This is a genomic window from Methanosarcina sp. UBA5 (assembly GCF_002505485.1).
Classification (GTDB): Archaea; Halobacteriota; Methanosarcinia; order Methanosarcinales; family Methanosarcinaceae; genus Methanosarcina.
In genome coordinates, this window is sequence record NZ_DAVG01000109.1 from 1 (window position 1) to 57,671 (window position 57,671).

Consider the following 57,671-nt stretch of genomic DNA (forward strand, 5'->3'; position numbering starts at 1 on the left):
AGATCGCAGCCGAACGAAGGGCCTGTTCGACAATGCCGTCAAGATTTTTCTTGTTTGCGCCATGTATACGCGGTCCGTACGCGACATTATCATAAATCGACATCGGAAAAGGGTTGGGTTTCTGGAAAACCATGCCCACTTTTTTTCGAAGGTCAACAACATCAATATCTGACCCGTAGATATCCTTACCTTCTATGGAAACCTTACCTTCAACTCTGCAGTTCTTTATCAGATCATTCATCCTGTTTAAACAGCGGATGAAAGTGGACTTGCCACAGCCTGAAGGGCCTATAAGGGCAGTTACGCTGTTTCTGGGGATCTGCATGGAGACGCTCTTGAGCGCCTGCTTCTCCCCGTACCACAGATTAAGGTTTTCTACTTCTATCTGGGGTTGAGATGCGTTTTGAACAGCTTCAGTCATTTAGGGACCTCATTATCATATAAAATTCTGATACCTTATTAATAAAACTCAAAATCAAATTTTCAGTTTGTTCCTGTAGTGCCTACGAATCAGAACGGCTATAAGATTTAAACCCAGCACAATAAGCAACAGGACCAGAGCTGTTCCATATTGAATAGGCCTGGTTTTTTCAATATTTGTTCCGGCCGTTGCAAGCACAAAAAGGTGGTAAGGAAGCGCCATAAACTGGGAATAGATTGAATCAGGCATCCTTGGCAAAAAGTAAGCAACCCCTGTGAAAAGGATAGGAGCAGTTTCTCCTGCAACCCTTCCTATACTCAGCACTGATCCTGTAACAATTCCTGGTATGGCAGCTGGCAGCACCACATGCCTGATTGTCTGCCATTTACTGACCCCAAGTGCAAGGGAAGATTCCCGATATTCTTTAGGAACCGTTATCAAGGCTTCTTCAGTAGAACGGATAATTACCGGAAGAATAAGAAGAGCAAGCGTAAGAGAGGACGAGAGCAAGGAAGAACCAAAACCAAAATATTTCACAAATAGTGCAAGCCCGAAAAGCCCGAAGACTACAGAAGGAGTTCCTGCAAGGTTGTTGATTGCCATTTCGATTAACCAGGTAGTGCGGGTTTCTCCTGCATACTCATTCAGGTATATGGCAGCCAGAATTCCCATCGGAACAGCCACAATCATTGAGCCTATGATAAGGTATATGGTACCTACAATTGCCGGATAGATCCCTCCCCCAGTCATCATCCGGTTGGGCATTTGAGTAAGGAACTCGATATCAATTGCTCTGTATCCGTTTAAGATGATATAGCCCAAGATAACTAACACGAAACCTGCGACTATTAAGGTAGAAAGAGTCAGCAGGGAAAAAGCGATTTTTTCACTGGTTTTCGAACTCAAACCCATGATCAATCCACCTTGAAACGATATTTCTTTTTAATTGAATCCGCAATCAGGTTAATCAGGAAAGTAATGATAAAAAGTACGGACCCGACAGCGAAGAGAGCATGGAAGTGATCACTTCCCTGAGGAACTTCCCCCATTTCAAGTGCTATTGTGGCGGTCATTGTCCTCACAGGATCAAGAAGTCCTCCTGGAAAAGAAGGGATTATTCCAGCATTTCCAGTGACCATCATAAGGGTCATTGTTTCTCCTATAGCCCTTCCCACCCCAAGCATTACCGCCGCTGAGATTCCCGATAGAGCCGCAGGAATTATGACCTTGTATATAGTCTGCCATCTTGTAGCTCCAAGAGCAAGCGAACCCTGCTTGAGTGTGCTGGGAACCGAGCTTATCGCATCTTCTGAAATGGTAATGATTGTAGGAAGTGCCATAATTCCCAGCATAATAGAGCCTGTAAGGGCAGTCTGTCCCGTAGGCAGATTGAGAGTTTCCCGTATAAGAGGAACCAGCACAACAAGCCCAAAGAACCCGTAAACAACAGAAGGAATGCCTGCCAGAATCTCGATAAAGGGTTTTAGAAGATCCGCAACTTTAGGGTGTGCCAGCTCAGATATATATACCGCAGAAGCGATTCCTAGAGGAACTGAAAATAGAATCGCCCCGACAGTTACAAGAAGGGAGCCCAAAAGCAAAGGCAGTAGCCCGAACTGCTTGTTTACAGATGTTGGATACCAGAATTTGCCTGTGAGAAAATCCATAAGAGATATTTCTTTAAAAAGAAGTAGACTATCCCTGAATAGAAATAGACATATGAGAAAAAGGACTACAACCGTAAGAGTGCTTATAAAGAAAAGCACATATTTGATTCCTTCTTCTTTATAATTTCTGATAAACATAACTGCTCCTGAGATATCTTTTTTCAAACTTTACTTTTTTATTGGGAAGTACCCCACCTCACTTACCAGGTTTTGTCCTTTCTTACTCATTACAAAGTCAATGAATTCTTTTGTGAGGCCTGAAGGTTCTCCATTCGTGTAGAAATAGAGAAGCCTTGAAAGTGGGTATGCACCGCTGGTAATGTTCTCAGGACTTGGAGCCACAGAGCCATTCCCTCTATTAAGGTTTAAGCCCTTTACACTTCCATCAAGATATGCAACACCGATGTATCCAATTGCATTGGGATTTTGAGAAACCTCACCCATAATTCCTCCTGTAGCTGGCTGTGTAAGCGCATCAGGACGGAATTCATCCCCATGCAAAACCTCTTCTTTAAAATATTCATAAGTTCCAGAACTACTATCTCTAGAGATGGCTACAATCGGCTTATCCTCACCACCAACCTCTTTCCAGTTGCTGATGCTCCCATTATAAATGCCGCGTAACTGATCAAAGGTAAGTTCAGAAACAGGATTCTGTGGATTTACAATTACCGAAATTCCATCATAAGCAATAGCATGTTCTACAGGATTGATTCCATTTGCTCTGGCAGCTTTTATTTCTTCAGCTTTTATCTCTCGGGATGCAGTAGCAATGTCTACTTCACCGTCAATGAGCGCTGTGATTCCCACACCAGATCCACCTCCAGCTACTGATACACTTTTTTTAGGATTTTCCTTCATGAATTCTTCAGCTTCAGCCTGTGCAAGGGGCAAAACCGTATCTGAGCCTTTCAGAGTAATTTCCTGTGCTCCAGCATTTTCTGAAGATGTTTTTTTCGCAGGGAAAGAGTCTTTACTGTTTTCGCTTCCAGTACATCCAATTCCCAGGAAAACAAGTCCAAGCACAAATAATGTGAAGATTATATAACCTTTTTTTAATCGGTCTACCATCTTGGGTACTCCACTGAGAAGTAATGAATCAATAATTTAGATCAATTCAAGTTGTTACCATTATAACCCACAATAAAAGAGAGAAATATATAAAGATTCGCTTCATATATTATAGAGAGGTATATATAGAGTAGAAATATAAAATAGAATGGTGTGATATATATATTATATATAAAATATATAGTAAGCGAGAGGAAACCATTTTAAGGAAGATCAATATAAGAGTTCAATGGCAGGGAAAAATAAGTTAAGGCCCCAGAAATGGAAGAGAAATAAGATATAGGCAAATTTATTAGTGCATAATAGAATCCAATACTCAAAAGAATATAGAAACTCAGAATAAAAAAGGCAGGCTCAGAAATCGAACAGGGAACTCTGAGCTGCATTCCCATTCTCCTTAAATACATTCTGTTCCTGAGCCTTTACCTTACTTTCCTTTTTTAAAGAGGGCTTTTCCTGTATCTTTACTTCAGGCTTCTTAGCTTCAAAATCAAATAATCCTTTCTGCCTGGAATCGAAGTCAAGTGAAGACATCTTAACCCCAAAAACTTCAAGAATGCGTTCCACCGGTGGGAGTATCTGCTTCTTAATATAGTAATCGACATCTATCGGGATATTGTGTTCCCTGACATAGTCCGGATCTTCGGCCCGATCAACAAAGAGCCCTTTTCCTGCAATAATTACAAAAGGTATTCTTGTACCTATAGAAGGTACGACGCCAGTCCGTTTTTTCAGATTTTCCACAACTGTAAGGTGAGGCTGCTTGTTCTTGTAGCTCTCCATTTTCCGTGTAAGGGTACGTGTGAGAACAAGACTTTCGATAATCTCTGAATCTCTTGCCGGGTCAAGGTTCCTGACCTTACTAACTATCTGACGGACATGCTCCACAGCCTGATCAACATCACCTTTTATAAGCACAAGCTCAAGCACCCTGTTGAGGGTTACCGAGGTTAGTTCGCACCAATCCCTTCGAACAGTCTCCATACCCTTGACCTTAATTTTATCTTCCCACCCTGAATTTCTGGGCTCAAAAAACCAGAGAGCATAGCGTTTTTTTGCGATAAGAAGAGCACGTTTCGCAATGGATTCGAATTCAAGTTCCATTGGATCGGGCAAGGACGCAGAAACAATACTCGCAAGCCTGTTACCTATAAGGCTAATATCTTCAAGAGATAGATCTCCTCTGGATTTACAGTGAACAAAGACACTGTCTGTATCCCCATAGGCAACCGACAGTTCAACTACCCTATCCTGGGGAGAGAGTTCTCCGGCTTCATTTACGAGTAAAGCGGCTCTATCCCTGAGAATGATTTTCCCTATAGTGCTGTTGATAATTTCCCTCGTGTTCAGAATATTGCTTCTTCCAAAACTGGTTACGGCATTTGCAAGCGTCAGGCTGTAAAGCCTTGCCCGGGCATATCCGGAGTACCCATAAAAGCTGTTTAACAGGATTTTCAGAGCGAGTTGAGTAGCATCAAGAACCCTATACTCATTTTCATTAGAGGTTCCCCTCATCCTTTTCTTTGTCTGTGTCCTCTTATTAAGCAAATCTTCGAGGATAGAAGGCACGATTCCTTTGTAAGTCTCAGGAGGAACAAACTCTCCACCGAACGGAGGTCTGATGGTCCGCCCATCGGGCCTGTCACCTGTAACTACTGTAGTATAGCATAGGTTATGTGCCATCATTATAGTTGGGTAGAGGGACTTGTAGTCAAGAATAAGCACATTTTCCAGCAAGCCCTTATGAGGTTCCAGGACTTCCCCACCTTTGAGATCAGAACTCATTTCATATCTTTCGGCCGAAACTCCGTCATCAGGTTTTGGAAGGAGGACTCGATCGCGGAGCCCGAACTCCCGGAGAAGAAGTGTTTCAACCATCGAAGTCTGACCTCCGTCAACGGTTTCCTGAAGCAGGCTTCCGCTTACCTGGGCAAGAGCGATATATTTGTCAAGGAGTCTTAAGTTAAGGATAAGTTCAAGGGCAAGCTCTGCATCCCTGCGTGAGTAATCGACGAATTTTTTGAATTTTTCCCCTTTATCAAGCCAGTATTCTTCCATTTCAAGAGGGGGCACATCCAGTTTTTCTCGGCTCAGAAGTTCCTTTGAAACAGCGCGCAGAGTGTACTGCTTCAGACTGAAAGCCCTTCTTACTAGAGGAAGCGCATCCACAACCACTCGGCCTTTCATTTCGGTGCGGGTAATTAGCCCGAATTTTCTGTAACCTATTTTACTGCCGTCCCGACCGACAACAGGATTTATTACTTCCCCTTTCGCAACCAGAGTTTTGACTCTGTCCGTTATGTAAGGGATATCAAAATCCTGGTGATTATATCCCACTACAATATCAGGGTCGTACTCGCAGAAGATCTCGAAAAAGCGGTTTAGCATCTCGGTCTCGTCCTTGAAGGAAAGAACATCGGAATTTAGACCTTCCGCAGGTTTTGCCAGAAGCACAAGGGTTTTATGCCCTTTATACTCCGGCTCGAAGGAAAAGCTGATCATGATTATAGGGGAAACGTCGGGAGAGGGCATTCCTCCATCAAAAGGTAGGCACTCTATATCAAAAGCTAGATACTTCAGGGGGGCGAGGGTAAGATTTTCAACTTTATTTAATCCGGACGTAAGGATTGAAGCGTCACATGCAAACTTTTCACAGTGAGAAGTACCTGAGCCATTTGCCCGGATATATCTTGCAGGGTCAACAGCTTCTCCTTCTGTAGATACCCAGACCATACCTCCAAGATCTCTGTCAATTAAAAAACGGTTTCTGAAGAGAATATCAGTCTCATAGACCTCCCATTTGCCTTCAGCCTTCAGTACTTCTTGGAGCTTCAGAATCTCGTCCCTGATCTCGGGCACCTCTCTGGGCAGGTGGGTAGTAACCTTGAGCATCTTTATTTTTGTTTTTTGATACCCAATAGGCTCAAATTTTTCAACAATCTCGACTTTTTTAACTTGCAAAAAAGTATCTTCGATAAGCCTGGCTACAGCATTAAGGTCTCCAGAAGCCTTGAGATAAAAATAAGGTTCAAAATCGGGAACAAAACAGCAAACGCTCTTCCCGTCCGCTCCCCTGCCAAAGAGGCGGATTACGGGGCTGCTGTCATTAATGACTTCATAGTCTGCATCCAAGATCTGGAAATCCATAGGCATGGTTTACGTTTTTAGATAGACATATAACTTTTGTTGTACTTTTGAAAAACAGGATTCTATTTTCGAGAAAGCCCGTAGAATTTGAGATGAGAAATAGAAGAACTTCAAGTTGAAACCCCAGAAAGGAAGAACTTCAAGTTGAAAAACTGCCTGAAGAAACCGAAAATTCAAAAGGAGCTGAAGATCTAACAGCTTCAATTATCGAATCTGCCTTCAGGTCCTCAAGTGCAAGATATCTGGCTCCAAGCGCACTGGAAATTTCCTGAGCGAGCCCGAACTTAATCATGCTGCTTTCCGTATCAATAACTGCAGATTGTATGCATTCCTTTCGGAACATGGAAGCTATTGTTTTCGTCTCCTGGATAGGAGGTTCCCCATTCATACTGACATTTGCCCTCCCATCAGAGATTAAAACCATAAACGGACAGGTATCTGGATCGCGGCGGAGTTCTGCCTGTATGGTTTCATAGCCTTTCATCAGCCCATGGGAAAGAGGAGTCTTTCCTCCGGTTGGCAATTCCTCCAGATACTTTTGTGCCATTTCCACACTGGATGTTGGCGGCAGCAACAGCTCTGCCTCTGAGCCCTTAAAAGCAATAAGCCCCACTTTATCACGTTTCTGGTAGGCATCCATCAACATTGAAAGCACTGCACCTTTAGAGGCTACCATCCGCTGTTGGGCCCCCATAGAACCACTGGCATCCACAACAAAGAGTACAAGGTTACCTATCCTTTTCTCCCGTATTTTATTTCGAAAATCCGAGTCGTGGATTACTATGGAGTTTCCGTTTTTTTCCCTTACAAGCTGGTAAGGTGCAGCTGCCCTTAGTGTGGCATCAAAAGCCAGATCCGTGGTTTTTTCCTCGGGAATTTTACTCTTAATATATCTCCCTTTTTTGGAGCTGGAAAGAGTTTTGCTGCGCCGACCGGATCCATTTCGGTTATTTCTGCGAAAATCAGGAGACAACTGCTTTATCTGGTAACTTTCTCCGGTTGTAAAAATAGTTTCTGAGGAAGCATCCGGCTGTTCCCCGACGCTATCCTGTGGGTTATCTGATTTCTGCTCTTCGGGATGGAACTGTTCTTTTCCTGACTGCTCATTATGCTCTTTTTTTTGCTGTTCGTGTTTCTTTTTTTCTTTTTCCTTTTCTTTTTCCCTTTGTTTCTCTATACTCTCATTCAGTTTATCCTGCTTATCAGAATGATTATCAAACGGTTTTCTGCGCATACGGTGAGGAAGAACTAATTCTGCAGATTCTTTTACATCCTCTTCAAGAACCTCAGTCCTGCCGTTGAAAGCTGCAAGCGTGATTGAGGTTTTCATCATTGTGATGTCCGCCCTGTGCCCATCGACCCCCATATCAACACAAATCTGGCTAATCAATTCAAGCATGCTATCCGAGATCCTCACTTCAGGAAGTAATTTTTGCGCCAGAAGGATCTGCCCGCAAAGCTCGGCCTCTGCAGCCTGCCAGCTTGCTGCAAAAGCTTCAGGATCGGTCTCATAACTGAGCCTGTATTTGATAAGTTCCACTCTTCTGGCTACATCCATGATTCCTTTAATATCCACACATAAACCGAAACGGTCAAGTAACTGGGGCCGAAGTTCTCCTTCTTCAGGGTTCATGGTACCTACAAGCACAAAATTCGCAGGATGGGAGAATGAAATTCCTTCTCTTTCTACAGTGTTTACTCCCATTGCTGCCGAGTCAAGGAGCACATCTACAAGATGATCATCCAGAAGATTAATCTCATCCACGTACAGGATACCCCTGTGAGCATGGGCAAGTACCCCGGGTTCAAAGCGTTTTACCCCTTTCTTGATAGCATGTTCGATATCAAGAGTTCCTACAACCCGATCTTCGGTGGCACTTACAGGCAGATCCACAACTTTCATTTTTACAGAAGAGCTCTTAAGAGTCCCAGTTTTTACCTTTTCCAGGCATTCTTCACACATTGCGCTCATATCATGAGGATTACAGCGGAATTTACAGCCTTCAACTACCTCGATTTCAGGCAAGAGATTGGCCAGAGCTCTGACTGCTGTTGACTTGGCAGTCCCTTTTTCACCCCTGATCAGAACCCCTCCTACTTTTGGGTTAATAGCATTCAGGATCAGGGCTTTCTTCATTTTCTCCTGTCCGACTATTGCAGTAAAAGGGTAAATAGTAATAGTATGGATTTTCATAATTTAACCTCAGTATATCTTTCAATTTCCGAGAAGGTATTCTTCAACACTCATAACTGGGATAGACCGCTGAGTAACTGTAGGAAGAACAGAATTCACATTTTCCACCCTGTTCATGAAGGGGAAAAAGGTAACATTAAGATTCCCTCCTGTTGTCTTTTCAAAAGAGCCAAGGTGGATTTCTTTTGTAACCTCAAGGTTAGAACCAAAGTTCAGAGTATTTTTATTTTCGAGCCGGATTTTAGGAAAGGTTTCAACAACAGTAAGCGCCCCGAACATATTCCCAGCCTTAATTTCAAGAGGGCTTTCAGAAAAGTGTAGAGGATATTTTAGAGTTACACAGGAACTGTTGCCTCCTTCCAGAACATTATCTACATATACGGAAAAGAGGGGGACTTCAATACCTTTTATGGTTTTGTTATACAGAAGCGTATGTTTACCTAGATCAGCAGAATTCCCTGGGGAAATTACACTTGAGTAAACAGCAATATTATTTCTCAAAACAGTCAGGTAGACTTCATCCGACTCTATACCATCTACTTTCAGGGTGTACCCTTCTCCAAGATCCCATTCTTCACCAGAATGAAGAAGTGTGTCATTGTCATCATCCATAAGGATATTTACAATTCCCTGATCATCCCCAAGATACGCATATTTTTCACCATCCCATCCAAGCACAGAATATCCGCCATTAAACCAACTTTCCCCGTAATCCTTCATCTCTGGATTCCTGTATGGAATCTTGACAGGTGAAGATTCATAAATCAGGCCTCCTCTCGGAATCGAATCATTTTTGGCATCAAGATTAAGTTCAAGCCTTTCTGTGCTGATGTTATTCTCTGGATCATAAAATAACATGCCGAAGGAATCTGCTGTCCAGACACAGGAATCCGGAGTAGAATCAAAACGGTTTACAGTCAAGGATGTGCCTTTTATCTGATACGACTTGATAACGTCTTTAGTCATATTGTAAGAACATGCTCTGTAGACATTATCAGCCACTCTGAAATCGATCAAATTATCGAGGATAGTGATATAATCTCCAGGATGCATTTGGATAGGCACTCTGTTTTTCAATTCAATCTTTTTATCTGTAACTTTAGTGACCTCAAACTTGCCATATTTATCCCCAACATTAATCTTAAGAGGGTTACTCGAATACTGATTTACACTTGTAAGACTCACAATTGGATCCTTACCATCAAGAACCTGATCAAGAGTTCCTTCCAGAATTGTACATTTAGTGCCGTTTATTGTAGTATTGAAATTGAACTTTGAACCTACTTCAAGAGATTTCGAAGTAACTGGGATGGAGTTTTTCTGGAGTTCAAGGAGAGCAGAATCATTGTTTACCCCCTGAAGCACCAGTTTGTAGCCATTCCCAAGATCATAATCATTTCCCTGTTGAAGATCCCGACTTCCATAGCTAATCAGGCTCTCGCTGAGCAAACCGTTGTCAAAAACCTTATATTTTTTTCCGAAAAAAGCAGTCGAACCATAAGTTATTCTTGAAGTATACGTTGCATTTCCCGTCTCAATAAGCTCATCTTCTGAGAAATTAAGTTCCAACGACTCATAGTATGTACCAGAAGTAGTTGAATAATAAAATCCAGGGCAATTTTCCCCATTGAGAATTGTATGTTGTCCTGCTGAAATACTTACCAGAGGGCCTCGTTGTTCAATAGCACATTCCACAGGAGTAATAGCAATTAAAACCGCTAAGATAAATAAAATAATATAAAAATTAGTAGAAATTTTGGTTTTCTCGTCATTATAAGTCATAAATATGGAAAATATCGTAGCAATATATATCAATTTCGTTTTTTGGAAGAAAATGATTATTGATATTAAAAAAGCCTTGAGATATAAAGAGATAGAAATCAAATGAGATTTATTCTCTATAATACAAAGCCAAAATAAATTGTTAATTTGCTCGATTGATATTGAAGTATTGGAAAGCACATCAAAATTCGTGCACGGTCGGATAAAGAATCTGTTAATGTTAAAGTGACTACTGCAATCATTTATGCATCTTGATTCATGATTATAGGTTTACAAAAAAAGCGATAAAAGTAATACATTTCGTATAAGTCGTATTTTAATTAAATACAAGTACATCAAAATTAGCTAATTCTGGATAACTAAAAATTGAAAAATAGAAGGAGAATAATTAGCATTTAATAGGTAATTGCTTTGAGATCGTAGCCATAATTTTTATTTTATTATTACTATATGAGAGGAATTGAGAATATTTTCGAAATATTTATTAATTACTTCTTATATGGGTCAATTATGATTTCCAGAAAGACTATAATATTTGGATTTATAGTCCTGAGCCTTGCAGGCTTGATAATTTATTTTCAAACCGTGCCAGAGAAAAAAACTGTGTATCAGGAAGACTTCAAGAATTGTAGTTTTGAAGGAGAGTTTCTAAGATGCAAAGATGGGGCACTGTATCTTGAGACAACAAATTTAGCACAGACCGGGGGAGGTGTCTGGAGTAAAAATGTGAGCGTATCTCCAGGAAAAATTTCCTGGAACTGGAACGGACAGGACCTGGATAAATTCAGTCTCTGGTTAAAAGTGACATTCAGTGATCACAAATCCATTTACTATGTTGCATCAGGAAGCATGAATCCACAATCCGAAGGTGAATATTATCGGGATCAGGAAAACCGAAGACGCTTTTCACCATCGATTATAATCTCAGGAATTCCAATAGATACAGTTGAAAGAAATCTCGTTGAAGATTATGAAAAATACTGCGGGTCTGCTGAGAATATAAAGATTGAAAAAGTGAGTGCAGGTTTTGGGGACAACAGTACGCAACATCAGAATATTCTGAGTATCTCAGACCTGAAGATATACGGACAATGATAAAAAGTAATCAAAGGAGTCTGAAAATGAAAAAGGGTAATGTTGTGCTGATAATTATAGTTTCATTAATATTTCTAATCTGTTCTGGATGTACATCTTCACATATTATAGCCTCCGATGAAAAGGGAAATAATAGTAGTGAAGAAATCTTAAAAAGTGAAAGCAGTCAGAAAAGCAGCCAGCTGAGTCAAGAAAATCTACCCTCTTCTGAAAAATCTTCTCCTTACCTTTACTGGGAGTATGAACTTGGAAATATAAACCCTGAAAATCTCAGTGAAGGAAGATCGAATGTCCAGGACTGTGTGGCGTACTCCGAGGACGGGAAGTATGTAGCTGTTGGGACAGGGAAAAACCTGACAGTTATTGATGTGTCAGGCAAAAAACTGCTATGGGAAAATGCCTTAAGAGGAAATATCTCAGACATTTCGTTCTCGAAAGACGGAAAGTATCTGCTCGCAGGGGAAAGGAGTACTGATGGATATATTTATTCACTGGATGCTGGCACAGGAGCTGAAATTCACAGCTATAGAAGCGCCGATGACCTGGGAACCAGTACGAACCCAAAGTATCAGCCCTGCACATACAAAATAACTGCTACTGATAATGCTGTATATATTGCAGCAGGCAGATACTGGCAGGATTCAGGATATGGACTGGCTTCAAGAGTATACAGATTTAGTCCGAATGGCACTCTTTCCTGGAAACTGCCTGAAACAGAAAACTATGCCAGCAGTGTAAACTGGATCGACTCGAGCCTGGATGGAAAAAAAGTAGTTTATTCAACCGGAGACTGGACAAATTCCCTTGAAATGGATGCAGTCGTCTATTCCGTGGATAACAGTGGAAATCTCCGCTGGAAATACGATATTCCACCTCTAAAACCTTATTTTGTTTCTGCAGCCATCTGGCATGGGCTTGATATTTCAGATGATGGGTCCATGGTAACTGCCTATACAGCGGATGGAAGAAAATACCTGTTTTATGATTCCGAGATGATGAAACCCGGAGACGGAAGGACAGCATGGGACATGAAAACTCCTGGAGACGGGAGAGCATCACGGGACACCTATGATTGGCAATCCAATGTAACAGTTCCAGAGGAGGTCGAGGGAAGTTACATCTATGCCTATGGGGAAGAAGCTAAAATTTCCAGTAAAAATGAGACACTTTACCTTACAGGAGCCACATTTCCTGCGTATTATCCCGACAACATATCGATGGCACATCCCCTTGAGAATACGCTGGTATCAAGCGATGTTGAGAAAGGAAACACTTCCTGGACTTATTCCCTTGGAGGACGTTGTGCAGGGATTTTCTTTTCTCCAGACACCAGATTCTTTGTCCTGCCAGTAGGAAAAGATTCGTCTTCAGGCAACACTCAGGTTCATGGAATTCATGTTTTTGATAACCGAAAACCCGGAAATGGAAATTCAAGGTTAATCTGGAGATATAATACCGAAGGCGTTGTTGTAGATGCTGCGATTTCTTCAAACTGCACAGTTGCTGCAGTTGAAGCCCCTCTAAAACTTGAAAATTGGGATGTAATTGGAAAACACAGGTTAATAATTGTCAGGTGAGAGAATGAAATGGAAAATTTTGATATTCCTGCTTATTCTAACTTTGATTACTGCCGGATGCACTGAAAAAAACCAGGAATCAGGAAATAGTAAAATTGCCCAAGGTTTGGAAGGCACACAGAGTACACAGGAAACAAGTAGTTCTGAGGCCGGGGTACCCATAGATTCAGTGGTATTTTCAAGGACTGGAGCTCTGATTACTTTAGAAAATGAAGAAAATATTTCACAGGTAAAAATTTTTTCTGCCAATAACTCAACAAAGTCAATAAATATTGAAAAAACGGAGAAACAGGTATTTACAGCTTTTGACTGGAAACCCGAAGTTCAATACCAGTTTGAAGTGATAACAAGCGACGGAAAAACCAGTTCTCTGAAAGTGTATGCCCCTGAAAAACCTGCTTTGAAAGAGGAGTACTCTATAAAACTTGAGGATGTAACTCCCGGGTCGATAGGTAAAACTACAGAAAATGTAGAAGGCATGATAAAATTCTCTCCTGACAGCAAGTATCTTGCCATCGGAACTCAAGGAGGTGCTCTGAAACTTATAGAGCTTGCAACAGGTGAAAAGGTTTGGGAAAAACAGCTTGTTAAAGGCATAGCTGATGCAAGAATTTCAGATATAGAGTTTTCAGAGGATGGAAAACACCTGATTGTAGGAGAAGATAGTCCTGATGCTTTTATTCACTGTTTTGATTTAAATGGCAATGATATCTGGAAATTTGGAGCAGGGCAGGATCTGGGTTCAGATCTTGACCACATGCCAGCCATGAAAAAAATAAAACTGGATTCAAAAGGGAACATCTATGTTGCTGCCAGTAGAGCTTGTGGCTACATAGGAGAGAAATACAAGTATCTGGCAATGGTTTATTCCTTTGACCCTGAAGGCAAGATGCGCTGGAAATTCCCAGAATCCGAACTAATGGATTCAGGAGTTACCTGGATTGATACAACCCCTGACGGAAAATACTCTGTTTTCGGTACCAACAGTTTTACAAACGCCGATAAATGGAAAGAAGGAACTGTACATGCTCTGGATGGAAATACTGGAAAAGAAGATTGGAACTATTCAATCCCGCCCCTTGAACCATTTTTTGACTATACTGCAATATGGTACAGTACCCAGATTACTCCTGATGGTAAAGATATAATAACAATGACCAGTGATGGGCGAGCCTTTTTATTTAATAATTCCAGGATCATGGAAACCGGTACCCCGAAAATAGAATGGCAAGAAAACATTTCAACCCCGATTGTAGTAAGCGGGGTCCCTATTTATGGCAGTGCAAATTACGCCTATATTGTCAACAATACCCTGATTTTCTCAATAGGGAGCACTTTCTCCAAAGACAAAAACAACGATGTTCCTATAGAACATCCCAATGGAAACAGCCTCTTTGCCTATGATTCTGACGGCAACCTGCTGTGGAAATGGAGAGTGGATGGCTATGCAGGGGAATGTGCACTAAATGACAGGTATCTCGTTGTTCCTATAGCCCAGAACCTGGTAACCGAGGATAGAAATGTCCACGGAGTGTATGTCTTTGACGTATCAAAAAGCGGAGGTTCAAACTCCAAACTTGTCCAAATTTATAATACTAAAGGGATTACAGTAGCTGCTGATATCTCCCCGGATGGTAAGTATATCGCAGCCTTAGAAGCTCCTGCAAGACTTGATGACGGCACAGTGCTGGGCGAGTATAAAGTGCATGTTCTTACATGAGGAGAAAAACATGAAAATTGTTTCAGTAACGTGGAATTCCTACATTCCCACTCTCCTCAAAGCAGCCGACGAGCTTGGCATAGAGCTTGAAGCTCATTATTCAAAGATTCTGGAAGATAATCCGGAAGAAGCTGAGAAGGTGCTTTCTGCATGTGAAAATGCGGATGCCGTCTTTCTATACTATATATCAAACCCTTTCTGGGAAGAGTTCTATGAAAAGCTTGAACCATTAAAAACGAGGGTACCTGTAATCTGTGTAGGGAGTGATCCTTCCTCACTTACCCTCTCTTCGGTGAAACTTGAGATTGCAGCTACATGCTTTTCTTATATCATCTATGGAGGACAGGAAAACTTTGGCAATATGCTGCGTTATCTCTTAAAAGAAGTTTTGGGATATGAGATTGAAGCAAAACCCCCGGAAAAGATACCATGGGATGGGTTATATCACCCGAATGCAGAAAAGATATTCTCAAGTTTTAAAGAGTACCTTAACTGGTATGGGCCTTTGAAAGATAAAACCATGGGGTTGCTTATCTCCAGGACTTCCTGGGTAAACAATGAACTTGAGATAGAGAAAAAACTGATAGAAAAGTTAGAAAATCTCGGCCTATCGGTTGTCCCTGTTTTTGCATATTCCTTGAAAGACGAGGAACTTGGAAGCAGGGGTATGAATGAGGTCATAGAGGACTATTTTATAGAAAACGGCAGATCCATTATAGATTGCCTTGTAAAACTTTCTCCTTTCTTTATTGCAAGCAGTAAAACCGAAGAGAGAAATGTATCGTGTGCAGCGAAAGGCATAGAGATACTAAGAAAACTTGATGTTCCTGTTTTCCAGCCTGTAATTTCACATTATATGACCGTTGAAGAATGGCAGGAATCAATGGGATTAAGCACTGAGATAGGATGGAGTGTGGCTCTCCCCGAATTTGAGGGCGGAATTGAACCCATTATAATAGGAGCAGGCAAAAAAGAAGGGAATTACATGGGGCGTTTTCCTATCGAAGACCGCTGCTCAAAACTTGCATCCAGAATTTTAAAATGGACTGAACTCAGGAAAAAACCAGTTAATCAGAGAAAAGTTGCCTTTATCCTGCACAACAGGCCCTGCACAGGTGTTGAAGGTTCGGTAGGAGATGCTGCAAATCTTAATTCTCTTGAAAGCGTGGCAAGAATACTGAACCGAATGCAAGAAGCGGGTTATGCCGTCACTTCTCCTGAAAACGGAAAAGACCTTATTGAAACCATCCTCAAGAGAAAAGCAATTTCCGAGTTCAGATGGACTCCCATTAATGAGATAGTGAAAAACGGCGGAGCCCTGGCTTTTGTGGAAAAAGAAGAATACGAGAAATTTTTCAACACCTTGAGCCCAAAAGTAAGGCAAAGAGTGATTGAGAGCTGGGGAAATCCTCCTGGAGAAGAAGTAGACGGCATTCCTGCTGCCATGGTATATGATAATAAAATCGTTGTGACAGGAATGCAATATGGAAACGCTGTGGTCTGCGTGCAGCCAAAGCGAGGATGTGCAGGTGCCAGATGTGATGGAAAAGTTTGCAAGATCCTGCACGACCCGGAGGTTCCACCAACCCACCAGTACCTTGCGACCTACAGGTATCTTGAAAACACTTTTGGAGCCGATGTGCTCGTACATGTGGGAACCCACGGGAACCTTGAGTTCCTGCCTGGAAAAGGAGTTGGGCTTTCAGGAGACTGCTATCCTGACATAAATATAGGGACAATTCCCCATCTGTATATTTATAATTCTGACAATCCCCCTGAAGGCACAATTGCCAAACGCCGAAGCCTTGCCTGCCTGATAGACCATATGCAGACTGTCATGGCCTCAGGAGGGCTTTATGAAAACCTGGCCGAACTTGACAGGCTGCTTGGGGAATACGAACAGGTGAAACACGACAAGGGACGGGAACATGCCCTGAAGCACCTGATCCTTGACGAGATCAAGAAATCGAATCTGGATTTCGAGATAAAAGCAGATCACCAGACTCCTTTTGAAGAAATAATAAGAAAAGCTCACGAGGCACTTGGAAAAATAAGGAACAGCCAGATCAACAATGGGATGCACATCTTCGGACAGATCCCAGAAGGCGAGAAAAAAGTTGAATTCATAAACTCGATTTTAAGGTATGATGACCAGGGAAGTGTGGGAGACAAAGTCTCGATTAGAAAGTTGATTGCAGAACTTCTGGAACTTGATCTGGATGAACTGATCTCTGACCAGAGCCGAATTTCCGAAAACGGAAAATCAAACGGACAGAGGCTTGAAGAAATTGATTCTCTTTCTAAAGACTTTATAAGGACATTTATAAATAACCCTGAAAAAGAGCCAGCATGGATAATCAAAGAAATTTTTAATGAAAAAAGTTTTGAGAAACAGGAAATTAAAGAAAAGAACTTTAAAGAGCAAGGAATTGAAGATAAAAGTTTTGAAGGGCAAGAAATTAAAGATTTGAGCATAAATTTCGCATTTCTTCAGGATGCTGCTTCGATCTGCAACAGGATTCTTGATCTTGAATCCAGAATAGATGATTCACTGGAAATTGAAGCTCTTCTGCATGGATTTGATGGAGGATATATCCCTGCCGGCCCTTCAGGCCTTATCATGCATGGAAGAGATGATGTGCTGCCAACAGGCAGGAATTTCTATTCACTTGACCCAAAAAAGATCCCGACAAAGGCTGCCTGGAAAGTGGGACAGCAGCTCTCAAAGGTTCTGATTGATAAGCATATTGAAGATGAAAGCCGCTATCCTGAAAATGTGGCATTTTACTGGATGGCAAACGATGTAATGTGGGCTGATGGTGAGGGAATGGCCCAGATTATGAGCTTGCTTGGAGTTGAACCAATCTGGCTAAGCAATGGGCAACTGAAAGGATTCTCTGTGATTCCCCTTGAAGAATTGGGCAGGCCCAGAATAGATGTTACTATAAGAGTCTCAGGAATCCTGAGGGATAATTTTCCAAATTGCCTTGAGGTCATAGACGAAGCAATCCAAGCTGTGGCATCTCTTAATGAACCTGAAAACATGAATTACCTAAGAAAACACAGTCTTCGGATGATTGAAGACGGAGCGGATTCCAGGGATGCTACTTTAAGGATATTTTCAAGCAGGCCTGGAACTTATTCAGCCGGAGTTCAGCTTGCAGTTTATGCAAGTGCCTGGAAAGATGAAAAAGACCTGGCAGATATCTTCCTTTACTGGAACGGGTACGCGTATGGAAAAGATGTAAACGGAAAGGAGGCCCACACTCAGCTTGCTTCAAGCCTTAAGACTGTTGATGCTACCTTTAATAAAGTAGTAAGTGACGAGTACGACCTTTTAGGATGCTGCTGTTACTTTGGGGTCCATGGGGGATTTACAGCTGCAGCCAAGCAGGCTTCCGGAAGAGATGTAAAGGTCTATTTTGGAGACACGAGAGAGCCTCAGCATGTCGAAGTCCGGGACATGGCTGACGAACTTCGAAGGGTTGTAAGAGCCAGGCTCTTAAATCCGAAATGGATTGAAGGCATGAAACAGCATGGATATAAAGGCGCACAGGACATTTCGAAAAGAGTAGGAAGGGTCTATGGCTGGGAAGCTTCCACCCAGGAAGTGGACGATTGGATTTTTGATGATATCACAAAGACCTTCGTGCTTGATGAAGATATGCGCCATTTCTTTGAAGAAAACAATCCCTATGCCCTAGAGGAAATGTCCAGGCGACTCCTTGAAGCGCAGTCAAGAGGGCTCTGGAACCCTGATCCCGAGCTTCTTGAAGAGCTGAAAAATTCCTACCTAGAGATAGAAAGCTGGATGGAGGAGCTGGCAGGAGAAGGAGAATTTCAGGGTGGGGCTGTTGACATTGTTAGTTTTGAAGATGTCCCTGACTGGAACGCAAAAATGCAGGAAATCCGGAAAATCCTCAAATAAGAAAAAAGGTAGCGGAATGAAAAATATAGGTTTTTTCCTCCTTGTACTTGTGCTAATTGTACAGCCTGCAGCTGCACAGGTTCAGCAGGAGGACTTCAAACCTGAAGATATGACCACATTCATGATTCAGGTCCCCCACGGGGTAGAAGGAAATGGACTTGCGGTAGGGAACAATACGCTCTCTGCATATCTTTACTTTGAAAGCTATTATGACGGCAATATGAATGTGACAGTGGAACTTGACTTACCAAAAGGTTTTGTGCTTCGCGAGCCTTCAGTTAATTCATTTTCACTTCATACCGAGTATGATGACTGGTACAGGCTTCTTGACTTTTATATACCTGCGGACACGCCCTGTGGGACTTATAACATAACTGCAAAAGCAGTCGTTGATGTTGAAGGAACAAAACATACTATTGTGCGTACAACCCAGCTTAAAGTTGCTTCAAAAGAAGAAGTCGCAAATGAAGTCTCAGTATCCCAGCTCATAATACCGTCAGATGAAGACGGATATGGGGATCCAAGCCATCCGTCCAATACCTTGATTGTCCAGGAAACATCCCCTGCACTCAAAAAGCTGCTGAAGGTTACAGACCTAAAGACCGAAAACGAGGACCTTACTACAACCTTCATGGGAATAAAGCTTACCAATACCGGAAATAGTACAATTCCTGTCATAGTTACATATGATATTCTTGACACAAAAACCGGTGAACCTGTAAAAGCATTTAAACCCGATATTATGGGAATGAACACAGATACTGTGCGTTATGCCACCTTAACCCTCTCTCCGGACTCAAGTTCGCTGATAAGCCTTCCCATGTATATATCTCAGGATGCGATGGGAGGAGACTACCTTCTCAGGGTTAAAGTAAAACTAACAGGTAGCGACTGGGTTGCAGTAACAAAAGATCAGAAAATTACTGCAATCTCAAGAAAATGGGAGCCTATAATAACTACATTTATCGCTTCTTTACTTGGACTTACTGCTCTGGGCTTTTTCCTCTCAAGACCCAGGAAGATAATGGACAGGTTTAAAACCCGCAACCTTGTGATGATTGCCCTTTTCGGTACTGTTTCTTTTGCAGCGATAAACCTGCCTATGACCATCCTGTGGGAATTATCCCATGCAATCTTCGGGCCATTCAGTTTCCTGTTCACAGGGCTCTTCAATGAGATTTTACTTTACATGCTCATTGCCTCTCTTGTAGTCCTGATCCCAAAACCCGGAGTTATAAGCCTTTTCATGATGGTCAGGTTCCTGCTTGGAGGTTTCATAACAGGGAGTTTCACCCCTATAACGTTCATAACGCTGTCCGTCAACGCAATAATGCTGGAGCTTATGCTGTATGCTGGAGGTATAACCAGTAAAAATCCAGCTCCACATAACAAGTTCAAAATGGGAATTCTTTGCGGGTTTGCTGACATGGTCAGTAGCTATGTATCTTTCAGTGTCTGGATGGTTCTCTACAGACTTTTCTACAGCGACTGGTACATAGCATCAAATATCCTGATCGATGGGTTCCTCTATACCTTCATAGGAACCTGGTTCGGAATAAGCCTTGGAAATAGACTGAAAAAGGTGGCAGAATGACGCGAACTTTGATCGAGCTTCCCACTGGAAAAACTTACGTCGCTGCCAGGCGTTTTCGATCAAACCTTTTTTGAAAAGGTTTGTGGTCAAGCTTTCCTTTGGAAAGATTGTGGTTTGTGGTTGTGGTACAATGATAGAAATCAAAGACCTATGGTACACTTATCCAGGAAGATCGGAGCCGACTTTAAAGGGGATCAACCTTAGAGTTGAAAAAGGAGAATTTGTCCTCCTCACAGGGCCTACAGGGTGTGGAAAAAGTACTTTATTAAAAACATTAAACGGAATTATACCTCATGAATCTGGAGGGATATTTTCAGGTAGTGTGAAAGTCAAAGGGATGGAAACTACCGATTCAAACCATATGGAAATCTCAAAAGAAGTGGGCCTTGTGTTTCAGAATCCAGATGACCAGATCTTTTCTACAATCGTTGAAGACGAAGTAGCCTTTGGGCCTGAAAATCTCTGCTTTGAGCAAAAAGAAATTGATAGAAAGGTAGAAGATGCCCTGCAAATCGTAGGGATGTCCGATCACAGGTTTGCTTCCACAAATTCACTTTCTGGAGGACAGAAACAGAGAATCTGTATTGCAAGTATGCTTGCAATGGTGCCTGAAGTCCTTGCCATGGATGAACCTATAAGCCAGATGGACCCTGTGGGCACGCACGAAGTTCTGAATACGGTAAGAGAACTCAACAGAAAACTGAAAACGACTATTCTGCTGGTTGAACACAGACTGCATGAGCTTGCACCCTTCGTAGACAGGATTGTCGTAATGGACGACGGAAAGATAGTCTTTGATCAGCCCGCCTCAAAAGCTTTTGATCACCTTGAGATCTTTTACAGGCTTGGGCTTAGAATTCCCGAACCCGTCGAACTCTGCCATAGTCTTGGAATCAAAGCCAGCCCATTGAGTGTTAGCGGAGCTCTTGCCGTACTGAATAGAGAATATTTTAAAGAAAATACTGGGATTTCCCAACCCCCTCCGAACCCAGAGGAAAATACTGGTGTCAAAACCAGTTCAAGGAAAGCTTCCGTTGAGAATAACGCCTTTGAAAATAACATTTTTGGAAATAACACTTCTGAAAACAATGCTTCAATTATTTCTATTCAAGATCTGTGGTCTGGATACGAGAAAAACAAGATGGTACTGAAAGGAATAAATCTGGAAATCCGTAAAGGTGAGAGAGTTGCAATTATGGGCACGAACGGCTCGGGAAAATCAACCCTGCTTTTACACCTTGCAGCCATTCTCAAACCATATAAAGGAAATGTAAAGGTTTTTGGAGAGGACACAAGGTCCAAGAATCCATACTCCTTTGCAGGTAAGGTTGGATTTGTATTCCAAAACCCTGACCTTATGCTCTTTTGTGATTCAGTTGAGGAAGAAACAAGATTTGGACCTGTTCAGTTAAAGTACAGCGATATTGAGGAAAGGGTAAGAAACTCTCTTGAAGCAATGTCAATTCTGCCTCTCAGGCATGACCTCCCGCAGGCCCTGAGCCGGGGGCAAAGACTCAGGACAGCCGTTGCCTCGGTAATTTCCATAAATCCCGAGCTTATTCTTCTCGATGAACCCACAACAGGGCAGGATAGAGTGAATATAGAACAGATGATGGATTTTTTCAAAAATAACAATTCTACACTGATTTTCTGCACACACGATGTTGAAGTAGCCATGTCCTATGCCACAAGAATCCTGGTGATGAATGATGGGCAGATCATAGCAGACGGGAAGGGAAAAGAAGTTATAAAGGACACTGAAAGCCTCAGGAAAGCCTCGCTTACCCAGCCCCCGGTTGTTGAGATTGCTAATTATCTAGGAGTCAATGCCTTTTCAGTTAAAGAACTTGTAAAAACGCTGACCTCAAGAACTGTTGAAGGAATAAAATGCTGAAGGGATAAAGTATGGTAAGGGGATATGCCGGATGATAGGTGCAAGATCAATTGCAGAACCAACAATTAAGGATACAGTTATCCATAGGCTGGACCCAAGGGCTAAGATTCTTATCCTGATTTCCACTGTTTTTGTCGCTGTGTCCCTGGATAACCAGAAAACAATGTTTTTGTTGTTTCTGATCGTACTCTCAGGATTCGTACTTGCAAGGACGCCGGCAATAAAGATCAAGACCCTGGTTTTACTGCTCGTACTTTTGATATGGGGAACTATTTACTCACAGGCTCTATTTTATTCTCAACTCCCGAGAACTGTAATTTTTACCATAATTAGTCCTGATTTCCCGGTTCTGGGATGGTTGACAGGCGGCGGGCTGTTCGTATATGAGGAAGGGCTCCATCACGGCGCAATTCAGGGTTTAAGATCGGCTTCAATCCTTTCTCTTGGACTATTGATGTGCTGGACCACGGACTCTAGAGATATGTTAAACGGCCTGGTTGGGCTCAGGGTTCCTTACAGCGTAGCTTTTATGGTGATCACAGCAGTAAGATTTCTGCCAATAATAATCACTGAAGTAGCTACCGTGATAACAGTCCAGCGGCTCAGAGGATTTAATCCGAAAAAGTTCGGGTCAGGAATCATAAGAACATTACTCAACATATTGACTCCGACTATTGCAAACTGTGTACGGAGAACCGGAACCCTTGCAGTTTCAATTCAGAGTCGGGCTTTTCGGGCAAATCTCGACCGGACATCTCTCAAAAAGCTGAAGTTTTCAGACATTGATAAGATAGTGGTTGCAGTCTGTGTTTTTGCAGCCATAAGTATTGTGATTATGAAGCTTATTTACAATATGTATACAAGTGGGATTTATTATACTTCAGGTTTAAGGCCTATTTATGCAATTGCAGGAGGATACCTGTGATAGAAATAAGGAAATTATCCCGATATTTTGGAAACCTGACTGCCGTGGATAATCTGGACCTTGATGTTGAAAACGAGATCTTCGGCCTTCTGGGTCCCAATGGGGCAGGCAAAAGTACGACAGTTATGATGCTTACAACTCTACTAAAACCCAGCAGCGGTACTGCAAAAGTATGTGGATACGATATAGGAAAAGAATCCAAAAAAGTAAGGTCAAAGATAAGTTATGTCCCTCAGGATATGGCAGTTGACCGAAAACTCACAGGCAGGGAAAATGTATTGCTTTATGCAAAACTCTATGGCATACCTAACAGGGATTCAATGGTAGATGAAGTGATTGAAATGATGGGGCTTTCAGATCGTGCCGGCGATCTTGTAGCAACATACTCCGGAGGAATGAGAAGGCGCCTTGAACTTGCTCAGGCCCTTGTGCACGAACCTGAGGTTCTGTTTCTGGATGAGCCAACTCTTGGGCTGGATGTGAGCGGTAGAAAAAAAATTTGGGAGCATATTAGAATGCTTAAAGCTGAAGGGATGACTATCTTTATGACCACCCATTACCTTGAAGAAGCAGAGAAGTACTGCAATAGGGTTGCTATTATTGATAAAGGGAAGATTGCAGTTGTTGGCTCTCCTGAAAACCTGATAAGCTCCATAGGAGAAGATGCCTCCCTTAATGACGTTTTTTTTGAGAACGTTAAAACCCCTGAAGAACAGGCAGGGTTTAATTCGGCCCAGTTTAGAAACCTTCTGAGGCGGAGATAATGAGATCAGTGTTTTACTATTTTGAAAGAGACCTTGTAAAATGGCTGAGAGGAAGGGTTACCGTTATTTCTTCTCTTGTAATGCCTGCAGCCTGGTTGATATTTGTAGGGCTTGCCCTGCCAACAAAGTTTACGGATAATTACCTTGAGTTTATCACCCCTGGCATCCTTGTCATGACTATGCTCTTTTCTTCCCTGCAGGGGGGGTCTCTTATGATTTTTGATAAAATACTGGGCTTTCTGAATAAGTTCATGGCCATGCCCTCTCCAAGAGAAAGTATACTATATGGAAAAATCCTCTTTATCAGTGTCAGGGGCTTGATGCAGGCAACAGTGATCTTCCTAATAGCCACGCTCTTTGGAGTAAGAATCCTGAATCCTATACATATATTTCTGATATATCTCACACTGTTTTTGTTTTCGGTATTTTTTTCTGCTCTCTCAACTATGATAGGACTGCACTTAAGTGACCATGACAGCTATGCAGCTGTTAACAGCATGATCAGCATGCCTTTATTCTTCACCAGCAGTGCGCTTATGCCCTATGACGTCATGCCTGCCTGGTTGCGGACTCTTGCCAGGCTCAATCCGGTAAGTTATGCAATAGACAGCACAAGAACTCTGTTTGAAGGAGGAATACCTGTTCATGGACTCATAAGCCTGGCTATCGGAGCTGGAATTATGGTACTTCTCGGGACATATCAGTTCAGGAAGGCATTTGTATGAAAAAGAGGAAGGTCACATTGATAAAAGAGAGATAAAGAAAAGATCCAGAAATAAGAAGAATAAATAGAAAAGAAATAGACAGATAGAAAAAACAGAAAAGAAATAGGCAGATAAGAAAAATAAAAAATCGAAGTCTAAACCTTTGAGGTTCAGACCCGTTTAATATTCATGTTGATTGCAACTTCTGCGATATCAGCACTGTATTCCGAAACCCGCCTCAGGCTTTCAAGGATCATGCTAAGTTCAATATTGCCTGGACCTTCACAATTCTGCGGCTCCAGAGAAACCCCGAACTGAGAAACTTTTTTGGCCTCTACGACGATTTTGTTAATAGCCTGCGGGTCTTCTTCGGCCATTGAGTCTATTGAGCTTTCAAAAACCTTGCAGGAGAGTTCAGCCATCTTAAAGATAGGATCATCGGCATTGACTCCTGAGTCCATTTTCATGACACTTTTTGCTATCTTTACAGCATGATCTCCCACACGCTCGATGCTTTTCGTAATAAGTCTGTATCCCAGGCACTCTCTTGGGTGCCGAATTCCGATCTTTTCAGAGAGTTCGATATCTTCAATAGAAGCCTTGAGCTGGCGGACGGCAAGAAGATAAAAACGGTCCACATCATCATCTCTCTGGATGACATCTTCAGCAATCTCCACGTTATGGTCTCTGAGAGCAGTCATGGAGTCTTCAAGCATGGAAAGCACAAGCCCATACATGTTTCTAATTACTCGGGTAAGGGGAAGATCATTGTAGTTCAGAAGGCACTGGAAGACCAGCTCATTCCGAGATTCTTCTATAAGTTCAAGCCCTATCAACTTCTGACGCACGGAATCTTTGATGAACTTACGATCATAGGCACTGAAGCCTTTTTTGGTAGTCAGCCTGATAACGTCGTACCCGACAAGATAATGAGAAATAAGAATCCTGAGATTATTTTCCGCACTGTCGGAGTGAATATAATCGATCGTTGCGTTGAGGGCGGAATGTTCCTTTGAAACCGCACTGGAAGAAACAAGCAGAGTTTTATTAGGCATTGGTGTGAGCGTAAGGGTGTCCCCGGCCTCAAGTCCTATATCCCTGACCCATTTTATGGGGAGGGACACAATATAGGTAGAATTTCCGGTAAATTGAACTTTTCTTTTATCCTTAGTAATAAATAAACCCCCTGAGGGTATTCTAATTAATCTTTAAGAAACTATATAGAGGAAAGTAATATATAAAGGTATCCTGAAAATAGGATGCTAAAGTGAGAAATAAAATATGATAATCGTGTCTAAGTATGGTATATAGGACCATTAGTGAATGATACAAAAACATAGAGCTGCAATAAAAATCCAAGATAAATGAGGTAAAAACTAGACTGATGAAGAAACCGTTCACATAAAAACTCTTTTTTGCATTAATAGAAGATAATTCTAAAAAATACTCTAGTTGATTATTTTTCAGTAAAGAGATGTAATTAACTTAGGTAAAAAACAAAAAATGTAAGAAATAGCAGCGATAATAAAAAAGGAATAAGATTGATTAACGAGAAAATCAAGCCTCTGGTACAGTTCAAGTACAGCTAGATTTCACCTTTCATTATGTTATAGGTCTCCCAGTCTCTATCCTGTTCATGTAACTCCTTTTGAACTCAATGTATTGTTGAGCTATTTCTTCTGCTTTCTCCTGGTTCAGGAAATTTCGAGCTTCTTTAAACACCTTGCTTTCCTCTTCTTCTATATGACGATCTATACTTTGCTTCAGCTCACTGAGCTTAGTAGGCCATCCTTCATCCCTCTCTTCCATAACTTCCATTTCAAAGATAAGGGTTTTTGCCTCATTGTGTTCTTTATAGGCCTTACTGATAAGCTCACGTAATCCTTTTATTTCTTCAAGCACCGGATAGAAGAGTCTCTCTTCTCCCATCATATGAGGATCAGCTTTAAGCTTTACTTTAAAAAAACTTACCTTTGAGCCATCCTGCAATGCTTGCCGGAGAAGGTCAGAAATCTGATCGTGCTCTGTTTTCAGGATATTATAAATAGTTTCCATAATTTCCCCCTGTATTTAATATATATGGAGATGTATTTAAAAGAGCGTGTAGATAAGTAATTGATAAATTTAATTTATAAAAACAGAATTGTGTAAAAATCAGGTTTATAAGAATTAATGTTTCCTCAAAAGTCTCATCTTTATTTAACTCAATAGGAGATATGCATAGCGATACTGAAACTCTGAAACCAACAGGTCAGTAACAAAAGCCAATAAAACTGTTAAAAACTAACCATACAATAAGCAAAAAAGTTAGAGTTGAAGTAACTTTAAAAAAGAGAAAGAGAACTGGGTAAGTAGAAATCAAGTGGATACCGGTAATCTCTTTTTCATTTACTTTTTAGCTTTTAAGGCATGGGATGCTGTTGTTGAAAACTCTTTGAGAAATCAAGATATTGCTGAGCTATCTGTTGTGCTTTGTCCTCACTCAGAGTTTTTCGAGCTGCCGGAAATACTTTATTTTCCTCTTCTTCTACGTGGTGGCTTACACTTTCATCCAATTCCTTGATCTTGGAAGTCCAATTCGAACTGCCGGCATCCAGACTTTCCAGTTCGAACGAAATGGATTTTATTTCATTGTGTTCTTCATAGGCATGGCTGACAAGCTCACGTAAGTCTTCTTTCTGCTCGAGCAGCGAATAAAGGAGTTTTTCTTCTCCAGCCAGATGAGGGTCGGTTTTGGCCTTTATTATAAAAAATGTCTCCTTTGAACCATCGCGTAGTGCTTGTTGTATAAGGTCCGAGACCTGCTTGTGTTCTGCTTTCAGTATATCATAAATTGTTTCCATAATTTCCCCCCTCGTTTGAGGTATGACAAGTGATATTTTTACAAAAATATAAATATATAACTACAAGATATAATTTATAAAAAAAGTGATATCGAAAAATGTTAACTTAGTTTTCCACTCTCACCCTGAAGGCACTTAATAGAAAAAATAAGCTATTAAAATTAAATCGTTTAAAAGTAAACAACTTAAGTAAGTTTTTTAAAGTAGAAAATTTAAACAAGTGTTTCCAAAGTAAATAGTTTAGATAAGTATTTTTGAAAGTAAACTGCTTAAAGTAAAAGATTTAAATGTAGAGATTTTGGGAGTTTATGCCTCTTCAGACAATACCCAGATATCACCTTCGCATTCCGGAAAATATCACCCTTTTCTAGCCAGGCCGTCTCACCTGTCCTATAGCAGGAGTGGAAGCCTGAACTCTTAATTTTCGTGCCAGCTTTGTGAGGTTTCCATTCCTTGATCATATCTTCAGAGATTGTTGGCAAACCCGATTTTTGCTTCCCGGTCCTGTATTTGAACACGCTCAGACTTCCATCCCTTTCAAGATAAGCAGCCTCAACTTCCCCCAAACTTCGGACTCCTTTATTTCTCAGTAAAAGAAAAAGATCATCCTGTGTAGGAGTATGTTTTTTAAGCTCCTCTGAATCAAGAATTCCGTCAGTTATAATCTTTACAGGACTACCTTCAGTTAAATCTTCGTACCAGAGATAACTGTTCGCCAGAGCATTCTGTACCCTGTAAATACCATAATGCTTGAAATTCCAAAAACTGACCATAAAATAGCAACATCAGGGTAAATCATAGTGTCTCCTATAGCCGATCCAAGAGTGATGATAAGCAAGAGGCCAAAAGACGTAAGCTGATGAATTGCTCTTCTTCCTAAAAAACGCATAATAATCAGCGCGAAAATGAACATGAAAGCTGATTTGAGAATTACTTCAAGTAAGAAATGCCACGGAGTATCGGCTACAAGAATCCTTGTTATTTCGAAGACCTCTATAGAAGATTCTACCATATTAATAATAAAGATATAAAATGGCTTAAAAGTTCTCAATTAAACGGTTGATGTAAAAGATTAATGATATTGAGCTCCTACGGATACTGATTTGAGTCCCAAATTCGTGAAGTTTTGGAACTATTTTCCTGATAAGAGAATCGATTAGTTATTTTAAATCCAGAGTTTAGAGAAGCTATTTTGAACAAAATAGTAGATATAGACAATGAAGCATTCGCAAATTAACGATTTTCTTGGAATAAGAGGCTCGTGAAAGTGGAATTAAAAATGCCTTGAATAAAAATTAGGTGCCTGGAGCGTGCATTTTGGAACGTGCATCTAACGTAAGTTCTATGTACTTTATGGGCACTGAACAGCAGATAGTAGGGAATATTCACCATGGAAAAGCTTACTGTGTAGCTGGCCTTGAATGTGATGCCCAATTACAACTGAGATAAGCCTGGAAACAATAAGAATAATAATCAGTAACTCATAATCAGTGGCTCCTTAAGATTATCAAGGATCTTTGCAAATTACAATGATAGAAAGGATAATTTGGCTCAAGTCGACTTAAATCGATTTAAAACAACAAGAAAATGGATAAAAAAAGTTTGGTGCAAGGAGTATGATTTGAACGCATGAACTTCTAATAGACCAGGCTCTGAGCCTGCGCCTTTGACCTTGCTGGCAACCCCAGATTTGACATAATGAGTAAGTCTTGAGACATCTGTACCAAAAGAATCTAAGAGCGTGCCTTAAAAATTAATCGTGGTTCCACAATTGAGATATGACTAATGCGTTTATCTAAGAATGAGTGCAAAATCCATGAGAGAAAATACTATCCATGCAAGGTTACTGATGCCTGAATCCAGGAAAAATTTATAGTCTGAACTTGAAGTTAATGTTACCTATCATCCAATTATAGAAATTGATTGAATTTTAAAACAGCCTCTTAGAGCAGCAGGACTTTTTGGATAGGCTCATCCTTACAACAGGGTTCAGGCACTACAGATCTTTGTTTTGCACTCAATAAAAGTTTTTATTCTCTTTGCCCTCTTTTCAAGGGATATTATTGCATCTTCTCTGGTAGAGGTGCACGAAAACAGGGAAGTGAGAAACCAATCAGGCCGTACAATCGTTCCCTGAGGAGGGATATCTGCGCCCTTTTCCCTGAGAATGACATCCAAGAGCTGTCGGTCTATAAAAAGTTCTCGACCCGAATAGATTATTCCTCTTGCAGCAAAACGTTTAGCTTCAGATTTCTCGGGAAGTTCGCCTTTGAAGCAGTCAACATGGGCTTCAAAAAGGTTAATATTCATTGCTTTCTCGACCGTATCAAAGCTCCCCGGAAACCTGGGATTTATCTCAAGTACTATAGGGCCAGTTTCCGTAACCAGAAAGTCCACTCCATTTGAGCCCAAGAGCTTAAAATCGAGTACCAGTTCTTCAGCAAGGGTTTCCATCTCCTCTGCGTATTCTGTCCTGAAAGGAGTTATGTTCCCACAATAAGAAAATGGAAGTCTTGAGAGCCAGGGTATCCCTATTAACTGCTCATTTACTGCCACTGAGAGAGCTTCTTTTTTGGTAGAAAGTAAATAGACACTTGAAGGAATGCCTTCCAGAAAATCCTGTATAACAACTGTCTCTGCCATGAATTCCAGATCCAGCCTGCGGTGATATATACTAGATAAATTTTCAAGGACAGATAAAAGCTCCTGTTTATCTTTAGCAACTTTATTAAAGAGTCCTGATGTACCAAAGACAGGTTTGACAATTACAGGGTACTGGATTGCATCTATCTCGTCCGGAGAATAACAGTTCGGATGCGGGATACTAAGGACTTCAAGTCTTTTTGAGAGGTACTTTTTGTTTGAAGCTTTCTGTTTGTTATCCGGACTGCTGGCAAGTACATGGCAAGAAAAAAAGTTATGATCAAACATTTCGGTCCACGAACCCGGAACAATGGCATCAAACTCCAGCCCGAAGGCAACCATTTGAGCCTTTATCTTAGAAACATCCAGTTCAATCAGTTTTGGTCCAGCACTACGCTCCAGAAGAGCTGAAGCATATGCACATTCCTGCAAGTCAAGGAAACGGAAGGCATCGATAGAACAGACGTTATATCCGGCTCTTCGAGCGGAACAAGCAATGTTTCGGTTATTGTATCCAATTATAAGTATATTTTGCATATCCCCTCTAATCCCATTGGATTTACGCACTCAAGATATATAATCAAGTACAATAGCCATAAAATGCTACCGTTTTAGGTTTAAAGATTCTAATAAGTTTGTGAGTTTTTAATATTAATTGCCTAGATCATATACTTCTAATGAGAAAATAAGACAAAATTAGGGCAAAATAGCAAAATGTGCTTTGAACAAAAAATTAGGTGCCCGGAGCGTGACTCGAACACGCGACCTCCAGATATCTCAGGAGATTAAAGACGCCTCATATAATTGTCCCTATGAGTCTGGCGCCCCAACCATCTAGGCTATCCGGGCTTGCAACACACAAATGTACAAAGATATATTAAAGGCTAACGATCGGAATAACGAAAAAACCGATTTTTTTGTAAATATTTTTGAGATGAAGACGACCTGAGAATGAGAGAGCTACAATGTATCTGGAGTTATACCTCTGTTCTACTCACCAAAGAGCTTTGTAAATACCGCAAGCAATCGGACTTGAACTTGATCTGCTCGTGAAAGATTCTTGGGAGGCTACGATTACAACCGACAGCTCAGTCGGTGGTTCTTTTGTGAACTATCCTGAAACTTTTACCTATCATAAGAGTGGCACGGTTTGTTATAAAGGTAAGATATCTCATTTCCTCCCATCCTATAAAGAAGAAGGAACAGAAGAGATTAAAGAGGTTATCTACCGAAAGTTCGTTGGCGATGTTAATGTCGGCAGAAAAGGAGTGCGCATATAAAATAAAGATTGATCTCTGAGTAATAATATCAATAAAATCTTCAGAAAGTGATTTAGTTGGTAGGCATGCCAGGCGAGAAATGGGATAAAATAGTAAAAATCAAGTTGAAAATAGGTGGTCCACCAATAATCAGTTGATGTTTTCCAGAGTATTTATACTCGTATTCCGTCTCATGCTCTGCTGATGTACACTAAATTTTCTGTACATAGGGAAGCTTAGAAAATAGATAAACTAAGCAAAAACACTAAAGATAAAGTGTCAACCAGCTACTAATGCACTACCAAATAACTGAAAAAACAATAAAAAGAAAAAGAGGATAAAAAAGCTTTACCCTTTCTTTGAAATATCAGTATCCTGTTGCTTCTGCCAGCTGCCTAACCAGAGAGTCATCAGCGGTAGTTCCGGTAACCACAAACACATAGTTTCCGTTGCTCCAGATATAGGAATACCTAGGAACCTCTTTTCCTTCAATTGTGACGTAATCTGCAATTCTTACAGCTGAATGTCCATTAAATGACTCATCGACAAAACGGGAGCCTTCTGTTAATGGCTTGAAGGAAGATTTGTATGCATCTATCAGATTAGTTGTAGCCTCAGCATTCCCAAACTCGATTACATCCAGATAGAAGTCCGACTCATTATATTTGTACATTCCTTCGGATCCTCCAACAACTTTTGAAACATTTTCTGCATTGTAATCGATTTTGATATCAGAAGCATTAAGGGTGGTAGATCCAACGTATTCAAAACCTTCAGGAAGGTTTTTAAGCTTGCTAATGTCAGCCGCACTTTCAGTAGAATTCACGCCTGTTCCCGAATTACTTGAATCTGTTATACTAGATGCGGGCTTGCTAAGCTCGCTAGTGTTAGCCACACTTTGAGTAGAAGTTACATTTGCTTCCAGGCTACTCGGCTCCGTTCCATTAACTGCAGACTCGTTAAGCTCGCTAATATTAGCCGTACTTTCAGCAGGATTTAAATTTTCTCCCGAGTTATTGGGCTCTGTTCCATTGACTGCGGAATTTTTATCGCCCACGCAGCCTGAAAACGCGACTAATAAAACCGCAAGTGCAGATATTAAAGCCACCATTTTTTTCATAAGTTTCACCTAAAATCTGTATAATCCTGGAATAACTATCAAGTTTAAAACCGGGATTTCAAAGTTGAAAGATTGCTTGAATTAAGAAATCAGTAAATAAAAAGTTATCTGCAAGGAACTTAAAAAAGAATTAAAAGAAAGAAGGGTTAGAAAACCCTTCAATCAGAAATTTTAGTTGTTCCTCCTGACGAGGTAAACGACTGCAGTGAGTCCGACAATTCCGAGAACAACTCCAAATCCTGGGGAGCTTTCTTTCTTTTCACCAGTTGCGTTCTGTTCGGTTGGTGCCTGAGTAGTGGTTTCTCCCGGAGTTGCGGTTGCGTTCTCTTCCGGAGTTACGGTTGCGTTTTCTTCCGGAGTTACGGTTGCGTTACCATCAGTAGTTACATTACCACTTATGGTTGGGCCGGTTTTGTTGTCGCTAACAGTGCTTTCGTTACCGAGGGTCTTCTCGACGTATGGGTAGTACCTGAGCTGATCAGCTGAGGTGTCAGCAACCTTGAAGTACATTCCCTGACCGATTTCCTGTTCAGAATCTCTGGTCAGAGTCATGGTATCGTCGTTGGAGATGGTAATGGTTGGACCGCTGATGCCGACATTGTTGAGTTTGCCGTATTCATCGTCACTGTTGATCTTTATTGCATTTGCGTAGTCAATGAGCCAGAGAGCATCGATCTGGGCAATGCTGTCGACTGCACCCTGGAAGACCTGGTTAACATGGACTTTCAGGACAGGAACATTGTCTTCGCCCTGAACACCATCAACTTCACAGGTCCATACATGGTCGCCAGAATCAGTTGAGACGATCTGATCATCAATATATTGTCCATCCTTGCTGAACTCGAGCCAGACTTTCTTACCATCAACATCAACCTGCTTGGCTTCAAGAGCGTAGCCCTGACCAAGGTCGAGTTTCTCGCCAGTCTTCAGAGTGTACTTATCATCGCTGTCAATAACGAGTTTGGCGAGCTTGCTGGCATCATTGGATTTGAGTGGTACGTATTCTTCTGCAAAGAAGCCCATAACAGGATATGTTCCGTTGAACTCGCTAGACTGGTAGTCAACATTACCGATAGTGGTCTTGTAAACGAGATCATTCTTGGGGATTACATTTCCGTCAACGCTAGTAACGTTAAGGGATTCTGTAGCGACGTTCTTTTTCAGGTCATAGAAGAAACCTGCAAAGTTTGATGCGTCCCACTTAGCAGCACCAGAAGCAACCTGTCCTCTGACCTGATAAGTTCCAGGTTCTGTGATTTCCTTGTAGGCATAGAATCTGAGGTCACTTGAGTCAGCAACTTTGAAGTACAATCCCTGTCCGATTTCCTGATCAGAGTCCTTGGTCAGAGTCATAGTATCGTCGTTGGAAATTGTAATAGTTGGACCGCTGATGCCGACGTTATTGAGTTTGCCGTATTCATCGTCACTGTTGATTTTTATTGCATTTGCATAGTCAATGAGCCAGAGACCATCGACCTGAGCAATGCTGTCGACTGCACCCTGGAAGACCTGGTTAACATGGACTTTCAGGACAGGAACATTGTCTTCGCCCTGAACACCGTCAACTTCGCAAGTCCAGGTGCTGTCTCCAGAATCAGTTGAGACGATCTGATCATCAATATATTGTCCATCCTTGCTGAACTCGAGCCAGACTTTCTTACCATCAACATCAACCTGCTTGGCTTCAAGAGCGTAGCCCTGACCAAGGTCGAGTTTATCGCCAGTCTTTAAGGTGTACTTGTCATCGCTGTCAAGAACGAGTTTGGCGAGCTTGCTGGCATCATTGGATTTGAGTGGGATGTACTTGTCTGCGAAGAAACCGAGCACGCTGTAGTTGCCCCAATCTTCGTACTCGTAATCAGTCTTCCCAATCGTGGTCTTATAGACAAGAGCGTTCTTTCCGATAACTCTATCTTCAGTATCGGAAGTACTCTTAATGGAAAGAGACTCTGTTGTCACATTGTTGTCAATGTCATAGAAGAATGCTGCAAATTTAGTAGCATCCATTGTAATGTTACCGCCATTTTTGGTAAGAATGTCGGTAATACTAGAGCCGTTGTACACTGGACCGCGGATCTCAAGGGTATTGTTTGCTGCTGCTGCACTTGCGGCGGATGCAAATACAGTCAGAAGCATGAGAGCAGCCAGTGCAACTGCTACAAATCTCTTCATTTTATTGTTCCTCCATGTTTGTTAAGATATGTCGTATGTAAGAAGAAGTGTCGGGATCAACACTTTAAGGGTTTCACCATTCTTCACCAAGTCAGACGCATAGATTTCGTCTATTGCCGAAGAGGATTTCATTCCCTCCTTATCCCTCTAAATTGGATTACAAGTGTTCTATAAAATAATTGCCTTATTAAATCTTTTGTGGTCTATTTCAGGGAAATTGAAGAGGAAAAGCGCAAAACAACGATACAAATGACGGTAAATGTCGAAAGAACTCAGATGAGATATTCGTCAGGAGTTAAATTAAAAGATAAATTCGAAATACTTATAAAAGACTATGGAAAAAAAGATAGTATAACTATAGAGCTTTAGGCAAAATAATTTCAGATTATGGTATTTTAAAAATCCATCAGGTAAGCTTACAATGCACTACATTTTTAAAGTTTTTTGTGCCTGGTAGATTACTTGTATGTGGATAAGGTTCCAATCTAACAGATACTATATAAACTTGAATTGATTTTTGATGAAGATGATATATATGCTTCTGAAGATGAAGATATAAGTTCGTCCAGAGAGACCTATTTTTAAAGATATTATTTCAATCAAAGCCTGTACTCAGCCACTAGAAAATCAAGCCTGAGATACATAGTATAGAATTGATACTTAAGAATTTGAGAAATTCTAATGCAGTTTTTAAATGACTTAAATATTTATGCAAGTACTTTTGCGATTTATAAATAATATTCAAAAAAAGAACTTTTTAACATTACTTGCAGAAGAAAATAGGACCATATTAGAAATTGACGATATAAAAAGAGAAATATAAAAAGAACGTTATATGATACCAGTAAATTTAGAAGAAGGCAAAAAGGCCTGACACATTATGAACATAGGAAGAAACTAAGTAAAATTATGAAACTAAATAAGACCATATTTATAACCGAATAATAGAATAGAGGTCTAAAAACACGAAGGGGAATTCACTTTGGAATGTAAGAGTGTTATTCAGGATGCCATATGCAGGATAAAAGCCATAAAAGGCGTAGAAGATACGTATATCTTGAGTGAAGAAGACAAAGAGAAAATTTTTGAGCTTGAAAAAAAGGCCGAAGGAGCGGTACTTATGGGACTTGGTATAGGAGACAATCAGGGAATAAAGGAAGTCTTCAAACGCCAGGTAATCATAGCCTTTACAACTAATATGAATTATGTCTGGCCTGAAGGGCCCAATGTAGTGCTTATGCAGTACGGAGAAAAGGTTGGTGAGGATATTTATGATCCCGAGAAACTTGAGGAGTGTAAAAAATGTACCGACATGCTGGTTATGGGAAACTTTGTAATCTACAAGAGCTCCGTACCTAAGCCAAAAGATGCAAAGAAAGAACCCATAACTGTAGTCCTCCCACCTCAGAAATGCCAGAGCGTTGAATGCATAGAAGGAGTAAACAATGCTGTACTTGCATCTCCCTCCACTCCATCGGATGAGTATATCAGGTCTGTGATGGGTCTCAAACCGGCAATAGGACTCGGAACTTTTATTATCGGATTCGATCTCTGTTAAGCAACAGGCCTCTAAAAACTTATGGATAGAAATGAGGCAGGCGCGGTACAGAAATATTGAACTGCCGTCTTACCTGCATTAAATATAGGGCTCATCCCAAAAGCAGTAAAATGACTACATCAATATAAGTTTTCAAACCTGCTTCATGATCCTAAGCTCTATTGATTATCCATAATTTGATTTGATAAATCATTTTGAGCTTTGGAACCAGCTCAAATACTATCAATAAGATCAAATAAGTGACTTTTTTAAGAAAATAAAATATTTTTAAAACTCTCAACATTTNNGAAGTGTCATATGAATAAAGAACAGGAATCTAGAAACCGAAAAGACGGAACTTGAGATGAAAGAAGATGATTATAATAAGGCCTGTAGGGAAATTCTTGAAAAAGTACTTGCCGGCGAGATCGAAAACGAAAATCAGTTAAATAAGGCAAAAAAAGACGTTAGTAAATATTATCATCTGGCCAGCCTCCCCAGAAATGGAGACGTCATAATCCAGGGATCAAACGAAGAGCAGGCAACAGTTAAAGAATTTTTGAGACGGAAGCCTGTAAGAACGATTTCCGGAGTTGCAGTAATTGCTGTAATGACCTCTCCGGCTCCATGCCCACACGGAGTTTGTCTTCCCTGTCCTGGAGGACCCAACTCCACTTTCAAATCGCCCCAGAGTTATATGGGAAGGGAGCCTGCAGCCATGCGGGCGATCCAGCATGGATTTGACCCTTATTCCCAGGTTAAATCCAGGCTTTCCCAGCTTAAAGATATTGGCCACGATGTAGAGAAAGTGGAACTAATAATTATGGGAGGCACGTTTTCTGCACGCAGTCTCGATTACCAAGAATGGTTTACAAAACGCTGCCTTGAGGCAATGAACGATTTCACAGGTAAAAAGTGGAGAGAAAGCGCCTGGAGAATCGGGAAATCTTTACCTTATATTCCTCTTGAAGAAGTACAGAAAGCCAATGAAAAAGCTGAGATTCGCAACGTCGGAATCACATTCGAAACGCGTCCTGACTGGGCAGAAGAGAAACATGTGGACGAATTCCTCAGACTTGGAGGAACTAAAGTAGAGCTCGGGGTTCAGAGTGTTTATGATTTTGTGCTCACCCGCATGCAGAGAGGGCACGGCGTTGCAGAAATTGTCAGGGCTAATCAAGTATTAAGAGACAGTGCATTCAAGGTTGGATTTCATATGATGCCTCATCTGCCTGGCTCGGACTCAAAGCTTGACCTTAAAGGTTTCAAAAAGCTCTTTGAAGATTCTCGCTTCAGGCCCGACTATCTCAAAATTTATCCTACCCTAGTAACTGAAGGAACTTCTCTTTACAGACTCTGGGAAGCAGGAGATTACGAGGCTCTTTCTGACGAAGAAGCTGCTGAACTAATTGCGGATATAAAAGAGATCCTGCCTAAATGGGTAAGACTCCAGCGTATCCAGCGTGACATTCCAGCTTACCAGATCATTGCAGGAGTCCGAAAAAGTAATCTCAGACAACTTGCAGAAGAAAAGCTGAGGGAGAAAGGAGGAAAGTGCCACTGTATTCGCTGCAGAGAAGTCGGACATACTGGCCTGAAAGGGAGACAAATAAATCCTAAGGACATCGAACTGACTGTAGAGAGTTATGAAGCTTGTGGAGGCACAGAGCATTTCATCGCGTTTGAGGACCTTGCTGCAGATGTCCTGATAGGATTTACTCGCCTGCGCTTCCCTTCTGCCCCTCACCGCCCGGAACTGCAGGATGCCGCCCTGATAAGAGAACTGCACGTATATGGTTCCATGGTTCCTATAGGAAAAGAAGCAAAGCAAAAGGAGTGGCAGCATAGAGGATATGGGAAGGAACTTCTGGAACATGCAGAGAAGATAGCATGTGAAAATGGCTACCGAAAACTTGCTATTATTAGTGGAATAGGAGCCAGAGAATATTATAGGAAATTAGGATATGTTCTTGAGAACTTATACATGTCAAAGGTTTTGAAAGATTAGGACCTGTAACTCTCTGGCAGGTCACTAATTTTGGTTATGTTATTAATTTGGTTGTGCAGTAGTAGATGGTTGATATTTTGTGTTTGAGTATTTTTGCTCAGTTACACTTGTTTTCTAAGCTCATCTGCTTACAGAAATTGAGTAAACAAAGAAAAAATTAGAGCGAAAAGCGAATATATGAGTACTCTGGAAAATATCAACTGATTACTGAGGGATCACCATTTAATTTAATTTTGTCATTAATTAGTGGTGTCATTAATTTTATTTTTAAAATTTTCTGAAACCAATGTTAGATATTTAAGACTTACGCGGTTGAAATGATAAATGAATAGCATTAATCCGTTAACTGTTTAAAATATTAAATGATTTATAACGCCTCATATGCTCGATTTGTACTTCAAGTGCGCAAGTCCTAAGATTAGATATACCTGTATATACTGAAGAATAGGCTCGATGTCGCGAACTTAAAATTTAGTAAACTATCAAAACCCAGAGTATAAGAAAAGCTTCAGATTTAACAGTTAGATACCCCGAATTGAGAAATAAATTTTCATAATCCGGTCTCTTGCTGAAAGACTTTTTTGTAGAATAGAGGATATGCTTAAAAGAGTTTTACAGAAAAATATTAAATAGTATGGTACAGTATCGTATACCTGTTCTCCTAAATATATAAAATATTATGATGTAAATTAAGAAGTATCAGTAAGAGTAAAGGCTCTATATTACTAAACTGCTTTTCAAAATTCCCAGAAGAAACTAGCGCTAAAGAAAAAAGTCATTTGAATTTGGCCAATTATACTAAAAAGAAAGAGAAAAACAGCCTTTTTCCATTGTTAACTTTATAAGATAAAATATATGAATTAAAAAGAAGATTAAAAACGTTCATAAAAAATTAAATACTATATGCCCATAACATAGGAAAAAACCTTAAATGTAAATATTAGGTTTTGAAAAACGATTTGTAAATTCTAGAATTTCAGAAGAGTTTTAAAATAAAATAAACTGGATTTTAGAATTCGTGAATCCAAAAGATAAAAAATAAATAATTAAGTAGATTCGAAAAACATAAAAATTAAAAAACTTAAAGTAAATTCCATAAATAGTAAAAATATTAAGGAGCCCTGAGGTTCTACACAAATCCTGAAAGGACTCCTAGAAACCCTGAAACTTAAAGAAATACTGAAGAGACTCTAATGGACACTAAAACCCTAAAAAATTCTGACGAGGCTCTGAAGGTTTTAAAGAAACTTTAAAAATCCCTAAAGAAACCCTAAAAGGCTCTAAAACACCTTAAAAAATACATAGAAATAAACGGTGATAAAAATGAAAATTAGAGTTGTAAGTTCAAAAGAAGAGATAGACACTTTAAAGCTTGATGAAGAAATTATCCATCTTGCATTCAGACCATCCAACAAGGATATTTTTAAGCTCATACTGAAGTGTCCAAATGTAAAAGCGATCCACATCCCAAGCTCGTACAAGAAAACAATTTCCAGTTCCGCACAGATGTATCTTTCCATGCAGAACATTGCTTTACTTGAAGGCGATGTGTGGGGCCACAGAAAAGACATTAATGAGTATTCCGAAATCTCCCAGCGTGTTTTCGACCGCATACAGGAACTAAAGGAAGAAGGACTTTCCGAAGAAGATACTATTGAGAGACTTGTAAGAGAGACAAGGCTCAGCCCGGATTTTGTAAGTTTTATCATCTCGAATTAAAGAAATCACATCAGCCGGTCTATCCTGATCGGCTTTATTTTTTATAAATACATTGCTTAAATTGAGCACACTAAAAAATTGATTGATCTGTTCAAATTCTTTTTTATTTATTAGTATACTTTTCAAAGAATTCCCCGAGATAAATTCTTCATACTTCCTGCCGGAATCAAGAAGTATCTTAACTATATATCTGGCTAAAAATATGTAGATTAATTGATTGCAGTTAGTTTTAGAGAATCAATGATAGTTTCAGATACCAGATATTAGTTTAAGATAACGGGTTTAGTTTTGGGTGATCAATAGCAGTATAAGATATAACGGAAACTATAGTTTCCTGATTATGAAACTTTATCTAGGCTGGCTTATCTGCTCCTATTCGATTAAGTAAAAAGAATTGTATCCTGAGTAAAAAGCTTAAGTAAAATAGCGAAAAGATTTAACAGGATTTCATGACCGAGTTTGAACATGTGCTTGTAAATTCATTTAATACATACATTGAAGAAAACGGAATAAGAGCCATTTCCTACAGGCTTAAGCAGCATAGATTTACTCCGCAGTTTCTTGATGTGCTTGTGGACTCTCTTAATCCAAATCTATACCTGGGAATTGAATGCAAAAGCATCTCAGTTGACAAAGGAGCAAACGCACTTTACTTTTCTCAGCATTTTACCGTGGATAAAAATGGAATTCACCAGATAGAAAGAATTTCGAACTACCTGAACAAATCAGGAAGATACGGCTTTCTTGCAGTGGAACTTCGCCTAGGACCCGGGCACGGGAGGGAAGCATACATGATTCCCTGGAATGAACTAGAAAAAAAATATTTTTCTCAGGACCTCAAACTTACATTACAGGAGATCCGAAGTTTTCCTGAAATCAAAAGAGAAGGAAAAAATTATAGGGTTGACCCGATGGAATGGGAAAGAAAATAAAGACGGAAAAAGCGCTTAAACTGAGGCAAGTAGAAAATCGTGGAGAGAATGATGTCTGAGACAATGAAAATACTTTATAAAGAAGCAGCAAAGTGTGCCGAAGAGATTAAAAAAAACAAATCAGTCCACGTTGTATCCCATATTGATGCTGATGGGCTGACTTCTGCAGGAATTATCTGTACTGCCCTTGAACGTGACAACTTTGAATATACAACACGTTTCGTCAAACAGCTTGATGAAAAGGCTCTTGATACCATAGCAGATGAAAATCATAATATTGTCATTTTTACGGATTTGGGAAGCGGGATGTGCGAACAAATAGAATCTCGCGGGATTCATGCAGTGATTTCAGACCACCACCAGCCTCAGGGAAGCTATCAATTTCACCTGAATCCTCACCTTTTTGGAGCAAACGGTTCATATGAATTGAGTGGCTCGGGAAGTACTTACCTGCTGGCTTCAGCCCTTGGAAAAAATCCGGATTTATCCTCGCTGGCCATAGTAGGGGCAGTTGGAGACATGCAACATCTGAAGATGGGGCAGCTTGTCGGGATCAACAGGGAAATTCTGGAAGAAGGGGTTAAAGAAGGCAGTCTCCAGTTCAAAAAAGACCTAGCCTTATTCGGAAAGCAAACCCGCCCGATATATAAATTGATGCAGTATTCTTCAGATCCTTATCTGCCTGGGCTTACAGGAGACGAAGAAGCCTGCATTGAGTTTCTTCATTCCCTCAACATTCGCTTTAGCCAGGATGAACACTGGAGGCGCTGGATTGATCTTGAAAACTCGGAAAAACAGAAGATTGTCTCAGGACTCATCAAGTATTGCCTGAAATCAGGTATACCTTCATATAAAATCGAGCGCCTGATAGGTGAGGTTTATATTCTTCTGGGAGAAAAAGAAGGTACGGAAATGAGAGACGCTTCAGAGTTTTCTACTCTTCTTAACGCCACTGCACGTTACGACCATGCCGAGATAGGACTTGCAGTCTGCATGGGAAATAGAGAAGAAGCTTATGAAGATGCCCGCAAATTGCTTGCCGAGCATAGACAGAACCTTGTTAACGGGCTCATGTATGTCAAAGAAAAAGGGGTTATCCAGCTTGAAAATATCCAGTACTTCGACGCAGGCTCGGAGATAAAAGAGACTATCGTGGGAATTATTGCAGGCATGAGTTCTACATTCGTTGAAAACAGAAACCTTCCTATTATTGCTTTTGCAAAAGCCGAAGGAGGGATCAAAGTCTCAGCCAGGGGAACACAGGATCTAATCCGCAGAGGAGTTAACCTTTCGGAAGCCATGTCGATGATCTCAGCTGAAGTTGGGGGTGCAGGCGGTGGGCACGATATTGCAGCAGGAGCAACTATTCCCAACGGTAAAAAGGAAGAGTTTGCAAGAAAACTGGATCTGTTCATAGGAGAACAAATGCGAAGAAAGGCACATTCAAAGTAAAGAAGCCAGCCTTAGAGCCAGCCGTAGGGAAGTGTATATTCCGAGAAACTGAATTGAGTAGTAAGTAAAGGCTCAATAAAAACAAAGAAATTTTAGAATAAGATCCACCATTGAGCCTTAAACCAGATCTTCAATCCTGCTCATCTCTTTGAATGAAATTAGCCTTGACATTGCACTGGTATCTATATCAATCCCATATTCCTGTACAACAGCCATAGGGTTTGTCCCTCCTATGACGACTATTCCGAGATGATCTCTCTCGATGGGAACATCCAGAACTCGTGTGTTTGGTTCCCCAACTTCCAAAATTCCACTGAAGCCTGCATCTAGAAGGTCAGAAAGGCAGCTTTCAATTTCATCTCTTGCAACCATAGGAGCTTCCCTGAGATTTGCAAGAATTTTGCCTGAGCCTGTCCTGAGCATTTCCGACACAGAGGTAATACCCTGTGACATCAGGATTTCAAGCGGATCTACAGTCGTACTTACATAGGTCAGCACATCAGTGAAACGCACCGGAATTCCGTTTCGGATCTGAACAACCCCTCCAAGTTTAGGGTTTACAGGAATTCCTGCCTTGAGAAGTACGCCGTCAATTGTAATGCTGCACACAGTCCCGATACCTACCTTTCCCTTTTCGATAGTCAGATCTCCGATAGATTCTCCCTCAGAGACGATCTTAACGTAGGGAGTCACTGAAAGCCCACTTGAGATTACCATCTTAAAAATCCCAAGCACGTCGTCCAGCTCTTTTTTATCAATAAGTGAGAGATTAAGTATGATATCTCCATCCATTCTCTTAGGATCAAACGTAGTCCTGTACATAAGATCCTTTATACGGGATGATGTGAATTGAACACGGTATCCATTTTTTTGCATTTTGAATCTCCAGTAATTGAAGGTATTTATACTTATTATAAGTTATGTATTAATTATCACAACATATGCTTTGGGCCCTTGTCACTTATTTGTGATCTCACCTGCTCCTAAAACCGGGTTTACTATAGGGAAAGAAAAATAGGAGTAAGGGTTCTCTGATGTAACGACCTTAAAAAGGAAAAAATAAAAGTCCATTCTGTTTAAGCTGGAAAATAACCTTTTTCTCAGAGCACTCCTGTTAAGAATCCTGTAAAATCCTGTGGAGCTGTTAAAAATCTCAGTTTTTCAATTATATGTACAAGCTCATACATACTTTCTCCGGAACCAAGCCCTAGATCATCATATGCAATGGGTTTAAGGTGACGGATAGGCGGTATATTTCTGTACAGGGGATTTTTGACAAATCCATCTTTAAGCAAGAAGTAAGAAGCTCCGGAAAGCCGTTTTATAGGCTCATAAACCGAGGAAAAGTCGCGGCAAACCCAATTTGCCATTTTGAGAGTTTTATCGGAAGCGTTTATAGTCACGTGCCCGTATCCAGGAGGAACAAGCACTAAATCTCCTTTTTCTGCTGTTATGACTACGACATCCAGGACAAGATCTTCCTCTCCACTTTTCACCTTTTGCAGAAGATAGGTAGCAGAACCTTCAAGTACCTGATAAATTTCAGGATAGTAGATGTTTGTTCCTGGAACACGCGGATGGTAGTGACCTACGGTTTTAATATATTCAGATCCAAGCATTGCGGGAGGAATTACAGTAATATCATACCTGAGATGATGAGCTTTAATTGCTTCAAGTTCAGAGTCATTTTTCGCAAGATCCCTGAACATGTAGTACACATCTCGATTTCGTATCTCTGTTTCTTCAAACCACTCCCTATCAAACACTACATCTTCCATATCATGGAGTTTTCGGATGTCTGCCATAGTGACTTTATCCCCGAACTTCATTGTAACTTCCATCGAATTCCCCTTTCCTACCAGAGCATATAGATAATATTCGGATTACAAACAAGAACTTGCTATAAAAGCGCCAATACATTACCAGAGTCGACTGTCAGAAACAGCAATATAAGTATAATAAACTAACTGATGGAAATATTATTGCAACCTGATTTTTACCTCTTGTTATTTAGAATCTGAAAGATTATACCTCTCAGCCATTCAGAGCTTTTTCAACCATTTTAGGGTAGGTAAGCTCTATAATAGTTTTCAGATTAACTGTGTCTTCTCTGTTGTATTTAATAAGTGTATCCAGAGCTTCACGATCTCCTTTCTCATATTTTTTCCAGAGCCTTACGGCATCAAACCCTGTTATACCCTCGGTACCGTCGCTTCGGGTGATCCCAAGTAATTGTTCAATTTTTTTTAAACCGCCACTGTACCCTATTCGCCTTAAGGGGTACATAAGGTCTATATGGAGCTGCTTGAACTCAATTTCGGGAAATTCAGATTTTATGAAAGGTAAATCAAAACGGGCACCGTTGAAGGATACAAGTAGCCTGTATTTTGAGAGTTCTTCTACAATGTCATCAAGGTTAATATCTTTTATATATGTTTTTGATTCTTTTCCGTCATAGATTCCCACAATGGTAATTTTATCCCGAGATTTAGAGAGTCCTGTTGTTTCAATGTCTACAAATGCGGCAGAATCGGAGAATAAGGAATATGCCCTCCAATGTTCGGCAGAAGGAAGGCATTGTGAGAAAAAACAATAATCTTTTGCTCCAAGGTGTTCAGAAGATTTCCTCACCTCTTCGCAAATTCTGGCCTTTCGTGATGAAGGTATGGAAATCTGGTCTTCCATCTCAAGAAATTCTTTCCAGGTATGTATGCCTTGAGCCCAGATTTTTTGTTCAAGGACTTTCCCTACACCTGGGATATGAATATATGTATTATTCAGCATGTTTCCCCTGGACCATTTGGGGGTAATATTTAATAAAAATACTGCATGAAATCTGAAAGTGTTCAAAAGAAAAAAACAACAAATTCAAGAACTAGATATAGTATAAAGTGCGAACACAGATAGATATAACAATAGTAGCTAGCCGGTAATAAAGAGTCACGTTACGAGATAAATTTTTAAAGTTAGAGATTCCAAAATTATTCAAAAAATAAATTGCTTAACACAGGTGTGCAGTTGATGGCTAAAATTTCCGTGATTGGTGCAGGAAATGTAGGGGCGACTACAGTCCAGCGACTAGCTGAACTTGAACTTGGTGAAATTGTCATGACAGATATTGTGGAAGGGCTACCACAAGGGAAAGCCCTCGACCTTATACAAGCAGGAGCAATAAAAGGTTATGACACGTCAATAACTGGGACCAATGATTATGCAGATATCGCAGACTCTGATCTTGTAATTATTACAGCAGGAATTGCAAGAAAACCCGGAATGACTCGGGAGGATCTGATTAAAACAAATTCTAAAATAATAGCAGAGGTTTCCAAGAATATCGCAAAGTATGCTCCAGAATCGATAGTAATCAATGTCACAAATCCACTTGACATTATAACCTACATAGCTATGAAATCAACAGGTTTTGAGACAAAAAAAATATTCGGGATGAGCGGGGTTCTGGATTCGGGACGTTTTTCAAGCTTTATTGCGGAAGAACTGAAGTGCTCGAAAAAAGATGTACAGGCAATGGTTATAGGAGGACATGGGGACTTGATGGTACCTCTTCCTCAGTATACGACAGTATCAGGAATTCCGCTCACGGACTTGGTTCCAGAAGATCGAATTGCCAAGATGGTAGATAGAACAATAAATGGAGGGGCCGAAATTGTGGAACTTCTTAAACAGGGAAGCGCTTTTTACGCCCCGTCGGCGGCTATTGTCTCGATGGCGGAAGCCGTGATTAAAAACTCAAAGAGAATTCTGCCTGCTTCGGCTTACCTTGAGGGACAATACGGACAGGAAGGCATTTACTTCGGTGTACCCGTAAAGCTTGGGGCATCCGGAGTCGAAGAAATCCTTGAACTCAAACTGGATGAAAGCCAATACGAGATTCTCAGGAAATCCTCAGAAACTATTCGAAATGTGATTTCACAGCTGGAAGTATAAAAGAAATATGAAAGAATGAAAGAAACAGGCTGGGATAAGAGATAAACTGAGATTCAAAGAGAATTAAACTAGAATAAAAAGAATGATTGTATAAAAAATAAGGGGTTCTGTTCACAGGTAATCAGATCTTATCTGTAATTTGCCTGTGAGCCAGAAAAACTCTATGATAGAATGCCAGATTGGTAGAAAAGGTATCAGTCTCATTCTCGACAGTTGAAGAAAAGCGGTAAATAGCTGTATCCTTTAAGCAAATAAAAGTAAAAGCAGCTTAATACACTTAGTACTCCCTTTTCTTAGTTCAAACGTCGGATAAAGAATTCAACAAACAAGACCACTTTTACCTCTTGCTAGTTTAAATATAAAGATTATTATTATAATGACTGAAAATTCTATTTTACCTGAAAATATGAGATAAAACTGGCAATTATATAAATTGGCAAAACTGTAAGATATATAAATATGTTTTTCATATAAGGTTAAGAGAAAGATTTAAATTAATTTACAAAGCAGGGATATAATGCGCGCAGAACTTACATCACTTTTTGGATTAAACGTCTACACAAACGCTGGTGTGTATGTAGGGAAGTTGCAGGACCTCGTAATTGATATAGAGGATCAGAAAATTACCGGGCTTGCTATTTCGGATATTAATAGGGAACTTTTTGATCTGACTAGCAGGGGCGTAATTATTCCTTACCGATGGGTTATAACGGCAGCAGATATCATAATAGTAAGAGATGTCATCCAGAGATACAAAAAGCGAAAAGAAGATTAAGTAAATCTGAAAAGTACATGAAAGACCGGGAAATTTATGCTGAAATGCGCTGTATCCCTCCGGTGGTTGTGCGCGCGGACGGCAGGAATTTTAAAAATGTACTTAGGGGTCTGGGCTTTGGAAAACCCTATGATCAAACTTTCGCCAGGGCAATGGCGGATACTGCTGAGCTTTTTATCAAGAAAAGTGGTTTAAGCCCTCTCTTTGCCTACACTTTTTCGGATGAAATTAGCTTTCTCTTTATGGAACTTCCCTTTGAGGGGAGAGTAGAAAAAATTGATTCTGTCATAGCGAGCTTTCTGGGAAGTGCACTTACAATAAATCTGCAGCTTGAAAACTCTGTAGCTTTTGACTCCAGAATAGTAGTTCTTCAAAAAGAGGAGATTCCTGCGTATTTTCACTGGAGGCAGCTTGAAGCCTGGCGCAATTTTGTGGCAGCCTGGGGATATTATACCCTGAGGAATGAAGGAATAAATAAGATTGAGGCTTCGAGATTTCTCAGAGGAAAAAAAGAATGGGAAATCCATGAAATGCTTTTTGGGAGAGGAATCAATCTTGCAATGCTTCCTGCCTGGCAGAGGAGAGGAGTCATTATTTCAAAAGAAGAATATGAAATCTCGGGCTTTAATCCTGTACTTGAGAAAGAAACAAAATCTCTGCGAAGAAGGGTCATTCAAAACTGGGAAATCCCGAACTTTAAATCCGAAGAAGGTATGGCGTTTTTACAGAAACTTATTAATAGGAATTAAGGTTTTGAGAATAAGAAAATAAAAGGAATGTAGAGGCAATGGACAGACTCGAACTTATTAAAAGAAATGTTCAGGAAATCGTAACTGAAGGAGAACTTGAAGAACTTCTTAATAAAAAAGAAGTCCCCCGTGCCTACGTAGGATACGAACCTAGCGGTAAAATCCATATGGGGCACGTTCTTACAGTAAATAAACTAATTGATCTCCAAAAAGCCGGATTTAAAATTACTGTCCTGCTTGCGGACGTTCACGCTTATCTTAATCGGAAAGGCACGCTTGAAGAAGTCCGAAAGACTGCAGACTATAACAGGCGCTGCTTTATTGCCCTCGGGCTTGATGAAGAAAAAACCGATTTCGTTTATGGGTCTGACTATCAGCTTGGAGCAGAGTACATGTTAAATGTTCTCAAACTTTCAAGGACAGTAACTCTGAATAGGGCTCGCAGGAGCATGGATGAAGTCGGGCGTGCTATGGATGACCCAACTGTTTCTCAGATGGTATATCCACTGATGCAGGCTATTGATATTGCCATGCTTGGAGTTGATATCGCAGTTGGTGGTATTGACCAGAGAAAAATCCATATGCTTGCCCGTGAAAATCTAAAGAGTCTCGGATTCGAAACCCCAATCTGCATTCATACCCCAATTCTCCTGGGACTAGACGGAACCAAGATGGCTTCATCAAAGGAGAACTTCATTTCGGTGGACGATACTGAAGAAGAAATCTATAGAAAATTCAAGAAAGCCTACTGCAAGATAGGAGACACAGAAGAGAACCCAATTCTTGCCCTTTTCCGCTACCATATATTTCCCAGATACGAAACTGTTGTCGTAGAGAGACCTGAGAAATTCGGGGGAAATATAACATATACAAGTTACGAAGAGATGGAAAATGCTTTTGCGGCAGAAAGTGTTCATCCTATGGACCTGAAAAATTCAGCCGCAAAGTATATAAATGAGATTCTGGATCCTGTCCGGAAAGTTCTGCTCTAAATTATGGGATGGCCGGGCTCTCCGGCCACTTCAGAGAAAATTAAGTATAGGACCTGCGTCCAAAGTATAAGACATAGGTTCATGTAAGACTCGTTGCTTAAAACAAGAGACTTGTTTTAGAAATGGAGAAAGCCTCTGGATAAAACGTTATATAGCTATAGGTCATAGAATATTTGAAGGGTCGTTTAGCTATTCAGGGTGCTTTTATGAAATATATTTACCAGGACTCTACGGAACTGCCTGTACAGCGGGATTTCATTGAGGATCTGAAAACTTTTTTAGATATAACTTCCCGAGTAATCCCCCTGGAAAACTCCATAATAGAGATAAAGTGCAAGCAGAAAGAAGCGCTTCATGAATTGAAAAGTAGAATAGAAGGAATGAATAATTTTGAAGAGAAGCTTGAAACTTTACTCAGAAAATTAGTAAATGAAGTTGATATAGAGGATATCATACCCTGTACTAACGCAGTCCTGCAAACCTGCAGTGAGAATCTCGGAAAAAGAAGAGAAATCCTCAAAACCGAGTGCACAAAAATAGAGAATGAGACTCCTGATAAATACAAAAAAGTGGAAGAAGAAATACTTGAAGTTCTTAGCAGGTTTTTAATCTTAGGGATCTACGGAGCTGAAAAGAGATTTGAACTTTCTAGCAGTACAAATGGCATTTCAGGAAAAATGGAAGGTTGGGTTTCGGGTTTGCAGTATCATTACAGGCTTACATTTACAGAAGAAATCCTGACAGTAGAAAAACTACTTGGAAACTTAAGCCTACCAGGATGGGCGCGGGCAGGCATCCTGCGAAAAGAAGAAAAAATAAAAATGCAGAACCTTTCTGAATTCCTCATAACTTTCCTGGAATATGACACCCAGAGAAATGTACGTATAGCCCTGGAAAACAAAAAAGCAAACCGGAAATTCAGGATCGAAGGCGGAGATCACAGGTATTTCGTATATGAAGACGATAAGGAAATCACCGCTGATAAAGAGCTTGGGGATTTTATAGATATGGAAAGCCTGGCAAGAATTCCTGAAAAAGTTCAGGCTTATTTCAGGGCAAATATTTGCACTTATACCCTTTCAAAAGTCTTCCTTGACGAAGAGGATGCCATATCCACCAATCAGATCTTCGATTGCCTGAAAGTGGTTGCCGAGCAGTATGGAGTAATTGTCCAGGAATGCCTGGCAAAAGGGCACAATAAAGAAGAGATAACTATCAAAATGGAAGAAGCTGATGGCACACGGACTGAAAAATACATAGCGAGGGCCGAAATCTACACACAACTGGCAGAAGTTGGAAGTGAAGGTATTGAAATTGCCGGAATACTTGGTGTTGACAGCAGAACTCAAGTCAAAGATAAAAAATACTTGATTGTTTAGACTTTTCTGGCATTTTATTTTTGAGATTTAAGTGTCACTTTAAAATTTAGATTAAATTTTGAAATTTTAATATTTAATTTTCTTTTTATTGTTTTTTTAATTTATTTATTGTGTATTAATTTTTTGTGTTACTGTTTTTCGATTATTTTTACAATTATTACTTTTACATTGCAATTTTTAACAGTTCAAAATAAATTGTTCAAAAATTAAGTAGAAGTTTCTGGGAAAAGATATGAATGTTGATATATAAAAACAGTCATCCAGATGTAGAACATAAAAACTATAAATAAGAATGTATACATGAAAAAAAATAGAAATTTAATTATAGAGAACTGACGTAGGGGATAGAATACCAGAGTTTTGTTATTTGGTAATAATGCTTAATATATAAAGAATAATTAGATAAATTTTCTTTATATTTATAAAGAAATTAAAGGGAAATATAAAATTAAATGCGTATACTTTAGGCATAAACATTAGAAGTTTAGATGATAAGGAATTTGTTTGGAGCAAAAATACCCTCGACTTTGACTAGCATTATATTGGGACACTCACTGAAAATTAAAGATCAGAAATGTTATTTTTAGGAACTGTATGATCACAAATCAATAAGCTACTGATGCACCGAAAATTTCGGTTTATGGATGTAGGGGTAGAGGCCGATGAAAATGAAAGCCGATTTTTTTAGTTCTGTAATTTCCGTATTATTGATAATGCTAATAATTTCTGGGATGATCCCAGGCGTGGCATATGCTGCAGATGAAAAAGGAACGGATCCGGGAGATTCAACTAGCGATTTGACAATTGAGAGTATTTCGTGTAATCCAGAGAATCCAGAACCCGGAGAAGCTGTAACCATTGAAATAGCAATATTAAACCAGGGAACTGCAGTCTCAGAGCAAACAGAGGCAGTATGCAAAATAGGGGATGAAGATTCGAAAGATATACAAATACCAGAGATAAAGCCGGAAAATACCTTGTTAGTCTCATTTATCTGGACTCCAGAAAAAGAGGGCACAGTAAAGATAACGGCAACAATGGGAGATCACGAAAAAACAACTGAGGTCATAGTGGGAAAAGAAAAATCTTCAAATCCCATAATAGATAGCCTCTCGGCGGTCCCTGAAAATCCGGAGCCTGATAGTGAAGTAACTGTTAATGCATTAGTCAAGAACACTGGAACTGGAGTCTCGGAGCCGACCGAATTAATGTACAAAATAGGGGAAGCAGACTCAAAAACAGTAAAAGTACCGAAAATAGATTCGGGAGATAGCTCGTCAGTCTCATTTACCTGGACTCCAGAAAAAGAGGGTACAGTAAATATAAAGGCAAAGGTGGGAGAAAGCGAAAAAACGATTGAAGTAGTAGTGGGAGTGGGAAAAGAGAAATCTTCGAATCTTATAATAGAAAGCCTCTCAATTGACCCTGAAAATCCGAAAACGGATAGTGAAGTAACTGTTATTGCACTAGTTAAGAACACTGGAAATGAAGCTTCGGAGCCAACGAATATAATATATAAAATTGACGGAACTGAAAAAAAAGAAAAAGTGCCTCAAATGGAGGCTGGATCAGAAAAATCGATAACTCATAATTGGACAACTCCTAACAAGGAAGAAACTGTAACAATAAAGGCAGCTTTAGAAAACGTAGAGAACAGTGAGAAAGAAATCTCTGCAAATATAGCAAAAGAGTCGCTTCCAGATCTAATGCTTCCAGATCTAATAATTGAAGACTTATATCCAGAATCATCGACACAACCTGAAGCCGGAAAACCTTTGAACTTTACCATGATAATAAAGAATAAGGGAGAGGCAACTGCCAATAGTAGCACTGCAAAATACAGTTTTAACGGAGCTTCAGAAGGAGAGATTTCTATCCCTGAACTTTCAGCAGGGGCAAATACAAGTTCAGGATTTTCATTTACCCCTGGAAATGAAGAAAACATCAGTGTAACAGCGGTTGCAGATTCCGGGAATACCATTAGTGAAAGTAATGAAGACAATAATAAAATGTCAAAAGTCATAAATATAAAACGTGAACTTCCGGACCTGAAAATAGAGTCGATATCTCTGAGTCCTGAAGAACCGCATCCTGGGGAGAATATAACATTTACGGTAACAGTGAAGAACAACGGTTATGCAACTGCGGAGAACAGCGAAATTAAGTATGATATCAAGGGAAACAATGAGAATTATATGGGGATTATATCGACACCAGCCCTTGCAGCAGGTGAAGCAAAAGCAGGCACTTTTTTCTGGACTCCTGCAAATGAAGGGCAAATAGAAGTAAAAGCAACCGTGGATACAGGAAACGTTGTGTCTGAAAGTGATGAAACCAATAATGGGTTTACAAAAACCGCAACCGTATATAAAGAAACAGTTTCAAGCAATGAGGGAGGAAGCGAAAGTTCCGGATATTCCAGCAATAGTTCAGGAAGTAAGAGTTCCGGGTCCTCCAGTAGCAGTTCAGGAGGCGTTAGTCTCTCAAAAGAACCAGTAAGCAACGTAGATGCCAAGGAGCTTTCCACCAGGAACGTTCAAAGTGGTTATCACGTCAAGTTCGATTTTCTGGAAGGTGCAACATGCATTACATATATCGAATTTGACCCAACAAAGACACTAAAGAAAACTACGACAATTGTAGAAATGCTCAAAAATAAATCTATTTTTGTATCAGGACTTCCTTCTGGTAGGATATATAAACATGTGAATATCTGGGTAGGGAATAATGGAGCAGGAGTCGCTGGTTATTTTAAAAATGGAATTATAAGGTTCAAAGTTGAAAAGGAATGGCTTGAAAAGAACAATATTAATCAGTCCGAGATAACTCTTCAGTGGTACAATGAAGGCTGGCAGCCTCTCTATACCGAAAAAGTTAAAGAAGATACGAATTACGTTTATTTTAAATCGAAAACGCCTGGCTTCTCCTGCTTTGCAATAACCAATTATTCCGCCGGTAGGGAAAACGTATCGGTAGCCAGTGGACAAGGAGAGGAGGAAACTTTGATAAACTTGGACGGTGAAGCAAAAACGAGTGTCCACAACGGAAGCGCAGATAAGGACAGTGGAATCAAAAACCCTATGGGGAAGGCCAAAATATTTATGGCAATTTCCCTGCCTCTGTTCTTGATTCTTATAGAGTACTTTGTGGTGAAGAAAAAGATCTGAAAAACTTTTTATTCATGATTTTATTTTTATAAAATATTATTTCTAGATAAAGGTAGTTAAAAGCAAGTTTGTAGCCAGAAATCTGAGCTCTTCTGGATCTTAATCAAAATTTGCATATTTTCATTTTAAGTTTCCGTGGGTAATATTCTTCAGGATTAGAGATATTCATTATCGAATGAACGTTATTTATAGACATTCTTCGGAGACTATCGATTTTCGAACTTTATCTTAGAAGCGAGGCCATACTGTCAAATTTCTCCCTTTTCAGCCAGGACAGCTCCAACTACCGAGCCAATTATACCTATTACAGCTGTATGAGCTACAATGACCATTGTAATTATGAATGTAGAGGCAGCTACAAATCCCCCAAGAACAGGAGCGTCTCTGAGTATCGATCCAAGAAATCCCCCAAGAAGAAAACCCGGAATAATCATGAAAACAGTCATCAGAACTCCGGTCTTAAGCCCTCCTCCGAAACCTCCGTCTGCATAATAGCCTCCTAAAAGACCACCCAGAAAAGGAGCTATGGAATTTACTATTGGAATAAAATAGAAGACAAAAGTACAGACCATACCTATTAGTGCCCCACCCAAAACTCTAGCTATTATTTCCACCCCCAACAGTAAAGAAAGTACAAATCATCGTTATTACAATAAATTTGATTCAATTATTTATAAATATATGTTGGGCGTTTAAAATTATTTTTGAGAGGGAAGGAAGTCATTTTCAGATTTCCCGGATTTACTACCAAAATTAAGAACAAAATCCGGATAGTCATTTTTAAGCTTGAGCCCCAGCAGTAAGAAAGCAAGTACGAAAGAAATACTGTTTGCAGCGATCAGGGCGGAATCATTTACCAGGATACCATGAAGCAACCAGAGAAGCATGCCTGAAGTAGAACAAAGCAACATCATAAGAGATACGTCTTTTGTAGATTTCGTAGTCAAAGCTCTTAGAAGCTGTGGAGCAAAAGCTACAGTTGTCAGTGCACCTGCAATATAACCGATCATTGGATTTCACGTCCCGAGTTTCGCTTAGGGATCACAGAAAATAGGAGATTTTCTGGGAGTTGCGATGTAATCGCAACAGCACGATACCCTTTTCGACAAAGTTGCGGCTCTGCAGCCCGAGTTCAGTTTCGGGAGAACGGGGCTCTTTTCGCTGCCCGAGTTCAGTCTCGGGAGGACAGGGCCCTTTTCGCTTCGTTCAAGAGGGCTAAGGCTCCCAGTTAGATCAATTAAGGAATGGTTACTTTATTAATTTTTTTATTGATATATAGAGTTTGCGAAAGAAACAGAACCCTGATATAAGCGTATCCCCTAAAACTCTATTGGGATATGGTTATGACGGAAGATTGCCTTTTTTGTAGAATAATAGAAGGAAGAATTCCTTCAGAGAAGGTGTACGAAGATGCTGCTGTTTTTGCATTTCTTGATGTTTTTCCGGCAAGCGAAGGGCATACTCTGGTAGCTCCTAAAAAGCATTTCAGCAGGTTTACGGATATGGATGCGAAAAGTGTTGCTTCGCTTTTTGAGGCTGCAAGGAAGATTACGGCTGCAGTCGAAAAGGCATTTTCGGCAGAGGGATCGAACATAGGAATCAATGATGGTAAAGTCGCCGGACAGGAGGTTCCCCATGTACATGTACACGTTATTCCCAGGAGAAAAGGAGATGGTGGGAGAGGAATTAAATCAATAGTATGGACTGAGCCCGATACTGCCAATCTGAAAGAAGTTGCGGAAAAGATCAGGAGATCGCTCTGAAAAGAAAGAAGGATTACAATAAGAGAAGTAATTTCCAGACAGAATATTTCCTAGATAGAGTTTTCAATGAGAAACGATAATATATTTTTTGGAATATAATGAATTTAAGGAAAGACAACAGGCAAAACTGTTGTCAGAATCCTTCCGTTTCTCTTACTTTGGGGGGCAATAATAATGGCAGAAATGGAAATAGATGTTCGAGGGCAGACCTGCCCAATTCCTCTGGTGGAATGCAGAAAAGCCTTAAAGAAAGCCTCTCCGGGGGATCTTGTTATTGTGAAGGGAACACATCCGGCGTCAAGAAAGGAGATTCCTATGGCCTGCGAAGCAATGGGGCTCAAAGTGCTGGAGATTGAAGATAAAGAAGGAGGCAAAGAGTGGGAGATAAAGATCCGGAGATAAGCCGGAGAGGAATGAAAATGGGGGAAAAGACGGTCATTATCCTGCACAGTGGTGATATGGATAAAGTATACAGTGCACTTATAATTGCGAACGGAGCCCTGGCAATGGGTATGGAAGCCTCCATATACTTTACCTTCTGGGGTCTAATGCGTTTGAAGAAAGGAGAGCTTGATAAAGGGCCACTCTCCAAGATGAATATGCTGGGGCTTGGCAGGCAGATGATCAAACAAAGAATGAACAAAGCCAATGTCGCTTCACTTGAAAGATTGATGAATGATTTCAAGGAACTTGGCGGAAAAATAATCGCCTGCGAGATGACCATGGAAATTATGGGCTTGAGTAAAGAGGAGCTTAGAACGGACTGGATAGACGAATGGGGAGCTGTGGGTTCGTATATTCAGGAAGCAAGGAATGCAAACGTAACTCTATTTATTTAATACGTGAGTAAGATTTAGAGTGAAAATTTAGATTTAAATCGTCACGATAATCGAATTTTTCCGTGATTTAGCCTGATTTAGGTATATTGTATTCATCTAATATAACTGTCTAAGAAATTACAATCCAGGAAATTATTATCCTGGGAATTTATTGGATTAAAGCCCAAGAACTTACTGGAGAATCTAAGATTTAACTGTAAATCCAAATTTGATTATTTCGAATGGGGAGGGAGAAAAAATATTTGAGAATGTAAGATATCTTGACAATGCCGCATGCACACGATTGGATGAGCGGGTACTTGAAGCAATGAAGCCCTATTTTTTTGATACATATGCAGTAGCAACATCGGAATTCGGCTATTCTATGGGCATCGACGCAAAAGAAGCACTACAAAGGTCCCGAGAAAGCATAGCTTCAAAGCTCAATGCAAATTCAGAAGAGGTTATCTTTACCTCCGGATCCACTGAGTCAAGCAACACTGCACTTAAAGGAATCGCGCTGGCTCTTAAAGAAAAGAAAGGAAAACATGTTGTTGTCTCGAAGATAGAAGATTTTCCCGTGCTGAATACAGCAAAAGCTCTCGAAAGACAGGGTTTTAGTGCGACTTTCCTGGATGTCGATGCTGAAGGGTTTGTAAATCTCGAAGGGCTTAAAAACGCGATTACAAAGGAAACAGTTCTTGTCTCAATTCAACAGGGGAATCAGGAAATAGGAACAGTGCAGGATTTGAAAGCTATCTCGGAAATATGCGAAGAAAAAGACGTGCTCCTGCATACGGATGCTACTCATAGCTTTACCCGAGTCCCTCTTAATGTAAAGGAACTGCCCGTAGACCTGATCACAATGTCTGCCCATACCATTCACGGTCCAAGAGGAATAGGTGCGCTTTACATCCGAAAAGACACTCCAATAACCAAGTTCATGGACGGAGGTTTTCAGGAGTTTAATCTGAGAGCAGGGGTAGAAGATATCCCATCAGCCGTCGGTTTTGCAAAGGCTATAGAACTTGTAACTGACGAGGAAAACAGAAGGCTCAAAGCGATGAGAGACCGCGTAATTGATAAAGCCCTTTCCGAAATTTCGGAAGTTACCCTCAACGGAAGCCGGGAAAAACGTCTGCCTCAGAACGCAAACCTGACTTTCCACTATGTAGAAGGCGAATCCATAACTTTGCATATGGACATGAGGGGATTTGCAGTAAGCACGGGTTCAGCCTGTTTTAGTCGTTCCCTTGAAGCCAGCCATGTAATCAGAGGTATAGGAGGAGACCATGAGAGAGCACATGGCTCAGTACGCTTTACCTTCGGGCGCTATAATCATATTAAGGATGCTGATGCGGCAATTGAAGCAATGAGTGAAATCGTAGCAAGGCTCAGGGAAATAAGTCCCCTTGCAAGGAAATGAATGGAAAATGGTGGAAAAAATCGCACGGGAAAGCAGAATACAGGCGATCACAGAAGTCAATCATAGAAGACGATCAAAGAAATTTATAAAAAGATAAGGTGAGACAATGAAATTTCCTTACAGTCAAAAAGTGCTGGAGCATTTTAAGAACCCGCACAATGTGGGAAAGATCGAAAATCCTGATGGAAAAGGCCTTGAAGGAAGCCCAGCTTGCGGGGACATGGTCGCGGTGTACATAAAGGTCAATTCCGATACCAAGGTTATTGAAGATATAAAATTCGAGTCTTACGGGTGCGCATCAAACATTGCTACAGGCTCGGTTATTACAGATCTTGCACGTGGAAAGACTCTTGATGAAGCAAAGAAAATAACATGGAAGCAGGCTTCGGAAGAACTTGGAGGGCTCCCTCCGATCAAAGCCCACTGCTCAGTGCTTGCAGTTGAGGGCCTGCGTGCCGCAATCAAAGATTATGAGGAAAAACACGGGCT

The 57,671-nt window shown here is 40.4% G+C and carries 47 protein-coding genes and 1 tRNA gene (1 of these 48 running past the window's edge); 27 read left to right on the plus strand and 21 right to left on the minus strand.

From position 1 onward, the window contains the following. The 7 genes from BP621_RS12555 to BP621_RS12585 form a co-directional block, all read right to left on the minus strand. A partial coding sequence (locus tag BP621_RS12555; protein WP_292390469.1) for a phosphate ABC transporter ATP-binding protein occupies nucleotides 1-421 on the minus strand: 421 nt, incomplete at its 3' end. Nucleotides 422-475: 54 nt separating this feature from the next. Beyond that, a complete protein-coding gene (gene pstA, locus BP621_RS12560; protein ID WP_292390470.1) occupies nucleotides 476-1,333 on the minus strand; it encodes a phosphate ABC transporter permease PstA in 858 nt (285 codons plus the stop codon). 2 nt (nucleotides 1,334-1,335) lie between these two features. After that, nucleotides 1,336-2,226, minus strand: coding sequence for a phosphate ABC transporter permease subunit PstC (pstC, locus tag BP621_RS12565; protein WP_292390471.1), 891 nt, complete (start codon nucleotides 2,224-2,226; stop codon nucleotides 1,336-1,338). A 30-nt stretch (nucleotides 2,227-2,256) separates the two neighbouring features. Further along, on the minus strand, nucleotides 2,257-3,159 hold the full coding sequence (locus BP621_RS12570; protein ID WP_292390473.1) for a PstS family phosphate ABC transporter substrate-binding protein: 903 nt from the start codon (nucleotides 3,157-3,159) through the stop codon (nucleotides 2,257-2,259). A 354-nt stretch (nucleotides 3,160-3,513) separates the two neighbouring features. Then, nucleotides 3,514-6,312, minus strand: a complete 2,799-nt coding sequence (locus BP621_RS12575) for a DNA-directed DNA polymerase (protein WP_292390474.1) — start codon at nucleotides 6,310-6,312, stop codon at nucleotides 3,514-3,516. A gap of 133 nt (nucleotides 6,313-6,445) precedes the next feature. After that, nucleotides 6,446-8,500 carry a putative cobaltochelatase gene (locus BP621_RS12580; protein ID WP_292390475.1) on the minus strand — a complete coding sequence of 685 codons (2,055 nt, stop codon included), beginning with the start codon at nucleotides 8,498-8,500 and terminating at the stop codon, nucleotides 6,446-6,448. Nucleotides 8,501-8,521: 21 nt separating this feature from the next. Further along, the gene (locus BP621_RS12585) at nucleotides 8,522-10,282 is read right to left on the minus strand and encodes an S-layer protein domain-containing protein (protein ID WP_292390476.1); all 1,761 of its coding nucleotides are present in this window, start codon (nucleotides 10,280-10,282) and stop codon (nucleotides 8,522-8,524) included. 510 nt (nucleotides 10,283-10,792) lie between these two features. Between BP621_RS12585 and BP621_RS12590 the strand changes: the two genes are divergently transcribed. The 9 genes from BP621_RS12590 (at nucleotide 10,793) to BP621_RS12630 (ending at nucleotide 24,504) form a co-directional block, all read left to right on the plus strand. Beyond that, on the plus strand, nucleotides 10,793-11,377 hold the full coding sequence (locus BP621_RS12590) for a hypothetical protein (RefSeq protein WP_292390477.1): 585 nt from the start codon (nucleotides 10,793-10,795) through the stop codon (nucleotides 11,375-11,377). 26 nt (nucleotides 11,378-11,403) lie between these two features. Continuing rightward, complete coding sequence (locus BP621_RS12595) at nucleotides 11,404-12,954, plus strand: WD40 repeat domain-containing protein (protein ID WP_292390478.1); 1,551 nt, start codon at nucleotides 11,404-11,406, stop codon at nucleotides 12,952-12,954. A 4-nt stretch (nucleotides 12,955-12,958) separates the two neighbouring features. Next, nucleotides 12,959-14,674: a PQQ-binding-like beta-propeller repeat protein gene (locus BP621_RS12600; protein WP_292390480.1), complete on the plus strand. Its 1,716-nt coding sequence runs from the start codon at nucleotides 12,959-12,961 to the stop codon at nucleotides 14,672-14,674. A 10-nt stretch (nucleotides 14,675-14,684) separates the two neighbouring features. After that, nucleotides 14,685-18,602, plus strand: a complete 3,918-nt coding sequence (cobN, locus tag BP621_RS12605) for a cobaltochelatase subunit CobN (RefSeq protein WP_292390481.1) — start codon at nucleotides 14,685-14,687, stop codon at nucleotides 18,600-18,602. Continuing rightward, complete coding sequence (locus tag BP621_RS12610; protein WP_292390483.1) at nucleotides 18,529-20,196, plus strand: hypothetical protein; 1,668 nt, start codon at nucleotides 18,529-18,531, stop codon at nucleotides 20,194-20,196. Before cobN ends, BP621_RS12610 begins: the two co-directional genes overlap by 74 nt. 130 nt (nucleotides 20,197-20,326) lie before the next feature. Then, on the plus strand, nucleotides 20,327-22,090 hold the full coding sequence (locus BP621_RS12615; RefSeq protein WP_292390485.1) for an ABC transporter ATP-binding protein: 1,764 nt from the start codon (nucleotides 20,327-20,329) through the stop codon (nucleotides 22,088-22,090). Nucleotides 22,091-22,121: 31 nt separating this feature from the next. Next, nucleotides 22,122-23,015 (plus strand): energy-coupling factor transporter transmembrane component T family protein, encoded by an 894-nt coding sequence (locus BP621_RS12620; protein ID WP_292390487.1) that lies wholly within the window; start codon nucleotides 22,122-22,124, stop codon nucleotides 23,013-23,015. Further along, nucleotides 23,012-23,779, plus strand: coding sequence for an ABC transporter ATP-binding protein (locus BP621_RS12625; RefSeq protein ID WP_292390489.1), 768 nt, complete (start codon nucleotides 23,012-23,014; stop codon nucleotides 23,777-23,779). Before BP621_RS12620 ends, BP621_RS12625 begins: the two co-directional genes overlap by 4 nt. Continuing rightward, entirely contained in the window at nucleotides 23,779-24,504 is a 726-nt protein-coding gene (locus BP621_RS12630) for an ABC transporter permease (protein ID WP_292390490.1), read from the plus strand. The genes BP621_RS12625 and BP621_RS12630 overlap by 1 nt, the downstream gene beginning before the upstream one ends. 149 nt (nucleotides 24,505-24,653) lie before the next feature. Here the strand turns inward: BP621_RS12630 and BP621_RS12635 are convergent, their stop codons facing one another. The 5 genes from BP621_RS12635 to BP621_RS12655 all read right to left on the minus strand — a co-directional run bounded on the left by BP621_RS12635 (nucleotide 24,654) and on the right by BP621_RS12655 (nucleotide 28,338). Next, a complete protein-coding gene (locus BP621_RS12635) occupies nucleotides 24,654-25,658 on the minus strand; it encodes a phosphate signaling complex PhoU family protein (RefSeq protein WP_292390594.1) in 1,005 nt (334 codons plus the stop codon). A gap of 427 nt (nucleotides 25,659-26,085) precedes the next feature. Continuing rightward, nucleotides 26,086-26,538: a hemerythrin domain-containing protein gene (locus BP621_RS12640; RefSeq protein ID WP_292390492.1), complete on the minus strand. Its 453-nt coding sequence runs from the start codon at nucleotides 26,536-26,538 to the stop codon at nucleotides 26,086-26,088. Between the two features lie 347 nt (nucleotides 26,539-26,885). Further along, the gene (locus BP621_RS12645) at nucleotides 26,886-27,326 is read right to left on the minus strand and encodes a hemerythrin domain-containing protein (RefSeq protein ID WP_292390494.1); all 441 of its coding nucleotides are present in this window, start codon (nucleotides 27,324-27,326) and stop codon (nucleotides 26,886-26,888) included. 269 nt (nucleotides 27,327-27,595) lie between these two features. Beyond that, nucleotides 27,596-28,099 carry a YetF domain-containing protein gene (locus BP621_RS12650; RefSeq protein WP_292390495.1) on the minus strand — a complete coding sequence of 168 codons (504 nt, stop codon included), beginning with the start codon at nucleotides 28,097-28,099 and terminating at the stop codon, nucleotides 27,596-27,598. Further along, nucleotides 28,012-28,338, minus strand: coding sequence for a hypothetical protein (locus BP621_RS12655; RefSeq protein ID WP_292390497.1), 327 nt, complete (start codon nucleotides 28,336-28,338; stop codon nucleotides 28,012-28,014). The genes BP621_RS12650 and BP621_RS12655 overlap by 88 nt, the downstream gene beginning before the upstream one ends. Nucleotides 28,339-28,643: 305 nt before the next feature. Here BP621_RS12655 and BP621_RS12660 point away from each other — a divergent pair, with 305 nt between their 5' ends. Beyond that, a complete protein-coding gene (locus BP621_RS12660; RefSeq protein WP_292390499.1) occupies nucleotides 28,644-28,775 on the plus strand; it encodes a hypothetical protein in 132 nt (43 codons plus the stop codon). 540 nt (nucleotides 28,776-29,315) lie between these two features. Here the strand turns inward: BP621_RS12660 and BP621_RS12665 are convergent. Continuing rightward, the gene (locus BP621_RS12665; protein ID WP_292390500.1) at nucleotides 29,316-30,506 is read right to left on the minus strand and encodes an ATP-grasp domain-containing protein; all 1,191 of its coding nucleotides are present in this window, start codon (nucleotides 30,504-30,506) and stop codon (nucleotides 29,316-29,318) included. A gap of 201 nt (nucleotides 30,507-30,707) precedes the next feature. Beyond that, nucleotides 30,708-30,818 (minus strand) — tRNA-Met (locus BP621_RS12670). Nucleotides 30,819-31,018: 200 nt separating this feature from the next. On the opposite strand from BP621_RS12670, the gene BP621_RS12675 reads away from it, so the two are divergent. Next, complete coding sequence (locus BP621_RS12675) at nucleotides 31,019-31,249, plus strand: hypothetical protein (RefSeq protein ID WP_292390503.1); 231 nt, start codon at nucleotides 31,019-31,021, stop codon at nucleotides 31,247-31,249. Between the two features lie 346 nt (nucleotides 31,250-31,595). On the opposite strand, the gene BP621_RS12680 is transcribed toward BP621_RS12675, so the two are convergent. Further along, complete coding sequence (locus tag BP621_RS12680) at nucleotides 31,596-32,348, minus strand: hypothetical protein (RefSeq protein ID WP_292390506.1); 753 nt, start codon at nucleotides 32,346-32,348, stop codon at nucleotides 31,596-31,598. Nucleotides 32,349-32,519: 171 nt separating this feature from the next. Then, nucleotides 32,520-34,520: an S-layer protein domain-containing protein gene (locus BP621_RS12685; RefSeq protein ID WP_292390509.1), complete on the minus strand. Its 2,001-nt coding sequence runs from the start codon at nucleotides 34,518-34,520 to the stop codon at nucleotides 32,520-32,522. A gap of 982 nt (nucleotides 34,521-35,502) precedes the next feature. Between BP621_RS12685 and BP621_RS12690 the strand changes: the two genes are divergently transcribed. From BP621_RS12690 to BP621_RS12710, 5 genes are all read left to right on the plus strand, one after another. Continuing rightward, nucleotides 35,503-36,078: a hypothetical protein gene (locus BP621_RS12690; protein ID WP_292390511.1), complete on the plus strand. Its 576-nt coding sequence runs from the start codon at nucleotides 35,503-35,505 to the stop codon at nucleotides 36,076-36,078. Between the two features lie 343 nt (nucleotides 36,079-36,421). Then, nucleotides 36,422-38,065, plus strand: a complete 1,644-nt coding sequence (locus BP621_RS12695) for a tRNA uridine(34) 5-carboxymethylaminomethyl modification radical SAM/GNAT enzyme Elp3 (protein WP_292390513.1) — start codon at nucleotides 36,422-36,424, stop codon at nucleotides 38,063-38,065. A 1,323-nt stretch (nucleotides 38,066-39,388) separates the two neighbouring features. Further along, entirely contained in the window at nucleotides 39,389-39,784 is a 396-nt protein-coding gene (locus BP621_RS12700) for a DUF1699 family protein (RefSeq protein WP_292390516.1), read from the plus strand. Between the two features lie 449 nt (nucleotides 39,785-40,233). Further along, on the plus strand, nucleotides 40,234-40,716 hold the full coding sequence (locus tag BP621_RS12705; RefSeq protein ID WP_292390519.1) for a hypothetical protein: 483 nt from the start codon (nucleotides 40,234-40,236) through the stop codon (nucleotides 40,714-40,716). Between the two features lie 51 nt (nucleotides 40,717-40,767). Continuing rightward, the gene (locus BP621_RS12710) at nucleotides 40,768-42,168 is read left to right on the plus strand and encodes a single-stranded-DNA-specific exonuclease RecJ (RefSeq protein ID WP_292390522.1); all 1,401 of its coding nucleotides are present in this window, start codon (nucleotides 40,768-40,770) and stop codon (nucleotides 42,166-42,168) included. Between the two features lie 117 nt (nucleotides 42,169-42,285). Here the strand turns inward: BP621_RS12710 and nrpRII are convergent, their stop codons facing one another. From nrpRII to BP621_RS12725, 3 genes are all read right to left on the minus strand, one after another. After that, nucleotides 42,286-43,044, minus strand: coding sequence for a global nitrogen regulator NrpRII (nrpRII, locus tag BP621_RS12715; protein WP_292390524.1), 759 nt, complete (start codon nucleotides 43,042-43,044; stop codon nucleotides 42,286-42,288). Between the two features lie 224 nt (nucleotides 43,045-43,268). After that, entirely contained in the window at nucleotides 43,269-44,009 is a 741-nt protein-coding gene (locus BP621_RS12720; protein WP_292390527.1) for a glucose-6-phosphate isomerase family protein, read from the minus strand. 193 nt (nucleotides 44,010-44,202) lie between these two features. Then, nucleotides 44,203-44,952, minus strand: coding sequence for a ribonuclease H-like domain-containing protein (locus tag BP621_RS12725; protein WP_292390530.1), 750 nt, complete (start codon nucleotides 44,950-44,952; stop codon nucleotides 44,203-44,205). Nucleotides 44,953-45,189: 237 nt separating this feature from the next. Here BP621_RS12725 and mdh point away from each other — a divergent pair, with 237 nt between their 5' ends. The 6 genes from mdh to BP621_RS12755 all read left to right on the plus strand — a co-directional run bounded on the left by mdh (nucleotide 45,190) and on the right by BP621_RS12755 (nucleotide 53,175). After that, nucleotides 45,190-46,113: a malate dehydrogenase gene (gene mdh / locus BP621_RS12730; RefSeq protein WP_292390533.1), complete on the plus strand. Its 924-nt coding sequence runs from the start codon at nucleotides 45,190-45,192 to the stop codon at nucleotides 46,111-46,113. 517 nt (nucleotides 46,114-46,630) lie between these two features. After that, entirely contained in the window at nucleotides 46,631-46,888 is a 258-nt protein-coding gene (locus BP621_RS12735) for a PRC-barrel domain-containing protein (RefSeq protein WP_048107757.1), read from the plus strand. 17 nt (nucleotides 46,889-46,905) lie between these two features. Continuing rightward, nucleotides 46,906-47,637, plus strand: a complete 732-nt coding sequence (locus BP621_RS12740; protein ID WP_292390539.1) for a tRNA(His) guanylyltransferase Thg1 family protein — start codon at nucleotides 46,906-46,908, stop codon at nucleotides 47,635-47,637. Between the two features lie 38 nt (nucleotides 47,638-47,675). After that, nucleotides 47,676-48,629, plus strand: a complete 954-nt coding sequence (locus BP621_RS12745; protein WP_292390541.1) for a tyrosine--tRNA ligase — start codon at nucleotides 47,676-47,678, stop codon at nucleotides 48,627-48,629. 206 nt (nucleotides 48,630-48,835) lie between these two features. Further along, nucleotides 48,836-50,008: a chromosome segregation ATPase gene (locus BP621_RS12750; protein ID WP_292390542.1), complete on the plus strand. Its 1,173-nt coding sequence runs from the start codon at nucleotides 48,836-48,838 to the stop codon at nucleotides 50,006-50,008. Between the two features lie 662 nt (nucleotides 50,009-50,670). Further along, nucleotides 50,671-53,175 (plus strand): CARDB domain-containing protein, encoded by a 2,505-nt coding sequence (locus BP621_RS12755; protein ID WP_292390545.1) that lies wholly within the window; start codon nucleotides 50,671-50,673, stop codon nucleotides 53,173-53,175. 248 nt (nucleotides 53,176-53,423) lie between these two features. Here BP621_RS12755 and BP621_RS12760 read toward each other — a convergent pair whose 3' ends face one another. Next, entirely contained in the window at nucleotides 53,424-53,747 is a 324-nt protein-coding gene (locus BP621_RS12760; RefSeq protein ID WP_292390548.1) for a DUF5518 domain-containing protein, read from the minus strand. Nucleotides 53,748-53,873: 126 nt separating this feature from the next. Next, on the minus strand, nucleotides 53,874-54,185 hold the full coding sequence (locus tag BP621_RS12765; protein WP_292390550.1) for a SemiSWEET transporter: 312 nt from the start codon (nucleotides 54,183-54,185) through the stop codon (nucleotides 53,874-53,876). Between the two features lie 333 nt (nucleotides 54,186-54,518). Between BP621_RS12765 and BP621_RS12770 the strand changes: the two genes are divergently transcribed. The 5 genes from BP621_RS12770 to BP621_RS12790 all read left to right on the plus strand — a co-directional run. After that, nucleotides 54,519-54,938, plus strand: coding sequence for an HIT family protein (locus BP621_RS12770; RefSeq protein WP_292390552.1), 420 nt, complete (start codon nucleotides 54,519-54,521; stop codon nucleotides 54,936-54,938). 174 nt (nucleotides 54,939-55,112) lie between these two features. Next, nucleotides 55,113-55,340, plus strand: coding sequence for a sulfurtransferase TusA family protein (locus BP621_RS12775; protein ID WP_292390554.1), 228 nt, complete (start codon nucleotides 55,113-55,115; stop codon nucleotides 55,338-55,340). A 17-nt stretch (nucleotides 55,341-55,357) separates the two neighbouring features. Further along, complete coding sequence (locus BP621_RS12780; protein WP_292390597.1) at nucleotides 55,358-55,777, plus strand: DsrE/DsrF/DrsH-like family protein; 420 nt, start codon at nucleotides 55,358-55,360, stop codon at nucleotides 55,775-55,777. Nucleotides 55,778-56,015: 238 nt separating this feature from the next. Then, nucleotides 56,016-57,182: a cysteine desulfurase family protein gene (locus BP621_RS12785; RefSeq protein ID WP_292390599.1), complete on the plus strand. Its 1,167-nt coding sequence runs from the start codon at nucleotides 56,016-56,018 to the stop codon at nucleotides 57,180-57,182. Nucleotides 57,183-57,288: 106 nt separating this feature from the next. Then, nucleotides 57,289-57,671, plus strand: the 5' portion of a protein-coding gene (locus BP621_RS12790) for an iron-sulfur cluster assembly scaffold protein (RefSeq protein ID WP_292390555.1). Its footprint extends 253 nt past the window's final position; the window shows 383 of its 636 coding nt (coding positions 1-383); the start codon lies at nucleotides 57,289-57,291; its stop codon lies off the right edge, out of view.

Coding starts and splice junctions, on each gene's coding strand:
- pstA (WP_292390470.1), bottom strand. CDS start 1,333: ATGGGTTTGAGTTCGAAAACCAGTGAAAAAATCGCTTTTTCCCTGCTG.
- pstC (WP_292390471.1), bottom strand. CDS start 2,226: ATGTTTATCAGAAATTATAAAGAAGAAGGAATCAAATATGTGCTTTTC.
- BP621_RS12570 (WP_292390473.1), bottom strand. CDS start 3,159: ATGGTAGACCGATTAAAAAAAGGTTATATAATCTTCACATTATTTGTG.
- BP621_RS12575 (WP_292390474.1), bottom strand. CDS start 6,312: ATGCCTATGGATTTCCAGATCTTGGATGCAGACTATGAAGTCATTAAT.
- BP621_RS12580 (WP_292390475.1), bottom strand. CDS start 8,500: ATGAAAATCCATACTATTACTATTTACCCTTTTACTGCAATAGTCGGA.
- BP621_RS12585 (WP_292390476.1), bottom strand. CDS start 10,282: ATGACTTATAATGACGAGAAAACCAAAATTTCTACTAATTTTTATATT.
- BP621_RS12590 (WP_292390477.1), top strand. CDS start 10,793: ATGATTTCCAGAAAGACTATAATATTTGGATTTATAGTCCTGAGCCTT.
- BP621_RS12595 (WP_292390478.1), top strand. CDS start 11,404: ATGAAAAAGGGTAATGTTGTGCTGATAATTATAGTTTCATTAATATTT.
- BP621_RS12600 (WP_292390480.1), top strand. CDS start 12,959: ATGAAATGGAAAATTTTGATATTCCTGCTTATTCTAACTTTGATTACT.
- cobN (WP_292390481.1), top strand. CDS start 14,685: ATGAAAATTGTTTCAGTAACGTGGAATTCCTACATTCCCACTCTCCTC.
- BP621_RS12615 (WP_292390485.1), top strand. CDS start 20,327: ATGATAGAAATCAAAGACCTATGGTACACTTATCCAGGAAGATCGGAG.
- BP621_RS12620 (WP_292390487.1), top strand. CDS start 22,122: ATGATAGGTGCAAGATCAATTGCAGAACCAACAATTAAGGATACAGTT.
- BP621_RS12630 (WP_292390490.1), top strand. CDS start 23,779: ATGAGATCAGTGTTTTACTATTTTGAAAGAGACCTTGTAAAATGGCTG.
- BP621_RS12640 (WP_292390492.1), bottom strand. CDS start 26,538: ATGGAAACTATTTATAATATCCTGAAAACAGAGCACGATCAGATTTCT.
- BP621_RS12645 (WP_292390494.1), bottom strand. CDS start 27,326: ATGGAAACAATTTATGATATACTGAAAGCAGAACACAAGCAGGTCTCG.
- BP621_RS12650 (WP_292390495.1), bottom strand. CDS start 28,099: ATGGTCAGTTTTTGGAATTTCAAGCATTATGGTATTTACAGGGTACAG.
- BP621_RS12655 (WP_292390497.1), bottom strand. CDS start 28,338: ATGGTAGAATCTTCTATAGAGGTCTTCGAAATAACAAGGATTCTTGTA.
- BP621_RS12665 (WP_292390500.1), bottom strand. CDS start 30,506: ATGCAAAATATACTTATAATTGGATACAATAACCGAAACATTGCTTGT.
- BP621_RS12680 (WP_292390506.1), bottom strand. CDS start 32,348: ATGAAAAAAATGGTGGCTTTAATATCTGCACTTGCGGTTTTATTAGTC.
- BP621_RS12685 (WP_292390509.1), bottom strand. CDS start 34,520: ATGAAGAGATTTGTAGCAGTTGCACTGGCTGCTCTCATGCTTCTGACT.
- BP621_RS12695 (WP_292390513.1), top strand. CDS start 36,422: ATGAAAGAAGATGATTATAATAAGGCCTGTAGGGAAATTCTTGAAAAA.
- BP621_RS12700 (WP_292390516.1), top strand. CDS start 39,389: ATGAAAATTAGAGTTGTAAGTTCAAAAGAAGAGATAGACACTTTAAAG.
- BP621_RS12705 (WP_292390519.1), top strand. CDS start 40,234: ATGACCGAGTTTGAACATGTGCTTGTAAATTCATTTAATACATACATT.
- BP621_RS12710 (WP_292390522.1), top strand. CDS start 40,768: ATGTCTGAGACAATGAAAATACTTTATAAAGAAGCAGCAAAGTGTGCC.
- nrpRII (WP_292390524.1), bottom strand. CDS start 43,044: ATGCAAAAAAATGGATACCGTGTTCAATTCACATCATCCCGTATAAAG.
- BP621_RS12720 (WP_292390527.1), bottom strand. CDS start 44,009: ATGGAAGTTACAATGAAGTTCGGGGATAAAGTCACTATGGCAGACATC.
- BP621_RS12725 (WP_292390530.1), bottom strand. CDS start 44,952: ATGCTGAATAATACATATATTCATATCCCAGGTGTAGGGAAAGTCCTT.
- mdh (WP_292390533.1), top strand. CDS start 45,190: ATGGCTAAAATTTCCGTGATTGGTGCAGGAAATGTAGGGGCGACTACA.
- BP621_RS12735 (WP_048107757.1), top strand. CDS start 46,631: ATGCGCGCAGAACTTACATCACTTTTTGGATTAAACGTCTACACAAAC.
- BP621_RS12740 (WP_292390539.1), top strand. CDS start 46,906: ATGAAAGACCGGGAAATTTATGCTGAAATGCGCTGTATCCCTCCGGTG.
- BP621_RS12745 (WP_292390541.1), top strand. CDS start 47,676: ATGGACAGACTCGAACTTATTAAAAGAAATGTTCAGGAAATCGTAACT.
- BP621_RS12750 (WP_292390542.1), top strand. CDS start 48,836: ATGAAATATATTTACCAGGACTCTACGGAACTGCCTGTACAGCGGGAT.
- BP621_RS12755 (WP_292390545.1), top strand. CDS start 50,671: ATGAAAATGAAAGCCGATTTTTTTAGTTCTGTAATTTCCGTATTATTG.
- BP621_RS12760 (WP_292390548.1), bottom strand. CDS start 53,747: ATGGTCTGTACTTTTGTCTTCTATTTTATTCCAATAGTAAATTCCATA.
- BP621_RS12765 (WP_292390550.1), bottom strand. CDS start 54,185: ATGATCGGTTATATTGCAGGTGCACTGACAACTGTAGCTTTTGCTCCA.
- BP621_RS12770 (WP_292390552.1), top strand. CDS start 54,519: ATGACGGAAGATTGCCTTTTTTGTAGAATAATAGAAGGAAGAATTCCT.
- BP621_RS12775 (WP_292390554.1), top strand. CDS start 55,113: ATGGCAGAAATGGAAATAGATGTTCGAGGGCAGACCTGCCCAATTCCT.
- BP621_RS12780 (WP_292390597.1), top strand. CDS start 55,358: ATGGGGGAAAAGACGGTCATTATCCTGCACAGTGGTGATATGGATAAA.